The 57,671-nt window shown below is 53.9% G+C and carries 49 protein-coding genes (2 of these 49 cut by a window edge); 32 read left to right on the top strand and 17 right to left on the bottom strand.

Annotated elements, in window-relative coordinates; translation table 11 throughout:
- The 4 genes in view from fimF to OGV83_RS19120 are tightly spaced (at most 55 nt apart) and all read left to right on the top strand, a layout consistent with a single transcriptional unit that may run on beyond the window.
- Positions 1-380 carry the 3' portion of a type 1 fimbrial adaptor subunit FimF gene (fimF, locus tag OGV83_RS19135; RefSeq protein ID WP_049008429.1) on the top strand. 151 nt of this gene lie to the left of the window's left edge, so only the last 380 of its 531 coding nucleotides appear in the window; its start codon lies beyond the left edge, outside the window; its stop codon occupies positions 378-380.
- Between the two features lie 12 nt (positions 381-392).
- Positions 393-896, top strand: a complete 504-nt coding sequence (gene fimG / locus OGV83_RS19130; RefSeq protein ID WP_012134486.1) for a type 1 fimbrial minor subunit FimG — start codon at positions 393-395, stop codon at positions 894-896.
- Positions 897-912: 16 nt separating this feature from the next.
- Entirely contained in the window at positions 913-1,815 is a 903-nt protein-coding gene (locus tag OGV83_RS19125) for a fimbrial protein (RefSeq protein ID WP_058668445.1), read from the top strand.
- Between the two features lie 55 nt (positions 1,816-1,870).
- Positions 1,871-3,277, top strand: coding sequence for an EAL domain-containing protein (locus OGV83_RS19120; RefSeq protein ID WP_101724198.1), 1,407 nt, complete (start codon positions 1,871-1,873; stop codon positions 3,275-3,277).
- Positions 3,278-3,405: 128 nt separating this feature from the next.
- Here the strand turns inward: OGV83_RS19120 and OGV83_RS19115 are convergent, their stop codons facing one another.
- From OGV83_RS19115 to dcuC, 3 genes are all read right to left on the bottom strand, one after another.
- Complete coding sequence (locus OGV83_RS19115; protein WP_114848040.1) at positions 3,406-5,304, bottom strand: methyl-accepting chemotaxis protein; 1,899 nt, start codon at positions 5,302-5,304, stop codon at positions 3,406-3,408.
- Between the two features lie 356 nt (positions 5,305-5,660).
- The gene (locus OGV83_RS19110; protein ID WP_199971730.1) at positions 5,661-7,355 is read right to left on the bottom strand and encodes an NAD-dependent malic enzyme; all 1,695 of its coding nucleotides are present in this window, start codon (positions 7,353-7,355) and stop codon (positions 5,661-5,663) included.
- Between the two features lie 27 nt (positions 7,356-7,382).
- Positions 7,383-8,750: a C4-dicarboxylate transporter DcuC gene (dcuC, locus tag OGV83_RS19105; protein ID WP_286464364.1), complete on the bottom strand. Its 1,368-nt coding sequence runs from the start codon at positions 8,748-8,750 to the stop codon at positions 7,383-7,385.
- 347 nt (positions 8,751-9,097) lie between these two features.
- Between dcuC and OGV83_RS19100 the strand changes: the two genes are divergently transcribed.
- Positions 9,098-9,991 carry a MurR/RpiR family transcriptional regulator gene (locus OGV83_RS19100; RefSeq protein WP_047463819.1) on the top strand — a complete coding sequence of 298 codons (894 nt, stop codon included), beginning with the start codon at positions 9,098-9,100 and terminating at the stop codon, positions 9,989-9,991.
- Positions 9,992-10,028: 37 nt separating this feature from the next.
- Here the strand turns inward: OGV83_RS19100 and OGV83_RS19095 are convergent, their stop codons facing one another.
- Positions 10,029-11,399, bottom strand: a complete 1,371-nt coding sequence (locus OGV83_RS19095; protein ID WP_286464363.1) for a class-II fumarase/aspartase family protein — start codon at positions 11,397-11,399, stop codon at positions 10,029-10,031.
- A gap of 414 nt (positions 11,400-11,813) precedes the next feature.
- On the opposite strand from OGV83_RS19095, the gene OGV83_RS19090 reads away from it, so the two are divergent.
- Complete coding sequence (locus tag OGV83_RS19090; RefSeq protein ID WP_012134495.1) at positions 11,814-12,851, top strand: porin; 1,038 nt, start codon at positions 11,814-11,816, stop codon at positions 12,849-12,851.
- Between the two features lie 10 nt (positions 12,852-12,861).
- Positions 12,862-13,638, top strand: a complete 777-nt coding sequence (locus OGV83_RS19085; protein ID WP_012134496.1) for an SGNH/GDSL hydrolase family protein — start codon at positions 12,862-12,864, stop codon at positions 13,636-13,638.
- Between the two features lie 31 nt (positions 13,639-13,669).
- On the opposite strand, the gene OGV83_RS19080 is transcribed toward OGV83_RS19085, so the two are convergent.
- Positions 13,670-14,014 (bottom strand): hypothetical protein, encoded by a 345-nt coding sequence (locus tag OGV83_RS19080; protein WP_286464361.1) that lies wholly within the window; start codon positions 14,012-14,014, stop codon positions 13,670-13,672.
- 30 nt (positions 14,015-14,044) lie between these two features.
- Positions 14,045-16,252 carry a TonB-dependent receptor gene (locus tag OGV83_RS19075; RefSeq protein ID WP_181898487.1) on the bottom strand — a complete coding sequence of 736 codons (2,208 nt, stop codon included), beginning with the start codon at positions 16,250-16,252 and terminating at the stop codon, positions 14,045-14,047.
- A gap of 341 nt (positions 16,253-16,593) precedes the next feature.
- Here OGV83_RS19075 and OGV83_RS19070 point away from each other — a divergent pair, with 341 nt between their 5' ends.
- A complete protein-coding gene (locus OGV83_RS19070) occupies positions 16,594-17,661 on the top strand; it encodes a LacI family DNA-binding transcriptional regulator (protein ID WP_338405124.1) in 1,068 nt (355 codons plus the stop codon).
- A 38-nt stretch (positions 17,662-17,699) separates the two neighbouring features.
- Here OGV83_RS19070 and OGV83_RS19065 read toward each other — a convergent pair whose 3' ends face one another.
- The 7 genes from OGV83_RS19065 to uxaC form a co-directional block, all read right to left on the bottom strand.
- On the bottom strand, positions 17,700-18,119 hold the full coding sequence (locus OGV83_RS19065; protein WP_012134501.1) for an RbsD/FucU family protein: 420 nt from the start codon (positions 18,117-18,119) through the stop codon (positions 17,700-17,702).
- A 45-nt stretch (positions 18,120-18,164) separates the two neighbouring features.
- Positions 18,165-18,929 carry an SDR family NAD(P)-dependent oxidoreductase gene (locus tag OGV83_RS19060; RefSeq protein WP_012134502.1) on the bottom strand — a complete coding sequence of 255 codons (765 nt, stop codon included), beginning with the start codon at positions 18,927-18,929 and terminating at the stop codon, positions 18,165-18,167.
- A gap of 117 nt (positions 18,930-19,046) precedes the next feature.
- A complete protein-coding gene (locus OGV83_RS19055; protein ID WP_058668440.1) occupies positions 19,047-20,921 on the bottom strand; it encodes a TRAP transporter large permease in 1,875 nt (624 codons plus the stop codon).
- Positions 20,922-20,997: 76 nt separating this feature from the next.
- Positions 20,998-22,041: a TRAP transporter substrate-binding protein gene (locus OGV83_RS19050; protein ID WP_012134504.1), complete on the bottom strand. Its 1,044-nt coding sequence runs from the start codon at positions 22,039-22,041 to the stop codon at positions 20,998-21,000.
- Between the two features lie 372 nt (positions 22,042-22,413).
- A complete protein-coding gene (locus OGV83_RS19045) occupies positions 22,414-23,877 on the bottom strand; it encodes a mannitol dehydrogenase family protein (protein WP_049011920.1) in 1,464 nt (487 codons plus the stop codon).
- 73 nt (positions 23,878-23,950) lie between these two features.
- Positions 23,951-25,495, bottom strand: a complete 1,545-nt coding sequence (locus OGV83_RS19040; protein WP_047459551.1) for an MFS transporter — start codon at positions 25,493-25,495, stop codon at positions 23,951-23,953.
- A 20-nt stretch (positions 25,496-25,515) separates the two neighbouring features.
- On the bottom strand, positions 25,516-26,925 hold the full coding sequence (gene uxaC, locus OGV83_RS19035; RefSeq protein WP_101744334.1) for a glucuronate isomerase: 1,410 nt from the start codon (positions 26,923-26,925) through the stop codon (positions 25,516-25,518).
- A gap of 478 nt (positions 26,926-27,403) precedes the next feature.
- On the opposite strand from uxaC, the gene uxuA reads away from it, so the two are divergent.
- From uxuA to pmrB, 15 genes are all read left to right on the top strand, one after another.
- A complete protein-coding gene (uxuA, locus tag OGV83_RS19030) occupies positions 27,404-28,468 on the top strand; it encodes a mannonate dehydratase (RefSeq protein WP_286464356.1) in 1,065 nt (354 codons plus the stop codon).
- 150 nt (positions 28,469-28,618) lie between these two features.
- Positions 28,619-28,855: a hemin uptake protein HemP gene (gene hemP, locus OGV83_RS19025; RefSeq protein ID WP_077956852.1), complete on the top strand. Its 237-nt coding sequence runs from the start codon at positions 28,619-28,621 to the stop codon at positions 28,853-28,855.
- A 75-nt stretch (positions 28,856-28,930) separates the two neighbouring features.
- Positions 28,931-30,913 carry a TonB-dependent hemoglobin/transferrin/lactoferrin family receptor gene (locus tag OGV83_RS19020; RefSeq protein WP_012134511.1) on the top strand — a complete coding sequence of 661 codons (1,983 nt, stop codon included), beginning with the start codon at positions 28,931-28,933 and terminating at the stop codon, positions 30,911-30,913.
- 45 nt (positions 30,914-30,958) lie between these two features.
- Positions 30,959-31,987, top strand: coding sequence for a hematinate-forming heme oxygenase ChuS (chuS, locus tag OGV83_RS19015; protein WP_049011923.1), 1,029 nt, complete (start codon positions 30,959-30,961; stop codon positions 31,985-31,987).
- Entirely contained in the window at positions 31,984-32,805 is an 822-nt protein-coding gene (locus tag OGV83_RS19010) for a heme/hemin ABC transporter substrate-binding protein (protein ID WP_286464353.1), read from the top strand. Before chuS ends, OGV83_RS19010 begins: the two co-directional genes overlap by 4 nt.
- On the top strand, positions 32,805-33,797 hold the full coding sequence (locus tag OGV83_RS19005) for a FecCD family ABC transporter permease (RefSeq protein ID WP_047459566.1): 993 nt from the start codon (positions 32,805-32,807) through the stop codon (positions 33,795-33,797). The genes OGV83_RS19010 and OGV83_RS19005 overlap by 1 nt, the downstream gene beginning before the upstream one ends.
- Complete coding sequence (locus OGV83_RS19000; RefSeq protein WP_286464351.1) at positions 33,790-34,569, top strand: heme ABC transporter ATP-binding protein; 780 nt, start codon at positions 33,790-33,792, stop codon at positions 34,567-34,569. The genes OGV83_RS19005 and OGV83_RS19000 overlap by 8 nt, the downstream gene beginning before the upstream one ends.
- Positions 34,570-34,674: 105 nt before the next feature.
- On the top strand, positions 34,675-35,628 hold the full coding sequence (locus tag OGV83_RS18995) for a nickel/cobalt transporter (protein WP_153258032.1): 954 nt from the start codon (positions 34,675-34,677) through the stop codon (positions 35,626-35,628).
- Between the two features lie 109 nt (positions 35,629-35,737).
- Positions 35,738-37,369: a sensor histidine kinase gene (locus OGV83_RS18990; protein WP_047459570.1), complete on the top strand. Its 1,632-nt coding sequence runs from the start codon at positions 35,738-35,740 to the stop codon at positions 37,367-37,369.
- Positions 37,366-38,085 carry a two-component system response regulator DcuR gene (gene dcuR / locus OGV83_RS18985; RefSeq protein WP_012134518.1) on the top strand — a complete coding sequence of 240 codons (720 nt, stop codon included), beginning with the start codon at positions 37,366-37,368 and terminating at the stop codon, positions 38,083-38,085. The genes OGV83_RS18990 and dcuR overlap by 4 nt, the downstream gene beginning before the upstream one ends.
- A gap of 597 nt (positions 38,086-38,682) precedes the next feature.
- Positions 38,683-40,023, top strand: coding sequence for an anaerobic C4-dicarboxylate transporter DcuB (gene dcuB, locus OGV83_RS18980; protein ID WP_012134520.1), 1,341 nt, complete (start codon positions 38,683-38,685; stop codon positions 40,021-40,023).
- 86 nt (positions 40,024-40,109) lie between these two features.
- On the top strand, positions 40,110-41,756 hold the full coding sequence (fumA, locus tag OGV83_RS18975; RefSeq protein ID WP_071257269.1) for a class I fumarate hydratase FumA: 1,647 nt from the start codon (positions 40,110-40,112) through the stop codon (positions 41,754-41,756).
- 197 nt (positions 41,757-41,953) lie between these two features.
- On the top strand, positions 41,954-43,597 hold the full coding sequence (eptA, locus tag OGV83_RS18970; RefSeq protein ID WP_286464349.1) for a phosphoethanolamine transferase EptA: 1,644 nt from the start codon (positions 41,954-41,956) through the stop codon (positions 43,595-43,597).
- On the top strand, positions 43,594-44,262 hold the full coding sequence (gene pmrA, locus OGV83_RS18965; protein ID WP_012134524.1) for a two-component system response regulator PmrA: 669 nt from the start codon (positions 43,594-43,596) through the stop codon (positions 44,260-44,262). The genes eptA and pmrA overlap by 4 nt, the downstream gene beginning before the upstream one ends.
- Positions 44,263-45,348, top strand: a complete 1,086-nt coding sequence (gene pmrB / locus OGV83_RS18960) for a two-component system sensor histidine kinase PmrB (protein ID WP_024130816.1) — start codon at positions 44,263-44,265, stop codon at positions 45,346-45,348.
- Here the strand turns inward: pmrB and pmrR are convergent.
- Entirely contained in the window at positions 45,342-45,431 is a 90-nt protein-coding gene (gene pmrR, locus OGV83_RS18955; protein WP_052194426.1) for an LpxT activity modulator PmrR, read from the bottom strand. The genes pmrB and pmrR overlap by 7 nt on opposite strands.
- A gap of 226 nt (positions 45,432-45,657) precedes the next feature.
- Positions 45,658-47,160: a glycine betaine/L-proline transporter ProP gene (gene proP / locus OGV83_RS18950; protein ID WP_012134526.1), complete on the bottom strand. Its 1,503-nt coding sequence runs from the start codon at positions 47,158-47,160 to the stop codon at positions 45,658-45,660.
- Between the two features lie 708 nt (positions 47,161-47,868).
- Between proP and kdgT the strand changes: the two genes are divergently transcribed.
- Positions 47,869-48,867 carry a 2-keto-3-deoxygluconate transporter gene (kdgT, locus tag OGV83_RS18945; RefSeq protein WP_012134529.1) on the top strand — a complete coding sequence of 333 codons (999 nt, stop codon included), beginning with the start codon at positions 47,869-47,871 and terminating at the stop codon, positions 48,865-48,867.
- Positions 48,868-48,884: 17 nt separating this feature from the next.
- On the opposite strand, the gene OGV83_RS18940 is transcribed toward kdgT, so the two are convergent.
- The gene (locus tag OGV83_RS18940) at positions 48,885-49,778 is read right to left on the bottom strand and encodes a diguanylate cyclase regulator RdcB family protein (RefSeq protein ID WP_012134530.1); all 894 of its coding nucleotides are present in this window, start codon (positions 49,776-49,778) and stop codon (positions 48,885-48,887) included.
- Positions 49,775-52,129: a clamp-binding protein CrfC gene (crfC, locus tag OGV83_RS18935; protein WP_286464347.1), complete on the bottom strand. Its 2,355-nt coding sequence runs from the start codon at positions 52,127-52,129 to the stop codon at positions 49,775-49,777. Before crfC ends, OGV83_RS18940 begins: the two co-directional genes overlap by 4 nt.
- A 431-nt stretch (positions 52,130-52,560) precedes the next feature.
- Here crfC and OGV83_RS18930 point away from each other — a divergent pair, with 431 nt between their 5' ends.
- From OGV83_RS18930 to phnH, 8 genes are all read left to right on the top strand, one after another.
- Entirely contained in the window at positions 52,561-52,896 is a 336-nt protein-coding gene (locus tag OGV83_RS18930) for a zinc ribbon domain-containing protein YjdM (RefSeq protein WP_003031835.1), read from the top strand.
- 120 nt (positions 52,897-53,016) lie between these two features.
- Positions 53,017-53,463 (top strand): VOC family metalloprotein YjdN, encoded by a 447-nt coding sequence (yjdN, locus tag OGV83_RS18925; RefSeq protein ID WP_047459584.1) that lies wholly within the window; start codon positions 53,017-53,019, stop codon positions 53,461-53,463.
- A 132-nt stretch (positions 53,464-53,595) separates the two neighbouring features.
- On the top strand, positions 53,596-54,384 hold the full coding sequence (gene phnC / locus OGV83_RS18920) for a phosphonate ABC transporter ATP-binding protein (protein WP_012134537.1): 789 nt from the start codon (positions 53,596-53,598) through the stop codon (positions 54,382-54,384).
- 23 nt (positions 54,385-54,407) lie between these two features.
- Complete coding sequence (gene phnD / locus OGV83_RS18915) at positions 54,408-55,424, top strand: phosphonate ABC transporter substrate-binding protein (RefSeq protein ID WP_024130817.1); 1,017 nt, start codon at positions 54,408-54,410, stop codon at positions 55,422-55,424.
- A gap of 104 nt (positions 55,425-55,528) precedes the next feature.
- Positions 55,529-56,308: a phosphonate ABC transporter, permease protein PhnE gene (phnE, locus tag OGV83_RS18910; protein WP_012134539.1), complete on the top strand. Its 780-nt coding sequence runs from the start codon at positions 55,529-55,531 to the stop codon at positions 56,306-56,308.
- A 20-nt stretch (positions 56,309-56,328) separates the two neighbouring features.
- Positions 56,329-57,054 (top strand): phosphonate metabolism transcriptional regulator PhnF, encoded by a 726-nt coding sequence (phnF, locus tag OGV83_RS18905; RefSeq protein ID WP_024130818.1) that lies wholly within the window; start codon positions 56,329-56,331, stop codon positions 57,052-57,054.
- Between the two features lie 4 nt (positions 57,055-57,058).
- Entirely contained in the window at positions 57,059-57,511 is a 453-nt protein-coding gene (gene phnG, locus OGV83_RS18900; protein ID WP_058668432.1) for a phosphonate C-P lyase system protein PhnG, read from the top strand.
- Positions 57,508-57,671: the beginning of a phosphonate C-P lyase system protein PhnH gene (gene phnH / locus OGV83_RS18895; RefSeq protein ID WP_058668431.1), read on the top strand. 421 nt of this gene lie beyond the right edge of the window; the window shows 164 of its 585 coding nt (coding positions 1-164); its start codon is at positions 57,508-57,510; its stop codon lies beyond the right edge, outside the window. Before phnG ends, phnH begins: the two co-directional genes overlap by 4 nt.

The raw sequence follows: 57,671 nt of genomic DNA, 5'->3' as shown, positions 1-57,671 counted from the left end.
TGATGAATAACGCTGCCAAACAGTTTAATGCGGTGGGGGCGACAACCCCGCTCGTCCCATTCCGTATTGTCCTCTCTCCCTGCGGTAACTCGGTTACGGCAGTCAAAGTCGGCTTTACCGGCACGGAGGATGGCAGCAACACCAGTCTATTGAAGATCGATAGCGGTGCCTCGGCAGCCGCAGGCATGGGCGTGCAGATCCTCAATAACCAACAGACGATGCTGCCGCTCAACGCCGCGTCATCATCCATCGCGTGGACCACGCTCACGCCTGGGCAGACCAACATCCTCAACTTTTATGCACGCCTGATGGCTACGCAGATTCCGGTCACCGCCGGGCACGTCAATGCCACAGCAACATTCACGCTTGAATTTCAGTAACCGGAGGCTGAGATGAAACGCAACTATGTAGGGTGGCTTCTGGCAAGCGTACTGACAGCGGCCTCTTCAGGGCTTCAGGCCGCTGATATCACGATTACCGTCAACGGGAAGGTGGTGGCGAAGCCGTGCACGGTGTCTACCACCAATGCCGCCGTTGACCTCGGTGACCTGTATACCTTCAGCCTGGTAACCGCAGGTTCGGCTTCCGCCTGGCACAGTACCGCGCTGGAACTCACTAACTGTCCGATCGGCACCTCCCGGGTCATCGCAACCTTTAGCGGAACCGCAGACAGCACCGGTTATTACAAAAACCAGGGGACCGCCGGCAATATTCAGCTCGAATTGCAGGATGACGCAGGCACCACGTTAAACAATGGCGCCACGAAATCCGTTCAGGTGGATGACTCAACGCAGTCCACCCGCTTTCCGTTACAGGTCAGAGCGTTAACGGTCAACGGCGGCGCCACCCAGGGAACTATTCAGGCGGTGATTAGCGTCACCTATACCTACGCCTGAGTCAGGAGAGTTTGTCATGAAAAAAATCATCGCGCTATTCACCACGCTGCTGCTGATGGGTTGGTCGCTGGATGCTGCGGCATTCACCTGTAAAGTCAATGATACCGGGCAGACCATGACCTCAGGGTCAGCGAATGTCTATGTAAACCTGACGCCATCTGTTGGAGTGGGTCAAAACCTGGTCGTAGATTTATCCTCTTCAGTTTCCTGTAAAAACGACTCCTCCGGCGGCTCTATCATTGACTACATCAATTTAACCAGCGGTTCCGCCTTCGGTGGCGCGCTTGCGGCGTTTACGGGGAGCGTTTACTGGGCGGGGAATACGTATCCTTTGCCGATGAACGGTAATTCATCCGTCTATACCATCACTCATACGGATTATCGCGGATTGCCGCTGCGCATGTATCTGACCGCGACCGGAGCAGCGGGAGGCGTCGTCATCAACTCTGGCGAACTCATCGCGCAATTGAATATGCATAAAGTGGCCAGCGACGGAAACCCGAATAATTTCATCTGGAATATTTACGCCAACAATAATGTTGTTGTCCCTACTGGGGGATGCGACGTATCAGCGCGTGATGTCACCGTGACGCTTCCAGACTATCCCGGCTCAATGGCCGTGCCGGTCACTGTCCACTGTGCGCAAAACCAGAACCTCGGCTATTACCTTTCAGGTACGACCGTCGATGCCGCCAACTCTATCTTCAGCAACACCGCGTCCTCCTCAGCGGCGCAGGGTATCGGCGTTCAGATGACCCGATACGGTAGTGTTGTTCCCGCTAACAACACCGTAGCACTGGGCACGGTCGGCACATCGCCGGTAAATCTTGGCTTAACCGCAACCTACGCGCGCACCAGCGGCCAGGTCACGGCGGGCAACGTACAGTCGATCATCGGGGTGACATTTGTTTACCAGTAACTCTCCCTCCCCGCTGGAGAAAACAAGGGTGGACTATATCCTGTCTCCCTGTTCAATGGCGGCGGAAGGACTCGCCAGAATGATGACCTGCGGTCAACGGCGACCGGTGCTGCTGCAACACCAGACGCAGGAGCGCCTTTCGCTACAGCTAACATCCGAGGTCGGAAGGATCGTCGTTTTTCTCCCTGACGATCCTTACTGGCTGCTGTTTATTCTTAGGGAAGCCGCCTTCCTGCTTGCTGAGGCAGAAACACCGCTGCCCATGCTGATCCTTAGCCGTAGTCCATCCGCCTGGCTATGGCAAACGCTGCTCTACCATGTTCCTGATAAACGGCAACTTACCGCCGTCCGGGCGGTCGCCTCCGACCTTCCTGGGAAACAACTGGCAGCGCTGCTACAGGGGGACTTCCTGCAATACCCGAAACTCCAGCAATTGTCCTTTTTAGACGCGCAGATACAGGGCAAACCGGCAGCAGGGTTAAGTAAAACGGAATTGAGCGCCACCCTCTCTCTTCTGTACGGGTACAGCATCAACACACAGGCGAAGATCCGCGGTGTGAGCCAGAAAACACTTTATAATCAAAGAACGTCAGGACTAAAAAAGATGGTGGCGTCTCACCCGCATCTGATTACCCGCTTTCCTGGAAGCCAGAGCAAGACTCACAACAATCAGCTCATCGCCGCGCTATCTCCCTTTGAGCGCGAATTTATCCATGCCATTCATAGCCAACAGGTATTCCCGGTATTTCAACCCATAACCGACGGCCACCTGCGGTTGCAGGGAGTTGAAATCCTTTCCCGCTGGAGAAGAGGCGACAACGTATTGCTTCCCGGCGAATTTTTGCCGCAGATCCACGCCGAATACGCCTGGCTTCTGCTCACGGCCTTTGTGCTACAAATAGCAATCCAGAACATTAACCAACACCAGGGTAAGTTCTGGTTCTCAATAAATATTCCACCCTGCATCGCCAACCACGAAAACCTGCTGCGGATGATGGAAACGGCGCGCCAGCAGCTACAGCAGCCGCAATGGTCGGGTAGATTAGTGCTGGAATTTGCAGAAACGGTCGATCTGCATCAGCAAGGAAGAACAGCAGAAAATATGGACAAAATCCAACGGCAAGGCTTTCGCATCTTCCTTGATGACTGCTTTTCACACAGCAGCGTAATGTTTCCCGTCAGGACAATCCGCTTTAGCGGCTACAAGCTGGATATGAGTATCGTGAATGATTTTCAACGCGATCCACATGCACTGGCGCTGATAAAGAGCCTGCTCTATTACTGCCAGTTGACGCAGAGTCGCTGTATTGCCGAAGGCGTCGATAGCCTGGAGAAATTCAATCAGTTGAAAGCGCTGGGAGTTGACCGCTTTCAGGGCTATCTTTTCTCGCCGCCCATCACTCACGATCGTCTGCCGGAGATAATCCAGCAATTTTTACCGAAACATCCCGCACCTCGCTGAACGCACGCTGCGCCTTACTGGTTTCATAGAGCGCCGCATGACAGGGGATAACTTTTCTGAGACCAACGTGTTCCACGGTCCGGCGAAGGGCTAACCCCATCATGCTGCGCGTTTTGTTATACCGCTTTTCAGAGTTTGAAGCTGCCGACCACTTTTTCAAGCATCTCGGTTTGCGATTCCATTGACTGGGCCGCTGCGGCAACCTCTTCTACCAGCGCCGCATTCTGCTGGGTCGCGCTATCAAGCTGAGTAATGGCGATATTAATCTGCTCAATTCCGCGACTTTGCTCATCGCTTGAGGAGCTGATCTCAGAGATTAAAACGCTCACGTCTTCAACCTTCTCCATTAAGCCGTCCATTGTCGTACCCGCCTGGCGAACCAGACCGCTACCTTGCTCAATACTGCTGACCGATTCTTCAATGAGCTTCTTAATTTCCTGCGCGGACTGAGCGCTTCGCTGCGCAAGAGAACGCACTTCACCGGCAACGACGGCAAAACCACGGCCATTCTCACCGGCCCGCGCCGCTTCAACCGCCGCGTTCAGCGCCAGAATATTGGTCTGGAACGCGATGCCATCAATTACGCTGATGATTTCCACCACTTTTGAGGATGAATCATTGATATTGCTCATTGTGGCAACCACGTCATTGACCACTGAAGCCCCCGCTTTCGCCGCGTCGGAAGCCTGTGTCGCCAGCCTGTTCGCCTGCAACGCATTCTCCGCATTTTGCCGTACGGTGCTGGTGAGCTGCTCCATCGACGCCGCCGTTTCAACAATGGAAGCGGACTGTTCTTCCGTACGGGAGGAGAGATCCAGGTTTCCTCCGGCGATCTGCCGCGAAGCGGAAGAAATTGCCGAGGAGCTGTACCCAACCTGCTGCATCAAATCCTGAAGGAACGCGATGAATTTATTAAAGTTATTGATGATGGCATTAAATTCCGGGCTTTTACTTTCCACAAGCCGTTGCGTGAGATCGGCGCCGCCGCCGGATAGCGCCTCTATGTTCCTGTTCAGCAGCGTCACATTCCTGAAAATGTTGCGCACAATCAGCATCAGGACAAGAACAATGATAAGGCCGATCACCGTCTGCACGAGCGTGAGTGTTGTCAGTATCGCATTAGACTGGCGCACCAGGTTGCTGCTGGGCGTATCAATCACCAGATACCACGGGCTGCCTTCTATCGACAAAACAAACAGCGAATGGGCGCCGTCTTCGCCGTCATAGCCGCCCTCATATTCCGCTTTTTGCCCCTGGCTCAGCAGATTGAGCAGCGGTAAAGCTGACGGAATATTCAAATCACGCACATTCATCAATGCGGTATTGCCTTGAGTCGGCGCGCCGTTCCCAACAATTTTGCCATCAGACTCAACAATTAATACGGTTCCCTCAACCGCCTTCCCCATCTCTTTTGCCAGTTGGTTAAAAAAGCCCAACGTCACATCGATAGTGGCGACACCCCAGGCCTTTCCCTCTTTCCAGATTGTCATCGCGCAGTTGGTTCTCGGCTGCGGGCTGGCCGAATCCTGGTAGGCTTTGGCCCATGCACACTCACCTTTTGGCGCAGCCATACCGTCTTTATACCACGGTTGTTCCCAGTATTTTTCTGACTCCGGCTGGTTCCAGACCGTATTAAGCTGGAGCACGCCACCGGCATCGCGCGCATAAAAAGTGCTGAATTTGTCGCGGCCCGGCTCGCGTAGCCCGGGTAATGGCCAGATGCCGCCGCCAAAAACGTTCAGATCGCCATACTGGTTCACAAACAGCGGCAAGAGCGCGTCAATTTGCTCGCTCTGAAGCCCGGAAACCAGTTCGGTGATCGTGCGCTGCTGCGCTTTAACGCGGTTCATTTGCTCTTTTATCGCGTCACTTTGCAGCTCGACCGTGGCTCTTATATTTCTGGTTTCCGTTGCAATAATCTGTGGAGAGACGAATTGTTTGATAACAACAAACGTAACCAACAGTAATATAACAAAAAAACTTATAAGCAGGAGTGTCACTCGGGCTTGAGTTGTTTTCCACATCATGGGGTAGGGTCTCGATCGGTTTGGATAAGTGTTATAACGACATTTATCCGCAATTCTTTACTTATTTCGATCGCTCTGAATAAGGTTTTCCCCACATAAAATAAAAACAGCATTTTAATTAACAGCCGTCCATCTGACCTTGTATAAGGCCGCACATCCGCTTTCAAAAATAATTAAATACATATCATGAAGTTGCACAATCCACGCAATGCATCGCAGGCTAATGAAGTTTTATTTTTCAACTTATGATGTCAGTTTTATTCCTTACCTTTATTTTTTATCGCCTTGTATTTTTTATTAATACGCCCGGCCCCGCTCTGGCGCGACTGCCGAAGCGGAGCATTCATAGCCAAAAACTAGATAGCACGGCGTTTATAAGGACGATAGTGCGGTAGCCAAAAATGCGCCGTAATGCGCTGTGTCAGCACTGCATCATCCAGCGCATCCGCTACGCCGGACAGCTGCGCCGCCTTCCCCACCGCAAAGGCAATACGGCGGGTTACATCGCATATCATATTGATTTCCGGCAGCAATCCTCCGCCATGATGACGCACCAAAGGCGAGGCGTCGGCAAGCGCGCGGCTCGCCGCCATCAGCATCGTTTCCGTGATCCTCCTGGCGCCGCTGGCAATCGCGCCAAGACCGATGGCAGGAAAGATATACACGTTATTACACTGCGATACCGGTATCGTACGTCCGGCAAAATCTACCGGCTCACAAGGGCTTCCCGTTGCGATAATCGCCTGTCCATCAGTCCAGCGGATAAGGTCCTGCGGCCGGGCCTCCATTCTGGAGGTCGGGTTAGACAACGGCATAATAATCGGGCGCTCGCAGTGGCGATACATCGTACGCACCACCTCTTCAGTGAACAGCCCCGCCTGCCCTGAAACGCCCAACATCACGCCAGGTTTCGCGTTATGAATGACCTCCAGCAAGGACGGCGTCGCGCCAGCGTATGCCCATCCAGATAGCATTTCAGGAGGCTGCGCCAGCGGAACCTGAAAATCAGCCAGCGACGAGGCGGTGGTCATCACCAGGCCGTCGCGATCCACCATGAAAATCGTTTTGCTGGCCTCTGCGGCGTCCATACCTTCGGCCACCCGGCAGGCGATGATATGGCGGGCAATGCCGCAACCCGCCGCCCCTGCGCCAACAATAACCATCGTCTGCTGATTAAAATCACGCTGACTGGCGCGGCAGGCCGCTAAAATTGTCGCCAGCGCGACCGACGCCGTTCCCTGAATGTCATCATTAAAACAGCACAGCTCATCACGATAACGATGCAGCAAAGGAACCGCAGTATGCTGGGCAAAGTCCTCAAATTGCAGCAATACATCCGGCCAGCGACGTTTCACCGCAGCGATGAACATACCGATAAACGCAAAGTAGTCTTCACCGGTGATGCGCGGATGCCGCCAGCCCATATAGCGGGGATCGTCTAATAATCGCGGATTGTTTGTCCCGACATCCAGCATAACGGGCAACGTATGCGCCGGATTTACCCCGCCGCAAACGGTATACAGCGACAGTTTGCCAATCGGTATCCCCATTCCCCCAACACCCTGATCGCCCAGTCCCAGAATGCGTTCCCCGTCCGTCACCACAATCACTTTGATATCGTGTCTCGGGATATCATGCAGAATATCGTCAATTCGTTCGCGATCGGGCCACGAAATAAAGACCCCTCTGGCGCGACGATAAATCCCGGAAAACTTTTCACAGGCCGCGCCAACAACCGGGGTATAAACAATCGGCAGCATTTCCGGGAGATGTTTTTTCAGCAGGTAATAAAATAGCGTCTCATTCGTATCCTGGATATTACGCAAATAAATATGCCGCGCGTTATCAGACTCCGCCTCCAGATATTGTTGGTAAGCGCGTTCCGCTTGCTCATCAATATTTTCGATAGCGCAGGGCAACAATCCATTAAGATTAAAATCATTCCGCTCTTGCTGAGTAAAACTGCTCCCCTTATTCAATAACGGCGATTCCAGTAACAGTTTCCCCGTAAACGGGACGTATAAAACATCGTGTGTCACGTTGCTGTCCATGAGTTAAACCCGGTAATAAGAAAAGCGTTAAATCAGCACATAGTTGGCAATCAACATCGCGGCAATCCCCGCCAGCGCCGGGAGCAGCGTTCTTCTGACGATCATAAACGGTGAGCATTCGCCCGCTTTGCTCACGGCGATAATGATGCCTGCAACCGGAGAAATAGAGCGCCCCATTCCCGCCATCAGTTGCATAGGCAGAATCATATTGACCGCGCTTTCACCAAACTTCGCCGCGATAGAGGGCGCCAGCCCGGAAAAGGAGAAGAATGCCGCCACGCCAGAACCGGTTAATACCGCAGTAACGCCTACCAGCGCCGTCATCACCAGCGTCATACTGGTAAAGCCCAGACCGGCGTTTTGTACAGACTGAAGGAGATAGTCCACTGCGCCGATTTTCTGTAGCCCCTGGGCATAGATATCCGCACAGACCAGTAAAGAAACGATACTGGTAAACATGCTTCCCATTCCTTTGAAAAATACCTGCAACCCTTTGCAACAGGCGCGGAAATCACGCGTGGTGAACAGCTCGAAGAAAAAAGCGACCACCGCCCCGAGGATCATCGCCGTCACAACGTCAATTTTGATGGATGCGATCGCCAGCGGGCTGAAAACCAGAACCAGAATGACGGGCAATACAGGCAGCAGCGCATAAATGGCGGGCACTTTGCGTCCTTCTTCTTCCGCTTCGGCAACCTCTTCCGTCCCCGGAACAAACCCATCTTTTTTATCGAAATATTTGGCGGTAAAGAAAATCACCACCGCGACGGCCAGCATGACCACAACCGCCACCGGCATCTGATAGTGCGCAAAGTAAATCGCGCTTTCCATTCCGGCATGTTTGGCCGCAAGATTCGCCGTTCCAACCGCCGGGCCAAGATCCATAAACGCGCACAGGCCGATCATCGCGGCAGCGGACGCTTTACTGACGCCCAGCCGCACCAGAACGGGAAAGAACGTCACCAGTAATAACATCGCCAGCCCGGCTGCGCTGGAGATCGCCACATGCAGAAGCTGCGCACAAATGTAGCCCAGCGCAAGAATAAGATAAGGCGCCCTAATTACCTGCAAGGGACGAATACACATATTCACCATCGCATTCGAGGCTTTGATGTGATCCATATAACTGGCGAATCCCCCCGCCGCCATAATAATTAAGCCGATACCCGCGATTTGCGTGGTCAAAGACTCTTTTGCAAAACTGAAGATATCCAGCCAGGTTGACCCGGTAGATTTTGCTTTACCATAAAGAATACTATTCTCTGGGTAAAACAGAACGGTAACTGTTAATAACGCCAGCCCCGCGAATAATAACACAGTTTGCGGCTGGTAATTTTTCACAATTAACCACGCGGCAATTACTGTTATCACTATTGCTATAATAAATGCAGTCATAACAACAATCCCTATACCATACAAATCAGAGATGTCAGCCTTATGCAAGCAGCGTTTTCACCAACAGCTAAAAACCTGCTCATACATATTGCCATGAGAATATGTCCGTCAGTTCACGGTATTAAATAATTGTACTGTCGATTTAATCGTAATAAACCACCGTGCTATAAAATATGGGAAAGGGCTTTTCCCATATTTTTTTGTGAGTAAGATCGCATCTTATCTACATGGGGCGCGATTCCGCAGAAAATAAGACTTTTTACTAAATTGCCAGCCACGGAATGATTGACGGCAGAGGTATCTTTTCATATAACAATCTCAATATAAAACGTCACCGGGTACTGCACATGTACAGAAAAAACACATTAAGTCTGGATGAGTATAATTCACTCACCCAAAATATTGGTGACCTGACCGAGTCTGAATGTCGGCTTAATGACTATATTAATAAACACTTCAGCGAATTACCTTATCATGGGATTGTCGATCTTTCCCAGAATGCCGCCGTGAGCAAAGCAACCATCGGGCGCTTCCTGAATAAAGTTGGTTTTACCGGCTATGCGGCTTTCAGAAGAGCGCTGGATACCACGCTGTCAAAAAACAAAATCGCCGCGCCTTTTGAGAAAAACAGTCGCCAGCGGCCTAAAAACACCACCAAAACAGAACAGATTGTTGAGACCTTTAATAATAAAGTCACTTCATTATTTAATGGTTTTAAACAGACTATCAGCATCGATAGCCTGAATAAATTCATCGAACTGGTACTCAACAGCCAGCGCCATATTTATGTGGTCGGCCCTTCCTCCTCCCATGCGATGGCGCTGCATTTTTGTACGTTGTTAAAGTACTTTCGCAGCAACATCACTCTTCTGCCTACCGACATCAGCGAGCTGCCCAAGTGCCTGATAAACATCGAACCAGATGATGTTCTGATCGTATTCTCCTACTATCGCTTTAACCGGGTCGCACTCAATATCGCGAAATGGTTCAGAAAGAAAAATGCGACCGTCGTGCTGATCACCAATTCTGATGCCAATCCTTACGGTAAATTCTGCGATCTTCAGTTTGTCCTGCCAAGCGACGTGGAGTCCATTTTTCAAAGTCGAATTCTCGGTTTCTTTTTTATCGAACTGATTCTGCATCTGGCTTATGAGAAGAGTGACAATGAAGGCAACTTTGCCCAACTGGAAGAGTTGTTTCTCTTCTTTGAGACATTTTCCGCTTCTTCACATAATACCTGACCAGCAGAGTCGGGAGGGACGCTCCCGACATAAAGCGCTACGCAATATCGATGACTTTCATTTCATCAAACCGCGCGAGGGTCTCGGCAATCAGCGCATCGTTGCAACCAATATAAGACAACGGCTCGCAGGCATCGGCAATTTCTTCTGCGGATAACGACACCCGAATTTCCGGGCTGGCGTGGACAATGTCGATAAGACTTTGCTCACCATTCGCCTGACTGAGCAGCGCTTTAACTAAATTATAAGCGGGTTCTCGCCCTATTTTGTTCGCCAGACTCATCGTAATCGATTCCGACATAATGAAAGATTTCGAGCAGTCAAAATTAGCGCGCATTCTGTCTTCATTCACAATAAGGAGGGAAAGCAGCTTTTTGGCCCGGCTAAGGCTGACCGATAAGGCGTTCGACGCCTCGGGTAGAATCGTCCAGTTCAATACTCTCATCGACGCCGCGCGCACATCCTGCTGATCCAACATCGCAGGCGCGCCGGAGGCGTACATCCAGCCCATCCTCGCCAGCGTCTGAATCATATTGCTGGCGCGCGGATTAGCCTTGTGCGGCATGGTGCTGGAGCCTCCGCCGCCCTCGCCTTCAAGCACTTCCGCGATGGGGGTGCGTCCCAGGGTTTCCACGTCATTCGCCAGGCGGCAGAGTGTACCGTGAATCAGCGCAAAGCATTGAACCACTTCAACAATTGCATCCTGGCTGGCATTGTTTATACCACAGGGGACGTTTAGCCCCAGCGCCCGCATCAACCGCTCACGCGTCGCCATTCCCTGAGAGCCGACGGAGGCAAGGTTCCCCACCGCGCCGCCAAACAGACCCGTAATCGCCCGGGGATAGAGCTGTTGCAGCCGGTTCAGATGCCGATTCACCTCCGCCAGATAGCCGGAGACATGCAGCCCCCAGGTCGTGGCGGAGGCATCAACCGAATTGGTGCGCGCAACCATAACGGTGCGGGCATGCTTTAAGGCCATGCCCTTCATCTCTTCCCCTACCTCAATCAGTTGCTGATATACCCGTTGCAGCGTCTGCTGTAATCGCATCGCCACGCCGGAGTCCAGCAGATCCTGGGTGGTGCATCCCCAGTGGAGATAGCGGCTAACCAACGGAGAGCCAGCAGCCGAAATCTGGTCGATCAAGGGCTTAATCGCCATGCCTACCGTTTGCGTTCCCTGGGCTAAGGCAGGCCAGTTTATCTCGATGTTCTGACATGCCTGCTCGATTTCAATCGCCGCCTGTTCAGGAATAATGCCCAGCTCGCTTTGCACGCGCGCTACCGTTGCTTCAAACGTCAACCAGCAGCGAAGCAGATTGTCGTCAGACCAGATTTCCCGCATCCGACTCTCGGTAAAGAGCGATGAATAGAGGTCAGAATCAAATACTGTTGTTTGCTTACCGTACATACTGCGACTCTCCGGCAATATAAAGCATATTAATATAAAAGGTCGTGAATGAATCTTGCGGGATCGGCCAACTGATTAACAGGGGAAAATAAAATTCCCATTCATAAAATACGTCATGAGAATTTTGCTTTCCCTTTTTAACGCCCGAAAAACACAAAAATGAGATAGCTATCACAATGAGTTGCTTTGTTAGTGCAACGCGTATTTCGCTTTGCTTTAACTTTTCGCAAATAAGCACCATGAAATTTAGCAACATGATAAAACAGGACATCGTTATGCGCTAAAAATCACATTTTGTAATGAGAAAAAATAATTCCCATATCATGACCATCCTTTTTTCCAGAACAATCCCTCCTGCGATAAACCGCTCACTCGAACAGATAAATAAGCTAACTATTGTTTTCTGGGGATGCTATGAAAATAAAAATGATTTCACTCATTCTACTGACGGGGATGACAACCTCCTCATATGCGATGAGTATCTATAATAAAGATGGAAATACGCTGGATATTTATGGCCGTGTGGAAGGTAAAATTGCCAGCGGAGAAAACTCTTATGCCGGAAGCGAAACGCGAACGAATCTGGGTGGCCGTCTGGGGATTTACCTCACCCGGGATTTAGATTTTATCCCCGAGACAAAGATCGTGGGCCGTCTGGAATGGCAGGTGCGAACCGAAAAAAACGACAGCAATACCGGGGATAGCGATTTAAAAGCGCGCTACTCCTATATTGGTTTGTCCAATAAAACCTGGGGCGAACTGATTGTCGGCAGGACCAAAAACCCGTTGTATCAGGTCATGAAAATGACTGATAAATATAAAAACTTTACGCCGAATATTTACAGCTACGGCATCACCACCATTGATGACTCCTACCAGTTCAACCGCCAGGACGGCACCGTACAATGGAATGCTAAATTTGCAGGCAATGAGATACAGCTGGCGTGGGTCGCGGGCAATGGCAGCAGTAATGAAGCCCTGGATTATGGCGCAATGGCCAGTTACAGAAACACGCTCAGACTGGGGGATTTCAGACTCACACCGGCGATTGCCGCCAGCCGTTATAAACGCCAGGATGGCGTAAAAACCACTGATGGCCGGAATCAAAACGACCAGATCATGGCAGGCTTGCAGCTCAGCTATAAGAACGTTGAAGCCGCCGTCACCGCATTACGCACATCCATTGCGCGCGATAATAAAAGCGACAATGACTTTAAAGGCATGGATTCATTACTGTCCTGGAAATACGGTAAATTTAAATTCCTTACCGGTTACAGTTTCCTGGATGAGAAAGATAAATCCGTCTATGAAAAAGAGGACTGGCGTGTCGAAACACAAATAACATTAGCCGATGATACCTGGTTATCATTTACTTACGATAAAGCCTTCGCCAATAAAAACCAAAAAGTCAATGATGACGCGCTCATCGTTGGACTCCGCTATGACTTTTGACAGGTGATTTATGAAAAGAATAATGCAGTTATCCCTTGCATCAACTTTTTTATTTGGCAGTTTATGTGTGCATGCTGATGCGCTATTAGCGCCCTCACCCTATGCAAAAATAGAGGGGGATAATAAAATTGTCGCGCTGTATGGCAACTCTTTTACGTTCTATAACAACAATATTAATACCCGGTTGCGAGATCTGACTCGCTCTTTACTGCCGAACCACGCGAAAGGGTATAAGTATCGAGGGATCACCATCTCAAGCGGTCATTTAGGCTGGCAAATTCATAATCTCGCCTATCAGAATACATTGCAAAAATGGGACGTTGTCATCTTGCAAGGCAACTCCACGGAGACGATCTCACAGAAAGAGAGCACCCGGCAGAATTTCATCGAATCCGCGACAAAAATGGCGGATATGGCGCATCAGGCAGGTTCAAAAGTCGTGTACTTCATGACCTGGGCAAAGCGGGATCAACCAGAGGATATACAGAAACTTGCTGACGCCTATGTTTCCATTGCGCAGAAAACTGGCGGCTATGTCGCGCCGGTCGGCCTGGCTTTTGAAAAAGCGCGTAAAGCACACCCGGAAATTAATCTTTATTACCACGATGGCGTACACCCTTCCATCGCAGGAACCTATTTAGCCGCCTGTGTGTTCTTTGCCACGCTGTATAACCAGTCGCCAGTGGGCGGAGCGCTGCCCGTAGACACGGATATGACCCCAGCCACCGCAAAAGCATTGCAGCAGATTGCGTGGGAAACCGTCAGCGAGTTTCAGAAATCATCATAGCCGGTTGCCCGATGGCGCAAGCTTATCGGGCCTACAATCTCACCACACCGTAGTACCGTAGGCCGGATAAGGCAAAGCCGCCATCCGGCATTACCCACACCACACCGTAGTACCGTAGGCCGGATAAGGCGAAGTCGCCATCCGGCATTACCCGCACCACACCGTAGTACCGTAGGCCGGATAAGGCAAAGCCGTCATCCGGCATTACCCACACCACACCGTAATACCGTAGGCCGGATAAGGCGAAGCCGCCATCCGGCATTACCCGCACCACACCGTAGTACCGTAGGCCGGATAAGGCGAAGCCGCCATCCGGCATTACCCGCACCACACCGTAGTACCGTAGGCCGGATAAGGCAAAGCCGCCATCCGGCATTACTACCGGGCATCCCTGCCCGTTTTTAACTCAGAAGTCGTAATTAACAGACAGCTTCAGGGTACGCGGTTCGCCACGGAACACATACACGCCATCGTAGTCGGATACGCCAGACCAGTATTGCTCGTTGGTGACGTTATCCACCCCTAAACGCCATACCATCTCATTCTGCTCCTGGTTTACGCGCATCCGGTAACGAACGCCGAGGTTAAGCGTGGTGTAACTGTCCAGCTTCTTCTCATTGGCGGCGCCGTCATACTGCGAGCCGGTGTGATTCAGTCGCGCGGTAGCGGTCAGCCCATCAACCTGCCGGATATCATATTCAGCACCGAGAACGGCGGTGAAACGTGGAGTACCGGAAGCATCATTCCCCTGGTTGACGCCATCCTGCGTTTTGGTCAGTTTCGGCTGTAACCAGGTCGCACTGCTGTTCAGACGCAGACCGTAGACCGGCTCACCAAACAGGTTAACTTCCACACCCCGGTTACGCTGCTCGCCATCGGTCGAATATTCCTGCGTCGTCTCGTTCTTAATCACGGACGGTTTCTTAATCTCAAACAGCGCCAGGCTACCGCCGACGGTGCCGAAATCAATTTTCACGCCCACTTCATTTTGCTTAGAGTGCAGAATACCGATGCTTTTACCGTAATCCGGCGACTCCTGATCGGTAATGTTTTCACCCGGCTGTAATGCCTCGGTGTGGTTGGCATACAGTGACACCGTGTCCCACGGCTTATATACGATACCGTAGGTCGGCATCCATCGACTTTCCGTATAGCGAGAAGCAGTGTCTTCTTCACCGGTCGCATTGCTGTAGTTACGCACCACCACTTTCTGATTACGCGCGGCGACGGTCAGCAGCACCTGGTCATCAAAGAATCCCAGCGTATCGCTGAGGAGATAACCCTGAGTACGGTTTCGGGAGGTTGTCAGCGGATCGTGATAGTTGCCGCCGGCGAGATCCCACTGCGGCATCGGCACGTCATGGTTGTCATAGATATTGGTCATGGAGCCAGGGTTGGCCCAGTTCATACGCCATGCCGTTTTATCGCGTTTGATCACCGCCGAATAGCCCAGGTTCACCTTATGGCTGACCGACCAGGTATCAAATTCGCCGCGAATACCCGCCATACTGCTGAACGCGTCAATAATACGGTTGGTATACAGCACATCGACGACAGCATCACCCGATCTGTTCAGTAATTTTGGCGCGGTATAAATCCCGGTTTCATGCGCATGTTGCGCCCCGGCGCCGCCGTAGACCGTCCAGTTATTCAGGATGTCGTATTCAGCGCGCGCCATACCGAACTGGTTAGTGATATCACTGTAGCCCCACTTCTGGCTGTAGTTATCCGTGTTGTTCGGTACATCCGGCACGAAATCGACGCCGCTTAAGTTAATCCCCATCGTCCCGCCGTGGAACGTCTTCTTCTGGGCGGCGACATCCAGCGAGGAGCGCAGTTTATCGCCGCGATAATCCAGCCCGAGGGCGGCCAGCGTCGTGCGCTTTTTCTCGTTATCAACGGCGGTTTCGCCTTCACGATGCAGAATGTTTACTCGCGCGCCAAACTGATTGTTATCGCCAAAACGACGACCGGCATCCAGCGTGGTGCCTACCTGAGTTGAAGAGGTGTAATCCACTCCCAGGCGCGTCAGCGGCAGGTCATCAGCATGTTTCGGCTCCATGTTGACCATACCGCCCACGCCGGAACTTGCTGCGCCGTTCACGAAAGAGCTTGCGCCTTTAAACACTTCCACGCGCTCAAACAGCGAAGCATCCACGACCTGACGCGGCAGCACGCCAGCCAGACCGCCCCAGGTCACGTCATCCCCCGCCAGCTCAAAGCCGCGAATACGATAGTTTTCTGAGAAGTTCCCGTATCCCTGTACGGGCTGTACTGCGGCGTCGTTTTTCAGCACCTCGCCGATGGTCTTCGCCTGCTGGTCTTCCACCAGTTTTGAGGTGTAACCGATAACGTTAAACGGCACATCCATCGCTTTTTGTTCGCCCAGAACCCCCAGTCGTCCTCCGTGGGCAACCTGCCCCTCCAGGAACGCGGGCACCTGCGCGTCGCCACCGGCTTTAAAACCACTGTTTGCGGATTTGGCCTCAACGACCATCGTATCTTCTTTCCCGGTAGTGTCTTCTGCTGCGTAAACACCGTGAGCGGCGGCACCAATCGCGAATGCCAGCAAGGATTTTTGCAGAGAATAATTATTTTTTGCGCTGCTTTTCATCATTAATCTCATGAATACAAGGACACGAAAAAAACCCTTTAAAATGGGGTTTTATTGAATGAAACCCGAACAAAAATGCTCGTTTTATGTATGGGAAGGGTTTTCCATATATATGTTCTGTGTCCATCCTTGATACGAAGAATAATCACCGAAACCCGCACAGCCAACATGATAATGAGAGTAAAACTCATTATCAATGTTATTTAGATTTTTCATTGTGTGAACAACGGTTACGGGATTTATGGCATTGACACGATTAGCTGTAACGTTACACTAAACCGTTGTAGTTTATACTCTGCTATCCAGATGGCGATACTGAATGAGCCGCCATTCACCGATTGCTGCAAAGGAGATGTATGGCAAACATTCGAGATGTCGCAAAGCATGCGGGCGTTTCCGTCAGCACGGTGTCCAATGTGCTTAACGGCCGCGCCGATCAAATGCGCCCGGAAACGCTGGCGCGCATTCAGCAAAGCATGCAAACGCTCAACTATTTCCCCAACCGGGTCGCCCAGCAGCTCAAAACGGGGCAGGCAAAAATGATCGGGTTGCTGGTGCCATCCATCGTGAACCCCAGCTTTGCGGCACTGGCGCGTGAAGTGGATCTGGCCGCCAAAAAACACCTCTACCGCGTGCTGATCGGCAACACCTATCGCCAAATCGAAGAAGAAGAAGCGTTTCTGGAAGATATGTTTGCTCATGGCGTTCGCGGAATTATTGTGGCCGCCTGTGATATCGAAAAGCCGCATTTCGCCCGCGCGGCGGCGCAGGGCATGATAATGGTGAACTACGATGGCCGTATGCCCGCAAGCGTTGACTCTGGCGGTTTCGCGCTGGACAGCGTGTCGATGGATAACGTTGAGGCGGGCCGAATGGCGGCAGAGCATCTTATCGCGCGCGGGTGTCGCCGCCTCGCGTTTGCGACCGTCGCAGGGATGACCCCCAGCCGCGCGCATAAAATAGAAGGCTTTCTCAGCGCGGTACGCCAGCACGGCATGTATCGTGAAGGGATGATCATCGAAGGAAAAGCGATGGCCGCCTACGGAGATACCGAAATGACCGAACTGGGCCGTTCTCTGGCGCAAACCCTCTGCCAGCAATCCCTTCGTCCTGACGGCATCGTCGCCATTAACGATGCGCTTGGCATTGGTTTGATGAGTGGTTTGCACGAAGCCCGCATCCGCGTGCCGGAAGAGATCTCTCTCGTCGGTATCGACAATATTTCACTCTCTGGCCTGGTTTACCCCGGCCTGACCTCTATTATGCCGCCGCTCACGGAGATGGCGGACGTGATGGTTGAGCGCCTGATCGCCCGAATAGAGACTCCGGCAATCCCTCCCGACGAATTTTTGTTTCCCCCTTCCCTGGTATGCCGACAATCGGTGCGGGAAGCGGAAAATATACGATGAGAATAACGCGAGAAGAACGTCGCGTTCTTCTCGTCTTCTCAGAGTAATGTCGGGCCGACGGTGAGGAGAATATTGGCAAAACGGCGGGTTTCGCCTGACGCAATCACCAGCAGCGTATCCGATGATTTCGCCAGCGCGTAAAACGCATTTCGCTCAACATGAGCAAGTTCCGTCATTTCTGAAAGCAGACCACGGTATTCACGCTCAATCGTGTTATCAAATTCAGCCGGGCTCGTCATTAACGTCGCTTTCTCTACGTTAATATAGCCAAGAATTTTCTCCAGAATCATCACGCTGCCAATTAAGCCGGGAGAAAAGTTAAGCCAGATAATACGTGCCTGCGGTGACGAGTTGGTCAGGAAAGAGTAATTCGCGTCCGCGATCAGAATATTGGCTTTATGACCGCACTGCGCCAATGCCTGTAATAAATCAGGATGAATAATATCTGACTTTATCATAAAGAGTCCCTTTTAACTCAGGCGGGTTTTACAACCCGCCCGCTTTTACGCCCGATAAATACCGCCATTAATATCAATCGTCGCGCCGGAGACGAAACCATCATATTCAGAGGCGAGGAAACAGATCACCCGGGCGACATCTTCAGGCGTACCGGCGCGCCCCAAAGGAATAGCCTGAATCGTCTGGTCGGCAGAGGCCTGCGTCGTATGCTGATTATGAAAACGGGTGCCCAGAATCAATCCAGGGGCCACGGCGTTCACCCGAATGCCAGATTCGCCCAGTTCGGCGGCAAGTGAGCGCGTCCAGGTCAAGACGGCGCCTTTCGTGGTGGAATAAACCAGAGAGCCCGCATGGCCGCCGGAACGACCGGCTAATGACGCCAGATTCACAATGCTCGCCCCATCTGGCGAGGCTTTCAGCCAGGGTAACGCCTGCTGGGTGACATTGAGCATCGTGGTCATATTCACGTCAATAACGGTACGCCAGAACTGTGGTTCGATCTCGCCGAGCCATTTTCGGGCGATAATTCCACCAACGTTATTCACCAGAATATCGATGCCGCCAAGAAACGCCGCGCCCTGCGCAACGCACCGCGCGGCATCTTCCTCATTCGTTAAATCAGCATAACCGCAAGCCGCCCGGCCTCCCTTTTGCTCCGCAATGGCCATTAATTCTCGTGGGCCTTCTTCGCCGCTGAAATAATGAATATAGATATCACATCCGGCCTCAATTAATTTTCTGGCCGTTTCTTTACCAATACCCTGTTCCGCACCGGTAATAAAAACTTTTTTACCCACTAATGATCCCATTTCATACTCCACTTATTCAGATTTAAACATCGCCAGGCGATAACCTGTCGCGTTACTGCTATTTTCAGCGCGCGGACATCCCCGCCACTGAGCGTGGCGAATATCCGTAATGAATAATCAGTAGCCTGCCAGGCCAGGCAACCAGGTGGTTAATGGCGGCGCCATCGCCACAATGATGATGCCGACGAAAACAACCGCCAGATATTTCGCCATTGGCCGAATAACATGTTTCATCTCCACGCCGCAGATGGCGCAGGTGGTATACAGCCCTAATCCAATCGGCGGTGAAAATAAGCCAAAGCCCATCGCCAGAATCATGACAATACCGAAATGCAGCGGGTTAAACCCAAGCTGAATGGCGATTGGCACCAGGATAGGGGCGAAAATGATCAACGCTGGCGCACCTTCCAGAACCGCGCCAAAGATAATCAGAATCACAATGGTCAACAGCAGGAACAGCCAGGCGCCCTGCTCCATCCCAATCCCCACCAGCAGTTCAGCAATTTGCTGCGGAATCATCTGTATCGTCAGCGCATAAGAAAGGCTGGTCGCGCAGGCGACGATGAACAGCAGTACGCCGGACATGGCCGCGATATCAATAAACATTTTCACCGTCGCTTTCAGCGTCAGCTCGCGAAACGCCAGACGACCGACAACGATGGCGTAAATCACCGCAAAGGCAGAGATTTCTGTCGAGGTCGCAATCCCCATCATCACCCCACGGCCAATCATAAAGATCATGACCAGCCCCACGGCGGCGCCAAGGTAGAGCTGCGCACGCGGGCGTAAAACCGGGTAAGCCTCGCTGACGTTAATTTTTCCGCCAAAACGGTTGGCCGCGATCATCAGCAGTATCAGCAAGCAGACGGCGGGAACCAGGCCGGCGATAAACAGCGCGCCGATGGAGATATTCGCCACAAACCCCATGACGATCAGGTTTACGCACGGAGGAATGGTCTCCGCCATCACCGCCGATGCGGCGAACACCCCTGCGGCCTCTTCGCTGTCCTGCTTAGCGCGACGCACCGCAGGCATCAAGACACCGCCCACCGCGGCGACATCCGCCAGTTTGGAACCGGAAATCCCGGAGAAGAAGGCCATCGACAGCACGGTCGTCATGTTTAACCCGCCGCGAAAGCGCCCCATCCCGCGCACAATCAGCTCAACCAGACGCGTTGACATCCCGTTGATTTCCATTGCCGCCCCGGCAAGTAAAAAGAACGGAATCGCCAGCAGAACGAAGTGGTCTACCCCGGCGGCAACCTGCTGAGAGAAAAAGACAAACGGTAACGACGGATCGCAAATAAAGAACACCATTGCGGACATGCCCAGCGTAAACGCGATAGGCACACCGGCCAGGATACCCAGCGCAAAACAGATCAGCATCAGCCCCGCCGCCGCGCTGGCCGGATCGGCCATCAGCGAGAGTTTCAGATACCCCAGCGCCGCCAGCACCAGGATTCCGCCGCCGCTGAGCAGAACAACCCGCGCGCGTTCATGCAGCGCATGTTCCAGCGCGGCCACCATCATTACCACGGAACCGATCAACACCGGGATAACGTAAATCGTCTGCGGCAGGCCGGTCTCGGTCGTTTGTACCCGCGCGGCCTGCACCAGGTCATAACTGGAAATCACCAGCCCCACCGACACCAGAAACAGCACCCAACGACTGGCATGGATAACATAAGGGCGCACCTGCTCGGGCAAAAAACGCAGGAACAGATCGACGCCAATATGCCCACCTCTGCCTGTGGACGTGGCCACGCCAAAAAAGACGAGGGCAATCATCAGCGCACGCGCCACCTCTTCCGCCCAGTGAATCGGTGAATGCAATGCGTAGCGCCAGATAACGGATGCGAATACCACCAGTACGTTGATAAACAGCACCAGTGCCCCGGCCCAGGATGTTAAGGTCGTTAAGCCTCTGCTCAGTCGGCCTAACAGCATCAGCAAAGCATTTTCATCCTTTGCTTTCATAGAGATATCTGCCATGTTGGACTCCTTTCATGGGCTTACCGGGTGATACCGCCGACCCGCCCCAAAACCGGCTGAATCGGCGGCTCACGTATTACGACTTATCGCCTGGCGCCGCGGCGGTAATCTCATCAACAATCGGTTTCATATCAGGATATTGATCGAGGAATGCCTTCCAGACCGGCTGCACCTGCTGCGCAAAGTACGCGCGATCGGTCTCGCGGAATGTCACCCCTTTGGCTTCCAGGTTTTTAATCGCTTCCTGCTCTTTCTGGCTTGCCTGCTGGCGCTCGTACTCTGTGGCTTCCTGCGCCGCCGCAAGGACGTCGGCCCGCAGCGCTTCTGGAATTTGCTCGAAGCTCTTCTTATTCATGGCGATCATCAGCGGGTTAAAGCTATGGCGGGTCAGGGTGCCATTCTTGATAATTTCATAATATTTGCTGGAGTAGATGGTCGGCGCATCATGTTCAACGCCGTCGATAACGCCCATTTGCAGACTGGAATAGACCTCGCCGCCCGGCATCGGAATCGCCACCGCGCCCATATGATTCAGCGTGGCGATAAAGTTAGGCACTGGCAGAACGCGGATTTTCAGATTCTTTAAATCTTCAGGTTTTTCAATGGCCTTTTTGGTATACACATTACGCGCGCCTAAGTTATAGCCATAACCCAGCACCATAACGTTGGCTTTATTCAGCATTAACGCAGAAAGCTGCTCGCCCGCTTTTCCGTCCAGCGTTTTGCCAACCTGGTCGTAATCTTTAAACAGATACCCCAGATCCAGAACGCCGATTTCAGGCACCAGCGTGGCCCAAATCGAGGTGCCGGAGATCATCATATTGATTGCGCCAATGCGTACCTGCTGCGTGGCATCGGCCTCTTTTCCTAACATCCCGTTGGCGAAATAGTTGAGCTTAATTTGCCCTTTCAATTTTTCGTTTTTGTTCAGGTTCTCCTGAAAACGGGTAAACCAGATATAGTGCGCGGAGGAATCATCCCCGGGCAAAGAGGAGTAAACGCGAAAATTAAGCGCTGCCTGAGCAAAAGAAGTCACCACACTGCCCGCTATCAGCGCGGTACTTAAGCAAGCTAAAGCTAAAAAACGTCTGGTCGAACGAAGCTGTTTTATTTCCATCATGATTGTCCTTCCACATACCATTAGGGTAGCGATAACGCCGTCTGGCACCGCTAAATCGCCAGGAGAGTAAATGAGAAAAACTGCTGTATGTTTCTTCTGTAACGTTTTAGTGTAACGTTACAGAAGCTATCCGCCTCCCTGTACAAAAGCAAGTCGCTTCCTTTCATCAGTGGGAGTGATATGTGAATTTTGTGGCGGACATCGCTAATTCGCGCAGGTGCGTTACATCGTTAAAACGACATCATCGCTGTTTAGTCACTGTTTAGCGCAGAAGGAAGCGACGGGAGAGAAAAAGGAGGAAAAGGGTTGGTGAATGAGGGGCGTCAGTCAACGCAGGAGTGCCGTCGTTATCTGGCGGCACTCCTTTACGCTTTACCGTTCAGAGATATAGCGGGCAACCGTCGCTTTCGCGCCGTTTTCCAGCAGCGACAGGTAAGCCTGCGTTACCTGCGCCACAAACAGCGGCTCATGCGGTAATTCGTTCCCGAAAATGGCCTCCACGCCCAGCAGCGCTTTTACCCGCGCCTCGCCTTCCGCGCTCTGCATCACCGCATTCTGCAAGACCGGCAACAGCGGATCGCTAACGTCAATACGGTTTCCCTGTTCATCCACCCCGCCGACGTAACGCATCCAGCCCGCAACGCCCAGCGCCAGCAGATCGAAACGATGGTGGTGAACCAGGTGCCAGCGAACGGAATCCAGCATGCGCTGCGGCAGTTTCTGGCTGCCGTCCATTGCAATCTGCCAGGTACGGTGACGCAGCCCCGTGTTGCTGTAGCGCGCAATCAGCATATCGGCATAGCGGGTGAGATCCACCCCCGTCACGTTCAGCGTCGGCGCCTGCTCTTCCAGCATCAGCGCCCTCGCGGCGCGTCGGAAGTGCTCATCTTCCATACACTCATTAATGTGCTGATAGCCGGAAAGATAACCCAGATAAGCGAGGAAAGAGTGGCTGCCATTAAGCATACGCAGCTTCATCTCTTCAAACGGCAGCACGTCAGCCACCAGTTCGGCTCCGGCCTTTTCCCATTCCGGGCGGCCTGCGACAAAGTTATCCTCGATAACCCACTGGCGGAATGGCTCGCAGGCCACGCCTGCCGGGTCGCGCACGCCGGTAAGCTGTTCAATCTTATCCAGCGTTTCCGCCGTCATCGCCGGGACGATACGATCCACCATCGTGGAGGGGAACGTCACGTTCTGCGCAATCCAGGCAGCCAGCCCGGCATCAACGGCTTGCGCATAGGCGCATATTACGTTGCGCATAACATGACCGTTTTCCGGCATATTGTCGCAGGACATCACGGTAAACGCCGGGAGACCCGCCGCTCTGCGGCGCGCCAGCGCGGCGACAATAACGCCCGGCGCTGATTTTGGCTGCTGAGGGTTTTGCAGATCGGCAACGATAGCCGGGTGATCGAGCATCAACTGGCCGGTAGCCGGAGAGTGGCAGTAGCCTTTTTCCGTGATCGTCAACGATACAATGGCAACCTGCGGCTCGCACATGGCAGCCAGCACCGTTTCCAGACCATCCACCTGCGCATGCAGCGCGTTCTTCACTACGCCAACCACGCGGGCGGTCCAGGCATCGGCCGACATTTCCGCCACCGTATAGAGGCGATCCTGATTTTTCAGATCGGCGATCTGCTGCTCGCCGCCAATCAGGTTAACTTCGGTGTAGCCCCAGTCGCTGCCGTGTTCCGCAGCCAGAATATCCGCATAAACGGCCTGATGCGCACGATGAAACGCGCCGAATCCCAGGTGAACAATTCGCGGAACCAGCGCGTTGCGATCCCAGTTCGGAACGGTGGCATTCGCGTGTAATAGCTTATTTTGCATCTTTCTACTCACTGTATAAAAAGAAGGATTGGCGGCAGCAGGCCTATTGCGCCCTTGCTGCCGCCAGGCTGTCTCAGCTCAGTATGGAGGTGGGTTCAGCGGGCTTTACCCGTTCAGGCGCGCTTTGACACCAGAGCGAGTCATAGCTGTAGCCCGTCAGGTCTTCCACAATATGGCGGGCTTCCGGCGTCACATCCTGTTTAAGACCGTCCGCTTTGAGGCGTTCAATTTCGTCCACGAAAATTTTGTGCGTGCGCTTATTCAGATGGAAGGTCAGCGCTTGCCACAGTGCAATGATCAGAAGCCCGGCCGTACCAACGAACAGCAGCATGGCAATAGTCGTGATCGCTTCCTGCGGCTGCGTCTGGCTGCCTTTCACGAAGCCGCCGCTTTGCAGAAGCAGGCCCACGGCAAAGGTCGCAATAGCTACCGTTGTCTTACGGGAGAACGTCATGACGGCGGCAAACAGCCCTTCACGGCGCTGACGGGTGATCATTTCGTCAATGTCCGGGATGAACGGGAACACGTTCCACGGCGTGAACTCCAGAATGCAGCGCCCGACCTGGTAAACCCCGGCGAGAATCACCAACAATACGATTTTGTTGTCGGTCGGGAACTGGTAAACCAGGAAGAACCCGCCCAGGCACAGCATCATCAGGCTGTAGGAGAAGACATAGAGGCGAGAAGGGCCATATTTAATAATCGCCACGCCCGCCGCCAGCGTGACCGGCAAGCCGACGATACTCATCGACAGCAATGTTCCCGCCAGCGAGGATGAAACATTCAGGCAGTAGACGCAGAAAAAGACGAATACGGTGTTGTAGACATCCTTGGCGGTAAAGGAGAAGAGATAGATCGCCAGATGTTTACGGAACGCGCGCACTTTTAACGTTGAGGCATACTCTTTGAACAGGTTGCCAAACGCCGCCAGTTTTTCGCCAGCGGTCATCGGCTGACGCTCTTTTTCCATTTCCGCCAGCATTTCCGGCGTCAGTTCACGTTCCCAGGTCACTTTCCAGGAGATAAACACACAGACCGTAAACAGCACGGCAAATACAACGCCGTTGATCAGATATGCATCCGCGTTGTTTTCACCCAGCCAGCCGATCAGCAGGCCCGGAATAAAGGTGGCAAGGAACGTCCCGGATGCCGACAGGAACATGCGGCACGTTGACAGTTTGGTACGGTCATTGAAGTCTTTGGTCATCTCAGACGGCAGCGTTTCCCACGGGATCAGCACCATAGCGGCGATAATCTCAAAGGCCAGGTACACAGCGAGATAGAACCAGAAGTTCATGCCGTTCATCCATAACAGGATGTAAACCAGCATGAGTGGCGCGCCAATGAGCAGGAAGAACCGGCGGCGGCCAAATTTCTTGCCCAAATAATGCTTATAGAAATGGTCCGTGAAGCTGCCCATAAACAGGCTCACGATCGCATCGACAATACGCGCGATCGCCACAATAGACGCCGCTTCAATCGGCGACAGACCAACAAAGGTGGTATAGAAGAAAAGCAGCCAGGCACCGATAACGGTAAATGCGCCGCCCCCCATGATATCCGTCAGGCCGTAGCCGATACTGACGGGAATGGTGACTTTTCTGTTCTTACGGGTCATCGTTTATTCCTGCATCAGTCTTATCGAAAACGGAAATAGCGGCGGGCGTTATCCACGCAGATGCCACGAATCATGTTATTGAGGATCGCATCGTCCTCCGGCACTTCCCCTCTTTCGACCCACCCGCCAATCAAATCACAGAGGATTCGGCGGAAATAATCGTGTCGGGTATAGGAGACAAAGCTGCGGGAATCCGTCAGCATACCAATAAAGTTAGAGAGTAATCCCTGATCGGCAAGCGCATTGAGCTGATTCACCATGCCGCGTCGCGTATCGTTAAACCACCAGCCGGAGCCAAATTGCAGCGGGGATTTCACGCCATCTTCACCGCTCTGGAAATTAGCGATGGTGGAGGCAACCACATCGTTATAGCTGGCGTTGAGGTTATAGAGGATCGTTTTCGGCAGACCGTTGTTTTCCGCCATTGCGTTCAGCAGACCATTCAGGCTTTCCGCAAGGTGCGTCTGATCGCCAATGGAATCAAAGCCACAGTTAATGCCGATTTTTTCGAACATTGGCGTGTTGTTGTTGCGAATCGCGCCAAAGTGAATCTGCATTGCCCAGTCGCGCTGTTTGTACATTTTGGCTAAGGCGACAAAAATAAGGCTATCCCAGGCCTGAAGTTCATCTTCACTCAGCGCATCACCTGCCAGTCGGCGCTGGAACAGCGAGGCCTGCCCGGCAGCATCAAGCGGGCGAAAACGAACGGCCAGCGGCCCATGATCCGACACCCGGCAACCCGTGCTGTGGAAAAAATCGACGCGCGCTTCAAGCGCCGCGAGAAACTCATTCAGAGTGGTAATGGTTTTTCCGGTTTTCTGCGACAGGCGAGAAACAAACGTCAGGAAACGATCGGGATGCGTTTCAAACAGTTCATCGGGACGGAAGGTCGGCAGCACGAGCGTTGAAAAATCACGCTTTTCCGCCAGTCGCTGATGATATTCCAGATCGTCAAGCGGCCCATCGGTTGTGCAAAGCGCTTCAACATTTGAACGGGTAATTAACGCCTGCGGTAAAAAATCATCGCGACGTAATTGTTCATTACACTGCGCCATAATCGTGCGCCAGTTCTTACTGTTTAGCGTTTCCTCAATCGCGAAATAATATTTCAGTTCAAGATGAGTCCAGTGATACAGCGGATTACCAAAACTGGCCTCAACGGTTTGCGCCCACGCTTCAAATTTTTCCTCTGAAGAGGCATCGCCGGTAATTTTCCGCTCGGGTATGCCATTGGCGCGCATCGCCCGCCATTTATAATGGTCCCCTTCCAGCCAAAGCTGGGTAATATCGGAAAAAGGTTTGTTTTCCCAAATCGCTTTCGCTTCAAGATGGCAGTGATAGTCAATAATAGGTAACGTCTTAGCCAGCTCAGAATACAACCGCTGACCCGGTTCGTTATTTATCATAAAACTTTTATTTATCATGGACATAATTACTCCGCACAAGGGGATGGCTTTTGCTAAAACGTCCCCAGGTTGAGGCTAAAATCGGTGTATGACAGGTACTTAATAGCCCCGACATTACCCCTCCCGCCCATTTAAAGTCTACTACCATACAAGTGTAATTAAGAAATTTGTGACTTAAATCATGTTATGCAACTTTCAATAAAAAAATCACTTTCAGTCATAATGGCGTGTATTAATCCCTGTGCTATAGCGGTTATTTTCACGATAAACGACAAATAAGAACAAACTGATCATTATATTTTACAAAATTAAAACACTTACCGGAAATAAGCTTTCCAGTAAAAGCTTCCCCTTAACGGAAATGTATATTCCTGGCGGCATTTAATCTTTTTTCTACGGTAAGGTTGATCAAATTGTCATTACTGAATATGCTAGTAAATACTAGTATGGTATGAAGTCAAATATACGAAATACGCAATAAGATAAGAAAGGCGGACAAAGAATGCAGATGACAATGCGCTGGTTTGGGCCACAGGAAGACAAAATCCCGTTGGAATACATTCGCCAGGTGCCGGGTGTAGAAGGCGTCGTCGGGGCGCTCTATGATGTCGCCCCTGGGGAAGTGTGGCCGGTTGAAAAAATTAAGGCGCTGGTTGAGCAGGCGCACGCTGCGGGCCTGAAGATGGAAGTCATCGAAAGCGTCAATATCCACGATGACATCAAAATCGGCACCCCGGAACGCGATCGCTATATTGAGAATTACAAGCAGACGATCCGCAACCTGGCGGGCTTTGGCATAAAGGTCATCTGTTATAACTTCATGCCGGTCTTCGACTGGATGAAAACGGACATGAACTACGTCCTGCCGGACGGTTCTCTGACGATGGCCTTTGAAAAACATGGCATTGATAAGACGCTGGAAGAGGTCGTAAAAGAGGTTCTGGATAACTCCAACGGTTTCGCATTACCGGGATGGGAACCTGAGCGCCTGGCTAAAGTGCAGGAATTATTCGCGCGCTACAGTGGGGTGGATGACGACAAGCTGCGGGAAAACCTGTTTTATTTCCTCCGGGAGATTATTCCCGTGTGCGAAGAAGTGGGCGTGAAAATGGCCATTCACCCGGACGATCCGCCGTATTCTATTTTCGGCCTTCCGCGCGTGGTCAAAAACCACGCCGACCTGGCGATGATTTGCGATGCCGTTGACTCTCCGGCGAATGGCATCACCCTCTGTACCGGTTCGATCGCTGAAGATCCAGAAAATAACGTCTATGAAATCCTGGCTGAATTCACGCGTCGCGAGCGCCTCCATTTTGCGCACGTACGCAACATTAAGCTGATCAAAGATAAAGACTTCTACGAGTCGGCCCACCCTTCGCAGTACGGTTCGCTGGACATGTACCGCGTAATGCAGGCGCTCCACGATAACGGCTTTGATGGCTACATCCGCCCGGATCACGGTCGCTTTATCTGGGGAGAAACGGGACGCCCAGGCTATGGTCTTTACGACCGCGCGCTCGGCGTCACTTACCTGTCAGGTCTCTGGGAAGCGCTGGAGAAAAAATAAAGTCCGTTGTGAATCACGATGTAACGAGATAAAAAACCCGCCATTTTGCGGGTTTTTACTTGCCGTACCCCTCAATATCACCGCTTTTCTCACCAAAGTTGATCCAGACGCTATTTTACGAAAAAACGCTTGATGCAAAAATTGATCTTGATGATAATCATTCTTGTTATCATGTTTATTATCATTTTCATAACGGATGCGCCCGCTATGCATAACACTATGGCTGCAATAATAAAAAACAACGCTCCGCTTTCTCCTTCAGGCACCAAACGCCAGATAGACAGCAAAGTATTGCTCGGCGAAGAAGGCTGGGTACTGATTGAGCATAAGGGTGAACATTATCTGCTCCGCCAGACGCAATCCGGGAAACTGATCCTGACTAAATAAATAACCAATTTCGCCAGCCACCCAGGTCTCCCCCCAGGCAGCCAGCACTTTTCAATTTCCTTATGGAGAGTTGTTATGTTACGCCTGCAATCTGCCTCTTTGCGCCCATCTCTGCTGGCGCTGGCAATCGTTAGCACCCTGCCAGGGGCGGCTTACGCGACCACAGACGATATCACCGTCACTGCGACCGGTAATGCGCGCAGCACCTTTGAAGCCCCCATGATGGTGAGCGTTATCGATACGTCCGATCCCGAAAACCAGACCGCCAGCTCGGCAGCCGATCTGCTGCGTCCTGTTCCAGGGATCACCCTGAGCGGAAGCGGGCGAACCAACGGCCAGGATATCAGTATGCGTGGCTATGACCGTCGCGGCGTACTGATTCTGGTGGATGGCGTTCGTCAGGGAACCGATACCGGGCACCTCAACAGCACCTTCCTCGATCCGGCGTTGATCAAACGTATTGAGATCGTTCGCGGCCCTTCCGCACTGCTGTACGGCAGCGGCGCGCTGGGCGGCGTGATCTCTTATGAAACCGCCGATGCGAAAGATCTGCTTCAGGAAGGCCAGAACAGCGGTTTCCGCGTCTTTGGCACCGGCGGCACGGGCGATCACAGTCTGGGAATGGGCGCCAGCGCCTTTGGCCGAACCGATAACCTTGATGGACTGGTGGCATGGTCCAGCCGCGATCGTGGCGACCTGCGTCAGGGCGATGGCTCCACGGCGCCAAATGATGAATCGATCAATAACATGCTGGCAAAAGGCACCTGGTATATTAACGATGCGCAGGCGCTGAGTGGGTCATTACGTTACTACAACAACGACGCGCAAGAGCCGAAGAACCCGCAAACAATTGATGCCTCCACCAGCAACCCTCTTGTGGATCGCTCGACCATCCAGCGCGACATGCAGCTCTCTTACAGGATCGCGCCGCAGGGCAACGACTGGCTGAATGCCGATGCCAAAGTGTACTGGTCTGAAGCGCGCATCAACGCCCAGAACGTCGATAACACGGGCGAATTTCGCAAACAAACCACCAAAGGCGGAAAAGTTGAAAACCGCACGCGTCTCTTCAGCGACGCTTTCGCCTCTCACCTGCTGACGTATGGCGGAGAGTATTACCGTCAGGAGCAAAAACCCGGCGGCGTGACAACCGGCTTCCCGGAAGCAAAAATCGACTTCAGCTCCGGCTGGTTGCAGGATGAAATCACCCTTCGCGACCTGCCCGTCACCCTGCTGGGCGGCACGCGTTACGACAACTACCGCGGCAGCAGCGACGGCTATGACGATGTTGATGCCGATAAATGGTCATCCCGCGCCGGGTTAACCGTCAGCCCGACAGACTGGCTGATGCTGTTTGGCTCTTACGCCCAGGCATTCCGCGCGCCGACAATGGGTGAAATGTATAACGACGCAAAACACTTCTCCATTGGCAGCTTCTACACTAACTATTGGGTGCCAAACCCTAACCTGCGCCCGGAAACCAACGAAACGCAGGAGTACGGTTTTGGTCTGCGTTTCGACAATCTGATGCTGTCCAACGATGCGCTGGAGTTCAAAGCCAGCTACTTTGATACCAAAGCAAAAGATTACATCTCCACGACCGTCGATTTCGCCGCCGCGACCACCATGTCTTACAACGTCCCGAACGCCAAAATCTGGGGCTGGGATGTGATGACGAAATATACCGCTGATCTGTTCAGCCTCGACGTGGCCTACAACCGCACCCGTGGGAAAGACAAGGATACCGGAGAGTATATCTCCAGCATTAACCCGGATACCGTCACCAGCAAGCTGAATATTCCCGTCGCGCAGAGCGGCTTCTCCGTTGGCTGGGTAGGAACGTTTGCCGATCGCTCAACGCATATCAGCAGCGAATACAGCAAACAGCCGGGTTATGCCGTCAACGACTTTTACGTTAGCTACCAGGGACAGCAGGCGCTGAAAGGCATGACCACCACGCTGGTGTTGGGTAACGCCTTCGATAAAGAGTACTGGTCGCCGCAGGGCATCCCGCAGGACGGGCGCAACGGCAAGATTTTCGTGAGCTATCAATGGTAATCACCCGCCCCGGTTCGCCGGGGCAAACACTGGAAGGAAGAGACAATGAACCACTACACACGCTGGCTTGAGCTAAAAGAACAACATCCTGGTAAGTACGCGCGTGACATCGCTGGTTTACTGGGGATCAGCGAGGCGGAGCTGACGTTTGCCCGCGTCGGTCATGACGCATGGCGGCTGCGCGGCGACACGCGTGAAATTTTCGCGGCGCTGGAATCCGTTGGCGAAACAAAATGCATCTGCCGCAACGAGTATGCGGTACACGAGCAGGTCGGCGCATTCACCAATCAACACCTGAGCGGTCACGCCGGGCTGGTGCTGAACCCACGCGCGCTCGATCTGCGCTTATTTTTAAATCAATGGGCCAGCGTGTTCCACATTAAGGAAGCGACCGCCCGCGGCGAGCGCCAGAGCATTCAGTTCTTTGATCATCAGGGCGATGCGCTCCTGAAGGTGTATGCCACGGACAACACCGACACCGCCGCCTGGAACGAGCTTCTGCAACATTTTATCGTGACCGAGAATGCGCCGCTGGCGCTGAAAGCGGCTGAAACCCCTGTTAACGAAACGGCTGCCGATGCCGTGACCGTCGACAGAGAGTGGCGCGCGATGACCGACGTTCACCAGTTCTTCACGCTGCTCAAGCGCCACAACCTGACCCGCCAGCAGGCTTTTGAACGGGTCGCTGACGATCTGGCCTGCAAGGTGCCGAACAGCGCGCTGGCGCAGCTCCTCGACGCCGCCCTTAAAGACGGCAATGAAATCATGGTGTTCGTCGGCAACAGAGGCTGCGTGCAAATTTTCACCGGCGTGGTCGAAAAAGTCGTGCCGATGAAAGGCTGGCTGAATATTTTCAACCCGACGTTTACGCTGCACCTGCTGGAAGAGACGATTGCCGAGACCTGGATAACCCGCAAACCTACCGCAGACGGCCACGTCACCAGTCTGGAACTCTTTGCGCATGACGGCACGCAAATCGCTCAGCTTTACGGTCAGCGTACGGAAGGCGAACCAGAACAGACACAGTGGCGCAAACAGATTGAGGCGCTGATACCAAAAGGGCTGGCGGCATGAAAAAACTGCTTGCCCTGATTGCCGCCCTGCCGCTGACGGTTCTTGCCGCGAAACAGGATAAGATCGTCGCGCTCGGCGGAGATGTCACCGAGATCGTGTACGCGCTCGGCGCACAGTCTTCGCTGGTCGCCCGCGACAGCACCAGCCAGTGGCCGCCGGAGGCCACTGCCCTGCCGGATGTGGGGTATCTGCGCCAGCTAAATGCCGAAGGTATCCTCGCCACGCGTCCCGATCTTGTGCTGGCAAGCAGCCAGGCTCAGCCCTCGCTGGTACTCAAACAGGTCGAGCAAAGTCATGTTCGGGTCATTACCGTACCGAGCCGCAACGACCTGCGCGTCATCGACGAGAAAGTGCAGGTCATCGCCAACGCCACCGACCGGGTGGCTGAAGGCGAGGCGCTGCGCCAGACGCTGAATAAAGAGATTTCCGCGCTGCCGACCACGCCGCTCAATAAGCGGGTGCTGTTTATTCTTAACCACGGCGGAATGAGCGCGATGGCCGCCGGACAGCAAACGGGAGCGGATGCCGCCATTCGCGCGGCAGGGCTACAAAATGCGATGCAGGGCGTCTCCCGCTATCAGCCGCTCTCACAGGAAGGCGTGATCGCCAGCCAGCCCGATCTGGTGGTGATTCCCCTGGAGGGATTAACGGCGATGGGCGGCGAAGAGAATCTCTGGAAGTTACCGGGACTGGCGCAGACCCCTGCCGGGCGCAATAAGCAGGTGTTCGCGGTTGATGATATGGCGCTGCTCGGTTTTAGCGTGCGTACGCCTCAGGCGATTCAGCAGCTACGCGCGAAAGCGGAGTCATTGCCCTGATGCCACGGCGGATCACGCTTTCTCTGTATACGCTGGCGCTGATGCTGGCAGTGGTGACGGTCGTGGCAAGCGGTTTTGGCGCATTACGCCTGCCGCTCAGCCTGCTCTGGCATGACGGCGACGACGCGTTACGCCAGATCTGGTTCAACATTCGTCTGCCCCGGGTTCTGCTCGCGCTGGTGATTGGCGGCTCGCTGGCGCTGGCCGGGTGCGTGATGCAGGGGCTCTTTCGCAACCCCCTCGCCGATCCGGGACTGCTCGGCATCAGCAGCGGCGCGGCGTTAGCCGTTGCGCTGTGGGTCGTCCTTCCGCTCACGCTGCCTCCCCTGATTATGCTGTATGCGCCGATGCTGGCGGCATTCATTGGCGCGCTCATCGCAACGGTCGTTATTTTCCTGCTCAGCCGACAGCGGGACAGTTCGCTCTCCCGGCTGCTGCTGGTCGGCATCGCCATTAATGCGCTATGCGGTGCGGCAGTAGGCGTGTTGTCGTGGATCAGCAATGACACACAGCTACGCCAGCTCTCGCTATGGGGAATGGGCAGCCTTGGCCAGGCACAGTGGTCAACGCTGCTGGCGGTCGCCTCTTTGATGATCCCAACGGTATTTCTCATCTGGCGTCTTGCTGGCGCGCTTAACCTGCTGCAACTGGGAGAGGAAGAGGCGCATTACCTGGGCGTCGATGTCCGGGTTGTTCAGCGAATCCTGCTGATCTGTAGCGCGTTGCTGGTGGCGGCGGCTGTCGCCGTCAGCGGCGTGATCGGGTTTATCGGTCTGGTCGTGCCGCATCTGATACGGATGTGGTTAGGGGCGGACCATCGTGCGGTAATCCCCGGCTCCGTGCTGGCGGGCGCCTTTCTGCTGCTGATTGCCGATACCATCGCCCGAACGCTGGTTGCCCCGGCTGAAATGCCCGTCGGGCTGCTGACCAGTATTCTGGGCGCGCCGTGGTTCCTGTGGCTTATTTTCCGCCGGGGAGGTCAGTATGGCTGAACGTTTTCTCGCTGACAGCGTCAGCTACGCAGCTGCGGGCAGAACAATTATTCGTGATATCTCGCTCTCCCTGCCCCAGGGAGAACTGCTGGCATTAATTGGCCCCAACGGTGCCGGGAAATCGACGCTGTTAAGGCTGCTCACCGGTTATCTCACTCCGGCAGACGGGCGTTGCCTGCTGGCCGGCAAACCGCTTGAGCAATGGCCTGCGCAGACGCTGTCCCGCTACCGCGCGGTCATGCTTCAGCAAACGCGAATGGGGTTCGACTGGCCCGTTAAGGCCGTAATCGGCATGGGGCGAATGCCCTGGACGCAGCAGCCCGAAGCGGCGGTGATCCATCAGGTGATGCAGCTTACGGAATGTTTGCCGCTGGCGGGAAGACGCTACGCTTCCTTGTCCGGCGGCGAACAGCAGCGCGTACAGCTGGCGCGCGCGCTGGCGCAGCTATGGTGCGACGGCTCCCCACGCGGCTGGCTTTTTCTTGATGAGCCCACCTCCGCGCTGGATCTGTTCCATCAGCAGCATTTACTGCGGTTGCTGAAAACGCTGACCCGTAAGGGCCATCTGCATGTTTGCATCGTGCTGCACGATCTCAACCTGGCGGCCCTGTGGGCGGATCGAATCGTGTTGCTGCATGGCGGCAACATCGTTGCCGAAGGCGCACCCGCCGAGGTTCTGCAAGCCGATACGCTAACCCGCTGGTACGGCGCGGAAGTCCACGTCGGAACACACCCGACAAGCGGCGGGCCGCAGATCTTCCTCGCGCCTTAACCGGGAAATGCCGGATAACGGCTTCGCCTTATCCGGCTGACAATTCTGCGGAGAATCGCTTTCCTCAGGCTATACTTTCCGCAAAACTCATTACCAGGCGGAATCATGATCGCACCAAAACAGCTTCCCTCCCTGCGTTTACCGCTGGCAGGACTCCTGATGTTGACGCTGCTGTGGGCAGGTTTCACCGTGCACAGCCATTGGGAAGCGTTTATCCAGTGGTGTCTCGCCGCCCAGATCACCCTGCACCGCTATCTGGTCATGTATTTGCTGCAACTCAATAACCACCAGTACACCGGCGGGCTATGGCTGCTGACCGGCGCGTTCTTCTATGGCGTACTGCATGCGATTGGGCCGGGGCATGGGAAATTTATCGTCACCACCTGGCTGAGCACGACGAAAGAGAGCCTGCTTGCCGCGCGGGTCGTGCCCTTTATTGGCAGCCTGATGCAGGGCGTCAGCGCCATACTGTTCGTGTTTATTCTGGCGGTCGGCTTCAACCTGGCCGCCGGCGATCTCAGCACCAGCCGCTGGTACGTCGAGAAAATCAGCGCCGTCCTGATTGGCGCGTTCGGGCTATTTATCATCTACCAGGCGCTAAAAACCCTGCGTCCAAAGCCCATTTTCTCGCGTTTCTCCCAGCCGCACAGCCACGACGAACACTGTAGCTGCGGGCATCACGGCGTGGGCGCAGAACTCACCGACGGCAACTGGAAAACACGCCTCGGCGTGATTCTGGCGACAGGCGCCCGCCCCTGTAGCGGGGCAATCATGATTTTACTGTTCTCCAACGCGCTCGGCATTGTCAGTTGGGGGATTGCCGCCGTCATGACCATGTCCTTCGGCACGGCGCTGTCGATTATGGGGCTGTCGCTGGCGGTACGTTACGCACGCAACCAGACACAGGCGCTGTTTGCCGGGAACCATGCCCCCCTGCGCTGGCTGGGGCCGGTTATCCGTATCATCGGCGGGCTGGCGCTGGTACTGTTTGCCCTCATTCTGTTTCTGACGGTGATCCCCATCAGTGCGAACGGTGATTATATTGCGGCGGGGTGTTAACCTGTTTGCCGGGCGATAGCGTGCTTATGCCCCTGTCTTTCCCTACCTCCTTTGAATTACCCGTCCCATCAGGGATAATACCCACACAATGTGTAATCTCAGGATCGCGATGAAACATTCTCTGCAACGCCGCGCAGGACGAAAACGCCAGATGAAACTCGGCACGACCGTGATATTGATGGTCAGCGCCGTGTTGTTCTCCGTGCTGCTCGTCGTCCATCTGATTTATTTCTCACAGATCAGCCACATGACGCGCGACGCGCTGGCAGACAAAGCGCTGGCGGTCGCCCGTACGCTGGCGGACTCCCCGGAAATTCGCCAGCGTATGAAGCAAAAGCCGACAGAGAGCGGCATTCAGGCGATCGCCGAGGCGGTTCGCAAACGCAACGATATGTTATTTATCGTAATTACCGATATGAAAAGCATTCGCTATTCGCACCCGGAAGCGCAGCGAATCGGCCAGCCGTTTAAAGGCGACGACATCCTGCTGGCGCTACAGGGGCATGAAAATGTCGCCATCAATCGCGGTTTTCTTGCCAAAGCGCTGCGGGTTTTCACGCCCATTTATGACGACAATCATCAGCAGATCGGCGTCGTGGCGATTGGCCTTGAACTCAGCAGAGTAACGGAGCAGATCAACAACAGCCGCTGGAGCATCATCTGGTCGATTCTGTTCGGCGCGCTGGTGGGGCTGCTGGGTACTTACGTGCTGGTGAAGGTGCTCAAACGCATCCTGTTCGGCCTGGAGCCGTATGAAATTTCCACGCTGTTTGAGCAGCGCCAGGCGATGCTGCAATCCATCAAAGAGGGGGTGGTCGCCGTTGACGATAGCGGCGAGGTGACGTTAATCAACCAGGCGGCGCAGGAACTTCTCGATTACCGCAAATCGCAGGATGACGCGCACTTATCCTCGCTTAGCCACGCCTGGTCGCAGGTAGTGAATCTGAACGACGTGCTCCGCGACGGTACGCCGCGCCGGGATGAAGAGATTACCGTTAAAGATCGTCTGCTGCTTATCAACACCGTTCCGGTGCGCAGCAATGGAAAAATCATCGGCGCGATCTCCACGTTCAGGGACAAAACAGAAGTCCGCCAGCTCATGCAGCGTCTGGACGGAATGGTCAACTACGCGGATGCACTCCGTGAACGATCCCACGAATTTATGAACAAATTACATGTCATTCTGGGATTATTGCATCTGAAGAGTTATAAGCAGCTTGAAGATTATATTATTAAGACGGCTAATAACTATCAGGAAGAGATCGGCTCACTGTTGGGGAAAATAAAGTCGCCCGTTATCGCAGGCTTTTTGCTCAGTAAGATTAATCGCACCTCCGATTTAGGGCACAGCCTGGTGATTAGCAATGAAAGTCGATTACCGGACAGCCGTAATGAAGATCAAATCACCGTATTGATTACCATTCTGGGCAATTTAATTGAAAACGCGCTGGAGGCGCTAGGTCAACAACCCGGCGGTGAAATCAGCGTATCCTTGCATTATCGGCATGGCTGGCTGCATTGTGAAGTCAACGATGACGGGCCGGGAATTGACCCCGAACGCATAGAGCAAATTTTTGACAAGGGCGTCTCGTCAAAGGGAACGGAGCGTGGCGTCGGTCTGGCGATAGTAAAACAGCAAGTTGAGAGTATCGGCGGCAATATTACCGTCGAATCGGAACCCGGGATCTTCACACAATTTTTTGTTCAAATACCCTGGGACGGGGAGAGGACCAGCATATGATCAATGTTTTAATTGTCGATGACGATGCGATGGTAGCAGAGTTAAACCGCCGCTATGTTGCGCAGATCGCTGGCTTTCACTGCTGCGGCACCGCGTCTACGCTGGAGAAAGCAAAAGCGTTTATCTTCGATGGCGAAAACCATATTGATCTGATTTTACTGGATATTTACATGCAGAAGGAGAACGGGCTGGACCTGCTGCCCGTCCTGCACAGCGCCGGATGCAAATGTGACGTCATCGTTATCTCTTCCGCCGCCGACGCCACCACCATCAAAGATTCGCTCCATTACGGCGTGGTCGATTATTTGATCAAACCGTTTCAGGCTTCCCGCTTTGAAGAGGCGCTGACCGGCTGGCTGCAAAAGAAAACGGCGATGGAGAAGCACCAGTATTATGAACAATCAGAGCTGGATCGGCTGATTCACGGCAGTGCATCCAATGAGCCGGATACCCGACGCCTGCCTAAAGGGCTGACGCCGCAAACGCTGCGCACCCTGTGTCAGTGGATCGATGCGCACCAGGACCAGGAATTTTCAACTGACGAGCTGGCGAATGAGGTCAATATTTCCCGCGTTTCCTGCCGTAAATATCTTATCTGGCTGGTCAATTGCCATATTCTGTTTACCAGCATCCATTATGGCGTGACCGGCAGACCGGTTTACCGTTATCGTATTCAGGCCGAACATTATTCTTTACTTAAGCAATATTGCCAGTAGAAAAGAAGCCGCTTCGCATTATGCGTTATATAAAGGTAACAATTATTACAATAATGAAAAATAACAAAGGCACAAGTTACACCCTCAAAAATAGAGAATTTGTGCCAGATCAAATATGAACACAAATATGTTTTAATTCATCAGCTTATTATTCAGAAGCGTCACATTGTTTTTAATTTCAAAAACGGTAACAAAAGTTAATTAAGTATTATGTGACTCGTAGAGTGTGTATTTTTAACTATAAAGGAGTAGTCTGGGATTCACCGGACACATAAAAAAAATTAAAATAACGCTATTTTTGTGAGCAGACGATATGTTCCTGAAATTCAGTAACATAGAATACAAAACACACAACCTGCCCTGCTCTTCTTTGTCAACCAGCCCATCGCCAGGGAGCTTCGTTCTCTGAATACGCCATAAACAGAAGCCAAGAATGACTCATGATTTACTGAAAAATTCTTATTTCATGTTTAGAGATTAATCATCAATACAGACAAAGCGAATATTCGTCAGGCTCTGAGGACAATTCACAAAAAACAGAACATGACTGTGATCTATTTATCAAAAATTAAACAGGTTTATCGCGAGGGTAGATAAATGTTATTTAGTATACAACTTATCATAATATTAGTGTGTTTGTTTTATGGCGCCAGAAAAGGCGGTATCGCGCTGGGTTTATTAGGCGGTATCGGTCTGGTCATTCTGGTCTTTGTTTTCCACCTCCAGCCGGGTAAACCGCCCGTCGACGTTATGCTGGTGATCATCGCCGTGGTCGCCGCCTCCGCCACGCTACAGGCCTCCGGCGGCCTGGATGTGATGTTGCAGATTGCCGAGAAGCTGCTGCGTCGCAACCCCAAATACGTCTCCATCGTCGCCCCGTTTGTAACCTGCACGCTGACCATCCTGTGCGGTACGGGCCATGTGGTGTACACCATTCTGCCCATCATCTACGACGTCGCGATTAAGAACAATATTCGCCCGGAACGTCCTATGGCAGCCAGTTCTATCGGCGCGCAGATGGGGATCATCGCCAGCCCGGTTTCTGTAGCGGTCGTTTCGCTGGTCGCGATGTTGGGTAACTTCACCTTTAACGGTAAGCATCTGGAGTTCCTTGACCTGCTTTCCATCACCATTCCATCGACCCTGCTGGGTATCCTGGCTATCGGTATTTTCAGCTGGTTCCGTGGTAAAGATCTGGATAAAGACGAAGAGTTCCAGAAGTTCATCTCCGTCCCGGAAAACTACCACTACGTGTATGGCGACACCGCCACGCTGCTGGATAAAAAACTGCCGAAAAGCAACTGGCTGGCCATGTGGATCTTCCTGTCGGCCATCGCCGTTGTCGCTCTGTTAGGCGCCTTCTCTGAACTGCGTCCGGTCTTCGGCGGCAAACCGCTGTCGATGGTACTGGTCATTCAGATGTTCATGCTGCTGACCGGCGCGCTGATTATTATCCTGACAAAAACCAATCCTGCTTCTATCTCAAAAAATGAAGTCTTCCGTTCAGGTATGATCGCGATTGTGGCGGTGTACGGTATTGCCTGGATGGCGGAAACCATGTTCGGCGCGCACATGACTGAAATCGAAAGCGTGCTGGGCGAAATGGTGAAAGAGTATCCGTGGGCCTATGCGATTGTTCTGCTGCTGGTCTCCAAGTTTGTAAACTCCCAGGCGGCGGCGCTGGCGGCGATTGTTCCGTTGGCACTGGCTATCGGCGTAGACCCGGCTTACATCGTGGCGTCAGCACCAGCGTGCTATGGCTACTACATTCTGCCGACCTACCCGAGCGATCTGGCCGCGATTCAGTTCGACCGTTCCGGCACCACCCACATTGGTCGCTTCGTCATTAACCACAGCTTTATTCTGCCCGGTTTGATTGGCGTAAGCGTCTCCTGTGTATTTGGCTGGATCTTCGCCGCCATGTACGGGTTCCTGTAACAGCACCTTGCGTGCCGCCCGTTATCGCGCGGCACGCCATCTATACAATTCAAATAATTCAGGATAATTAAAAAGGCTGGAAGCATATGTCGAATAAAGAATTTATATATCAGGCGCCTTTCCCGATGGGGGAAGACAAAACGGAGTATTATCTCCTGACCTCCGATCACGTTAGCGTTGGCGAATTTGAAGGAGAGTCGATACTGAAGGTTGAGCCACAGGCCCTGACGCTCCTGGCCCAGCAAGCCTTCCACGATGCCTCCTTTATGCTCCGCCCGGAGCACCAGCAACAAGTCGCCTCCATTCTCCATGACCCCGAAGCCAGCGAAAACGATAAGTACGTCGCGCTGCAATTTTTACGCAACTCCGAAATTGCCGCTAAAGGCGTTCTGCCGACCTGCCAGGATACCGGCACGGCGATTATCGTCGGTAAAAAGGGCCAGCGCGTCTGGACGGGCGGCGGCGATGAAGCCGCGCTCTCCAAAGGCGTGTTCAACACCTATATCGAAGACAACCTGCGCTATTCGCAGAACGCCGCGCTGGATATGTACAAAGAGGTCAACACCGGCACCAACCTGCCCGCGCAAATCGACCTCTACACGGTTGATGGCGACGAATACAAGTTCCTCTGCGTGGCAAAAGGCGGCGGCTCGGCGAACAAAACCTATCTGTATCAGGAAACCAAAGCGCTGCTAACGCCCGGCAAGCTGAAAAACTTCCTCGTTGAGAAAATGCGCACCCTGGGCACCGCAGCCTGCCCGCCGTACCACATCGCGTTTGTGATTGGCGGGACATCGGCGGAAAGCACGCTGAAAACCGTGAAGCTGGCCAGTGCGCATTATTACGACGGTCTGCCGACTGAAGGTAACGAACACGGCCAGGCCTTCCGCGATATTCAACTGGAACAGGAACTGCTGGAAGAGGCGCAGAAACTCGGCCTCGGCGCACAGTTTGGCGGTAAATACTTCGCGCACGATATCCGGGTAATCCGCCTGCCGCGTCACGGCGCGTCCTGCCCGGTCGGCATGGGCGTCTCCTGCTCGGCTGACCGCAACATCAAAGCCAAAATCAACCGTGAAGGGATCTGGATCGAAAAACTGGAACACAATCCCGCGCAGTACATCCCGGAAGCCCTGCGTCAGGCCGGTGAAGGCGAAGTGGTGAAAGTTGACCTCAACCGGCCGATGAAAGAGATCCTCGCCCAGCTTTCACAGTACCCGGTATCAACCCGCCTGTCGCTGAGCGGCACCATCATCGTCGGTCGCGATATCGCCCATGCGAAGCTGAAAGAGCGCATCGAATCCGGTGAAGGTCTGCCGCAGTACATTAAAGATCACCCCATCTACTACGCAGGCCCGGCGAAAACGCCAGCAGGCTACCCGTCCGGCTCCCTGGGGCCAACCACCGCAGGACGCATGGACTCCTACGTTGACCTGCTGCAATCTCACGGCGGCAGCATGATCATGCTGGCGAAAGGCAACCGTAGCCAGCAGGTCACCGACGCCTGCCACAAATACGGCGGCTTCTATCTGGGCAGCATTGGCGGCCCGGCTGCGGTGCTGGCGCAGCAGAGTATCAAGCATCTGGAGTGCGTGGAGTACCCGGAACTGGGTATGGAAGCGATCTGGAAAATCGAAGTGGAAGATTTCCCGGCGTTTATCCTGGTGGATGACAAAGGCAACGATTTCTTCCAGCAGATTGTCAGCAAACAGTGCGCGAACTGCGCGAAATAACCTGCCCGGCCCGGTTATCTCATCGGGCCGTTTTTCCCTTTATTTACAGCATGGCGGATACGCCGTTTCCCCCCGATGGCGCTACGTTTATCAGTCCTGTGGCGACGATCGCAGGTCGCCCCACAACCTTAAAAACTTAAGGTTGGCTTAATGTTGCTTTGCGAGGATCGGCGCACTTAGTTGATGGACATACCATAATGCTGAAGCGCGTTTTAAAAAGACCGACCCTCGGACACATTACCTGGCTGTTACTCCTTTCATTCTACATCGCCGTCTGTCTGAACATCGCTTTCTACAAGCAGGTGATGCAAGCCCTGCCGCTGGATTCAATGCACAACGTGCTGGTGTTTTTATCCATGCCGCTTGTCGCGTTTAGCGTCATCAATATCGTGCTGACGCTGGCGTCGTTCCTGTGGCTTAACCGCCCGCTGGCCTGCCTCTTTATTCTGACGGGCGCCGCCGCGCAATACTTCATCATGACCTACGGCATCGTCATGGACCGCTCCATGATCGCCAACATGATGGATACCACACCGGCAGAAACGTTCGCGCTGGTCACGCCGCAAATGGCGCTTACGCTGGGATTAAGCGGCTTTCTGGCGGCGGTAATCGCCTGTAGCATCAAAATCAAACCGACCTCTCTGACATTACGCAGCGGCGCGTATCGCGCCCTCAACGTGCTGGCTTCGCTTCTGCTGATCGTGCTGGTCGCCGCCTGCTTCTACAAAGATTACGCCTCGCTTTTTCGCAATAACAAAGAGCTGATCAAGTCTCTCAGCCCGTCGAACAGCCTGGTCGCCAGTTGGTCGTGGTATTCACATGAGCGACTCGCCAACCTGCCTTTGGTACGCATTGGCGAAGATGCGCATCGCAATCCCGCGATGCTGAAAGAAAAACGGCATAATCTGACCATCCTGATCGTCGGCGAAACCTCGCGTGGGGATAACTTCTCGCTGTCTGGCTATTCACGGCAAACCAACCCGCGTCTGGCGCAGGATAATGTGGTCTACTTCCCGCACACCACCTCCTGCGGCACCGCAACGGCGATCTCGGTTCCCTGCATGTTTTCCGGTATGCCGCGTAAACACTACAACGAAGGGCTGGCGCACCATCAGGAAGGGTTGCTGGACATCATTCAACGAGCCGGAGTTAGCGTGCTGTGGAACGATAACGACGGCGGCTGTAAAGGCGCCTGCGATCGCGTGCCGCATCAGGATATGACCGCGCTGAAATTGCCGGGTCAGTGCATTAACGGCGAATGTTACGACGAAGTGCTCTTTCACGGGCTGGAGGAATACATCGATAAACTCCAGGGCGACGGCGTCATTGTGCTGCACACCATCGGCAGCCACGGCCCGACCTATTATCACCGTTATCCGCCGCAGTTTGCGCAATTTACCCCGACCTGCGACACCAATGAAATTCAGACCTGTTCGCAGCAACAGTTAGTGAATACTTACGATAATACCGTACTGTACGTGGACTATATTGTTGATAAGGCAATCAATATATTAAAAGCGCATCAGGATAAATTCACCACCAGCCTGGTCTATCTTTCCGACCACGGTGAATCTTTAGGAGAAAATGGCGTCTATTTGCATGGGCTGCCATACGCCATTGCGCCGGATACGCAAAAGCATATCCCGATGCTCCTCTGGCTCTCGGAGGATTATCAGAAACGTTACCGGACAGACCTGACATGTTTGCAAAAGCGGGCAGCCCAGGAGGATTTCTCGCAGGACAACCTTTTCTCAACCATGCTCGGATTAACGGGCGTACAGACCAGGAACTACCAGGCCGCAGACGATATTCTGCAACCTTGCAGGAGGCTAACTGAATGAAAATTCTGATTGTTGAAGACGATACGCTGTTATTACAGGGGCTGATACTTGCTGCACAAACGGAGGGTTACGCCTGCGACGGCGTTTCTACCGCCCGGGCGGCGGAACACTGTCTGGAGACAGGGCATTACAGCCTGGTCGTGCTGGATCTTGGGTTGCCTGATGAGGACGGTCTGCATTTTCTGACGCGAATAAGACAGAAAAAATACACCCTTCCGGTATTGATCCTCACCGCCCGCGACACGCTCAACGACCGCATCACCGGGCTGGATGTCGGGGCGGATGATTATCTGGTAAAGCCGTTTGCGCTGGAGGAGTTACATGCGCGTATTCGCGCGCTGCTGCGCCGTCATCACAATCAGGGTGAAAGCGAATTGACCGTCGGCAATCTGATGCTGAATCTGGGGCGTCGTCAGGTGTGGCTGGCCGGGCAAGAGCTTATCTTAACGCCCAAAGAGTATGCGCTGCTGTCGCGGCTGATGCTCAAAGCAGGCAGCCCGGTACACCGTGAAATCTTGTATAACGACATCTATAACTGGGATAACGAACCGTCAACCAATACCCTGGAAGTGCATATTCACAACCTGCGCGACAAAGTGGGGAAATCACGTATCCGCACGGTGCGCGGGTTTGGTTATATGCTGGTTGCCGTTGAGGAAAACTAAGTGAACCTTACGCGTTTTCTGCACAGACCGATGACCCTTCGTCAGCGTCTGATGCTGACCATTGGCTCTATCCTGCTGGTGCTGCAACTGATCAGCACCTTCTGGCTATGGCACGAGAGCACCGAGCAGATTGAGCTTTTCGAGCAGGCGCTGCTGGAGGACAGGAATAACGATCGGCACATCAGGCATGAGGTTCGCGAAGCGGTCGCCAGCCTGATCGTTCCCGCCGTGTTTATGGTCAGCCTGACGCTGCTGATCTGCTATCAGGCTGTCCGGCGCATCACCCGCCCGCTTGCCGACCTGCAAAAAGAGCTGGAAGCCCGCACGGCCGATAACCTGACGCCTATCGACATTCACAGCTCGACGATTGAAATTGAAGCCGTTGTCTCGGCGCTTAACCAACTGGTCACTCGCCTGACGACAACGCTGGAGAATGAACGCCTGTTCACCGCCGACGTCGCCCACGAGCTACGCACACCGCTGGCGGGCGTGCGTCTGCATCTGGAACTGCTGGCGAAAGCGCACAATGTTAACGTCACGCCGCTGATTGCGCGTCTTGATCAAATGATGGACAGCGTCTCACAGCTGCTGCAATTAGCGCGCGTGGGGCAATCGTTCTCATCCGGTAATTACCAGTCGGTAAAGCTGCTGGATGATGTGATCCTGCCCTCTTACGATGAACTGAACACCATGCTGGAAACACGCCAGCAGACGCTGCAACTGCCGGAAAGCACAGCAGACGCCACCGTGCGCGGCGATGCCACGCTACTGCGTATGCTGTTGCGTAATCTCGTGGAAAATGCGCACCGCTACAGTCCGAAAGGGTCAACCATCACCATTATCCTCAATAATGCGGAAAGCGACGCGATGATGGCCGTCGAAGACGAAGGGCCGGGAATTGATGAAAGTAAATGCGGGGAGTTAAGTGAAGCGTTTGTCCGCATGGACAGCCGCTATGGCGGTATCGGGCTGGGATTGAGCATCGTCTCCCGCATCACGCAGCTGCACCACGGGCAATTCTTTTTGCAAAACCGTGTGGGAACGACGGGAACCCGCGCGTGGGTGCTGTTGAAAAGAGATCAGTAAGTCGTGACCCAGACATACAGGAAACTGCTGACAATCAGCATACTGAACAGGGTTGTCAGACTTTCATACATTCGCGTTTTCATCACACTCTCCTCCGATGGTCTGGAGGAGAGTATGCCTGACGAAGATTAAGCGAACATTAAGATTTGTCGACCTGATAAACGCAGCCTGTAGGCCTGATAAGCGTAGCGCCATCAGGCAAAGGTGTTGCGCCGTCTGTAGGCCTGATAAGCGCAGCGCCATCAGGCAAAGGTGTTGCACCGTCTGTAGGCCTGATAAGCGCAGCGCCATCAGGCGGTGCGCTAAAGCTTACTCGTCAATACGCGGATGCTGCTGCACTAACCGCGAACGTTTAGCCTGCAACTCCTCAATCTCCTGATCGATATCTTCGATTTTCTGCTCGATATTATCGTAGTGCTCGCCAAGGATTTCTTTCGCTTCCTGGATATCCGAGGCCGCTGGCGTCGCCCCTTTCAGCGGACGGTTGGCGGTCTCTTTCATGGTAATACCGGTAATAAAACCGACGACCGCAATCACCATCAGGTAATAGGCTGGCATCATCAGGTTCTGCGAGCTTTCCACCAGCCAGGCGGCCAGGGTCGGCGTCAGACCTGCAATCAGCACCGAGATATTAAACGCCGCCGCCAGCGCGCTGTAACGGATGTGCGTCGGGAACATCGCTGGCAGAGAAGAAGCCATCACCCCGGTAAAGCAGTTCAGGATCACCGCCAGCATCAGCAGACCGGCAAAAATCAGGCCGATAATATTACTGTTGATCAGAATAAAGGCCGGAATAGCCAGCGCAAACAGCGCGATACTGCCCATAATCACAAACGGACGGCGACCGAAACGGTCACTGAGCAGCCCCATCACCGGCTGCACAAACAGCATCCCGATCATGATGGCGATAATAATCAGCACGCCGTGGTCTTCCGAGTAGTGCAGGTTATGCGACAGGTAGCTCGGCATATAGGTGAGCAGCATGTAGTAGGTCACGTTGGTGGCAATCACCAGGCCGATACACGCCAGCAGGCTGCGCCAGTGTTTGGTTGCAATCTCTTTAAAGGAGACTTTTGGCCCTTCCTGCAAACCTTCGCGATCGCCCTGCTCCAGCTTATCCACATGCTGCTGAAAGGCCGGGGTCTCTTCCAGCGCATGGCGCAGATAAAGACCAATGATCCCTAGCGGCAGTGCGATGAAGAACGGAATACGCCAGCCCCAGTCGAGGAAGTTCTCCTCGCCGACAACGGTGGAGATCAGCACCACCACGCCCGCGCCCAGCACGAAGCCCGCAATGGAGCCGAAGTCCAGCCAGCTTCCCATAAATCCGCGTTTACGGTCTGGCGAGTATTCGGCGACAAAGATCGACGCGCCGGTATATTCGCCGCCGACCGAGAAGCCCTGCGCCATCTTACACAACAGCAACAGTATCGGCGCCCAGATGCCGATAGAGGCATAAGAGGGAATCAACCCGATACAGAACGTACTGATCGACATAATCACAATCGTGATGGCAAGAATCTTCTGGCGACCATATTTATCGCCGAGCATACCGAAGAATAAGCCGCCAAGCGGTCGAATCAGGAAGGGAACGGAGAAGGTGGCAAGTGCGGCAATCATCTGCACGCTGGGGTCAGCCCCCGGGAAAAACACTTTACCTAACGCGTAGGCGACAAACCCATAAACACCAAAATCAAACCACTCCATCGCATTACCCAGCGAGGCTGCGGTAATCGCTTTACGCAGTTTACCATCATCAATAATGGTCACATCGCGAAGCGTAATCGGTTTTACTTTTTTCCTTTTCAGCATAGCTGTCCTCGTAGACTAAGCCCTGTCTCGCTACATACTGCATTCATTGGCGCACAAAGCGCTAACGTCACCGTCGAGCGTTGGAATCGTGCGGGCACAATTCCTCGTAGAACAAGCGTAGCAGGTTTACTTACACTGACTGGTCAAGGTCTGTACAACCGAACCTGTTGACGCCTGATTGGGCGGTTAATGACCTCTTTACCCTACCAGTGTTTAAATTTGTGATCAACTTCACACATATATTACCGTTTCGTCAGCGAGCGTAAATAAGGGCATTTTTATCTGTATTTTTACATTGTCAGCAAAGCGCATTATTGACAATAAATGGGAGGCGATTTCGTTATTCTTTTCGAAATATCACGTCCGTCACTATTATGCTGCTAGCAAAAAATCCGCCATAACTCTTCACAAACAATTTACAGCATTTTTAATAATCATCGCGTTCCCTGGCCTTTACGCAAAATATGTGATGAAGATAACTAAAACAGTGTTTTATTTTGATTGAATCAATATTCCACTGAATGCAAGATAACACCCGACGCAACATCCCTGAGGATTGTGACAAACAGACGTATGCCACATTCGATTATGTATCACGCAGGGAGAAAGAGGGTTTCCCGCCGTTCTCTTTGTGAAATAACAAATTGAAATCAAATAATATTTATCGACTTGTCCGTTAGTTCCGCGCGACAAGATGTGAGGACTTTTATGAAAATTAAAGCCACGATTGAACGCATCCCTGGCGGGATGATGTTGATCCCTCTGCTGCTCGGCGCAATTTTAAATACCCTGGCCCCGGATACCGGCGCCTATTTTGGTTCATTTACAAAAGGCATGATCAGCGGCACCGTGCCGATTCTGGCCGTCTGGTTCTTCTGTATTGGCGCCTCGATTGATTTGCGCGCTACCGGGACGGTATTACGTAAATCGGGTACGCTGGTTATTACTAAAATAGCCGTGGCGTGGGTGGTCGCGATGATTGCCGCCTCGTTTATCCCGGATACCGGTATTCAAACCGGCTTCTTCGCCGGTTTGTCCGTACTGGCGATCGTCTCCGCAATGGACATGACCAACGGCGGCCTGTACGCCAGCCTGATGAACCAGTACGGCACCAAAGAAGAGTCCGGCGCGTTCGTCCTGATGTCTCTGGAATCTGGCCCGCTGATGACGATGGTGATTCTGGGCTCCGCAGGCCTCGCCTCCTTCGAACCGCATCACTTTGTCGGCGCCGTGCTGCCGTTCCTGATTGGCTTCACATTAGGCAACCTGGACCACGACCTGCGCGCGTTCTTCAGCAAAGCTACGCCGGTGCTGATCCCGTTCTTCGGCTTTGCGCTGGGTAACACCATTAACCTGAGCGTGATTGTCGATACCGGCCTGCTGGGCATCCTGCTGGGTGTCGCGGTTATCATTATTACCGGTATCCCGTTGATTATCGCAGACCGCGTCATTGGCGGCGGTAACGGCACTGCGGGCGTCGCGGCCTCCTCTGCGGCAGGCGCTGCGGTAGCAAACCCGGTGATCATCGCGCAGATTAACCCGGCGTTTGAACCCGTCGCCGCGTCCGCCACGGCGCTGGTTGCCGCCAGCGTGATTGTGACGGCGATTCTGGTTCCGATTATCACCGCCCTGTATGCAAAACGTTTCGGCAACGTCCCGGCGCCGGGCAACGCGGAGGCAAACCCAACGGAATCCCTCCATCACTAAACGTCATACGTCCCCTCTCAGCCCACGAGAGGGGACGGCGCAAAAATCTCCTCAATCATCGCATCCACCAGGCGCTGTGCCGAACACAGCCTTGGCATCCCCAACGCCACCGTCTGCCAGCGCTGGGTCACTGACCAGCACACCGGATGTTTATCGGGATCGCACCAGTCGCCAATCCAGCTCAACATGTCATTGTGCTCCCCCGCGCCGGCCACGGCGGGCGAATGAAGCCACTGATGGTAATAATGACGCGTGGTGGGCGCGGCGTGAATACTGTGCGCCAGATAATCGGTAGCCATCGCGCGCAAATTATCTTTCAGCATCGCGACCACTTCCATATTGCCCAACCGACAGGCATCGCCAAACGGCCCCCAGCGCAACTCCTCCAGCGCGACAAAACAGCGCCCCGGCAATGACCAGCCGTCATAGGCTCCGGCGCGCCAGCGGGTAAAAATCTGCTCGCTGTGTTCGCCCGCCTGCACCGTCAATCCACGCCGGGTCAGCGCCTTCTCTTTATGTTCGCTGCGCCGGGCAAACCCGTCGCTCAGCGCCGCTAACTGCTGCGTGATGCCAGGAATAGCTTGCCCTCTGGGGCTTTCCGTCTGTTGCAGAAGGGTCAATTGCCGGGAAATGCGCGTCAGCGCCAGATGGCCGGGATCGAGCATCCCCGCCAGTTTTTCCACCAGCTTAAGACGCATCATCAGATGCTCATTGAATACGCCCGCCATGACCCAGGCGCGAAGCTGCGTCTGGCTCAGAATTTCTTGCGTCAGGCGTTCGCGAAAACGCTGCTGCTGTTGCAGGTTGCCGCCAGGTCGCTTCGGCTCTTCTCCCTGAACCAGATCGACCATAAACTTCGGGTGGATGCATTCCAGCATCCGTCCCGGGCCTTCCAGTAACACGTTCGTCATGAGTGCTCGGCTGCAAAAAGGGTCTGGATATCATCACGTAACAGGCGGGAATCTTCATGAATCCACCGGGTGGCGGAGATACTGTGCTGTAACTGTTGGCTCAGTCTGTTCACAACCGATTCATGTTGCTGGCGCGTCACCAGACTCTCGCGCAAGCTCTCCTGCAATCCCGACAGACACAACGAAAAATCGGCAAAAAAGGTCGCCATACCTGCCGTAACAGAAACATCGACCTGGGCATCTAAAGCTTTATGAATTTGTTGGAAGAAATGGCTGACATGCTGGATCAGAGTGTTATGCAATACCGTTATATCAATGACATAGCGTGTCCTGGCTTCCACATAATCATTCCATCCCCAGTTCGGTTGATTCAGCCAGCGCGCAAAGGTGTCGCGCACGCCGCCCGCGCGAGGCGAGGCGCCTTCCGGCGGGTTCTCCTGAGCGACCGCCTCGCTAAACAACTGTTGAGTATTGAAGTTAAACATACTGGCATGAAACGTCGGGAAGCTGATTCGCGCCCGGAACCCCGCCTGGCTCAGATCGTCTTTTACCCGCGCCTCAATTGGCCGCATCGCGTCATTTAACACCCGGCTTAGCGTCGATTCGAGCTGTTCGAAACGCAGCGCCAGATCGCGGCTAATGTTCTCCTGCGCCGCCAGTAATACCGCTTCGCATGACGCACGCATTTTGCTTAAAACGACCTGCGCCTGCCTTTCGTTATGCAGCACCAGCGTTTCGCCCTCGACCACCGCCTCCTGCTCAGGGGAAAGCGGATCGCGCGGCAGCCACGCCACCACGCTCTCTTCGCAAAAAAGCGGCGCGATACGGTGCAAAATATCGGCCTGCTGCTGGCTCAGGAACGTGTTCGCCGCCTCCATCATCCGTTCAACTTCATGGCCGACCTCATCGCTCACGCGATCCTGGCTCACCTGAAGCTGTCGCATATCTTCTTCGACGCGGGAAATATTGACCTGCAACGCGTCATGCGCCACCGTCAGCCCGTGATAGCGAAAATCCAGATATTCACGCGCGCGCTGTGCGTAATTCAATAACTTATGCGACGCCGACCGGAGCGCATACAGTGAGGCGTTGGCGTAAGCGGCGTGAATCAGCCGCTGTACGGGCTGTTCAAATAGCGAATCTTCCCACAGCAGATCGGCGGCATGACGAATATGTTCGATATCATCAAGATCGGCGCTCCGCCAGCGCCTGCCGAGCGCGGCCTCGGCAAAATCCTGCACCCAGCGCTGTTCCTGATGATCCGGCAACCGCCCGTGCACCCGCAGTTCGTGACGCGCGCGGTTCGCCAGATACCCCCACATGGAAGAGACCGGAAAAATTTGCCCGGGCGTAATGCTGCCATTCATCAGCGTGCCGGAAATCAGCGCGCGAACCTGTTCTTCATCGTCGCTGTTGCGGTCTTTCTGATCGAACTTATTCACCAGCGCGTACAGCGGCACGGATTTCCCCACCGCCGCAATGGCCTGGCGCACCTCTTCATCCGAAATGGATTTCAGTTGGGTGTAATCCATCACCGCCAGTACGGCAGAAGCGCGCGCCAGCTGTTCATTAAGCATCTTTTGCAGGTGCGGCTGCCCGGCTTCATTAGGGCCGGGCGTATCCAGTAGCGTCAGTTGCCCCGGATAGTTCTCCAGCCCCGCCAGATGCACAAACTCCACCTCAATCACCGGAATATGTTCAATCGCGGCATACGCCGCAAAAGGAAAATCGACCCCCAGCGCTTTTGACAAGCGCACCAGATCGTTCAGGCTTTTCAGACAGTGGAAGATGGGCTGCGCGCCCAGGTAATGACGCTCAAAAGCCACGCCCTTTTCAATTCGCTGGAGCAGCGCATTCATGTCTTTATCGATTTCCAGCACCTGGGTCAGATGCTGGCGATCGCACGCATGCATACGCTGTTGCAGCGTTTGCATGAGCATATCAATCGGCGCGACGTGAGAAAAATGCAGCACCGGCTCTTTCTGCCCTGGCGTATGGCGAATCAGCGTCGGTAACGCCGTCATCGGCCGATTACGATTAGGTAAGACTTCGGTTCCGACAATGGCGTTAATTGTCGTCGACTTCCCAGCCTTCATCGTCCCGACAATCGCCAGCACCATCTCCAGGCGCGTTATTTTACGTAGCTCATTATTGAGCGTGCCGTGCTGAGCCTCCACGTCACGCCCGCTAACATGCTGAGGCCGGGTATTTTCATTCCCTTCCCCACCTTCCTGAGCGGCGTCATCCAGCGAAGCCACAGGCAGTTGTTGCAATAACCGGAGATGTTCCAGAGAAAGCAGCAACAATCTTTCCGCTTCCTGGCTTAATTCATATATTGTCTGTGTGTACATGGAAAATCTTTCCTTAACGCAAACTTTATTACTTTTATTTAGCCGGATGATTTTATTTGTTTGCTTTTCGGCTTTTATAATTACGTGTGGAAATAATTTTATTAAAATAACTTATTGTTAATATTAGAGATATTTTTATCAACCACACCTGTCTCTCTTACTGTGTAAAAGTAAGAGGGATAAAGATTTATAACGCGTCTGGTCGTTCCTCTCACCTTATCTTAAATAGTAAAACGTAGCAATTTCCCTTAAAAAAATAGTCATGACATTTTTCTTACCCTGGCGGCAACCTTCAGCCACAGGTTGTCGTATCCTTAAATTGCGAGTAGTCCCGACAACGTTAAGGATTTTGTGTATAATTGCGGCCTTTTTCGGCAATCTGCCATTTTTTGGGCGCTTTTGCCCCTGCTGACTTTTTTGAGGAAATCGACATGTCATTACCCCATTGCCCACAATGCAACTCCGAATATACCTACGAAGATAACGGCATGTTCATCTGCCCGGAATGCGCCCATGAATGGAACGACGCAGAACCGGCGCAGGACAGCGACGAACTGATCGTAAAAGATGCCAACGGCAACCTGCTGGCAGACGGCGACAGCGTGACCGTTGTTAAAGATCTGAAAGTAAAAGGCAGTTCTTCCATGCTGAAAATTGGCACCAAAGTGAAGAACATCCGTCTGGTTGAAGGCGACCACAACATTGATTGCAAGATCGATGGCTTTGGCCCGATGAAGCTGAAATCTGAGTTCGTGAAAAAGAACTGATTTTTCCAGGCCCGGTAAGGCGTTTACGCCGCCATCTGGCATTTATTGCCCGGTGGCGCTTCGCTTACCGGGCCTACGATAACTACACTTAACTGGCTTCTCTTACCTGAGGTCACGATTATGCCGTTAAGTCCCTACATCTCTTTTGCCGGTCACTGTGCCGACGCTATCGCGTACTACCACAAAACGTTAGGCGCGGAACTCCTCTATAAAATCACCTTTGGTGAAATGCCCCCGCCAGAGCAGGGCAGCGAAGACGGTTGCCCGTCAGGCATGCAATTCCCTGATACCTCCATCGCCCACGCCAACGTGCGCATTGCAGGCAGCGATATCATGATGAGCGACGCCGTCGCGTCGGGGAACGCGAGTTACTCCGGTTTTACGCTGGTGCTCGACACGCAGGATGTCGCCGAAGGGAAACGCTGGTTTGATAACCTGGCCGCACAGGGACAAATCGAAATGGACTGGCAGGAAACCTTCTGGGCGCACGGTTTCGGGAAAGTGACCGATCAATATGGCGTACCGTGGATGATCAATGTGGTGAAACAGCCGCAGCCGACAGAGTAAACCGACGGGAGGCGCGCCCTCCCGTGCTGTCATCGAAGCCCCTTCAATTCTTCATCGTCAAGTAACCATCCCTTAACTAAAACGTCACATTAATCCGCCACGATGGGGCCACTTTTTTAGGGAGGCCGCATCATGCAAACGGTTATTCGCGTCGAGAAACTCTCCAAAACGTTCAATCAGCATCAGGCGCTGCATGCGGTTGATCTGAACATCTCTTCCGGTGAGATGGTGGCTCTGCTTGGGCCTTCCGGTTCCGGCAAATCCACCCTTTTACGTCACTTAAGCGGTTTGATTACCGGCGATAAAGCGCCGGGCTGCCATGTCGAGCTACTGGGCCGCACGGTACAGCGTGAGGGCAAACTGGCGCGGGACATCCGCAAAAGCCGCGCTCACACCGGCTACATCTTCCAGCAGTTCAACCTCGTGAACCGTCTGACCGTACTGGAGAACGTGCTGATCGGCGCGCTCGGCAGCACGCCGTTCTGGCGTACCTGTTTTAGCTGGTTCACCCAGGCGCAGAAGCAGCGCGCGTTACAGGCGCTGACCCGCGTCGGGATGGCGCACTTCGCGCATCAGCGCGTATCGACGCTTTCCGGCGGACAGCAGCAGCGCGTTGCTATCGCCAGGGCATTGATGCAGCAGGCGAAAGTGATCCTCGCCGATGAGCCGATCGCCTCGCTGGACCCGGAGTCGGCGCGCATTGTGATGGACACCCTGCGCGACATTAACCAGACCGACGGCATCACCGTGGTCGTCACGCTGCATCAGGTGGATTACGCCCTGCGCTACTGCGAACGCATTGTGGCGCTGCGTCAGGGGCATGTGTTCTATGACGGCAGCAGCCAGCACTTTGATAACGATCGTTTTGACCATCTCTACCGCAGCATGAACCGCGTCGAACAGAACGCGCAGGCTGCTTAACATCCCCACAATGAGGAATGGAAATGAGCTACAAAGCCGTTGCCGCGCTGGCGTTCACCAGCATGTTCAGCATCAGCACCTTGTTAAGCCCGGCACATGCGGAAGAACAGGAAAAAGCACTGAACTTTGGCATTATTTCGACCGAATCACAGCAAAACCTGAAGCCGCAGTGGGACCCGTTCCTGAAGGACATGGAAAAGAAACTGGGCGTCAAAGTGAACGCCTTCTTCGCGCCTGACTATGCGGGCATCATTCAGGGAATGCGCTTCAACAAAGTGGATATCGCCTGGTACGGCAACCTCTCGGCGATGGAAGCCGTGGATCGCGCTAACGGTCAGGTATTTGCCCAGACCGTCGCCGCAGATGGATCGCCGGGCTACTGGAGCGTGCTGATCGTCAACAAAGACAGCCCGATCAATAACCTGGACGATCTGATCGCCAAACGTAAAGATCTCACCTTCGGCAATGGCGATCCGAACTCCACCTCTGGCTTCCTCGTCCCCGGTTATTACGTCTTCGCCAAAAACGGCATCTCCGCCAGCGACTTCAAACGCACCGTTAACGCCAGCCACGAAACCAACGCGCTGGCCGTCGCCAACAAGCAGGTGGATGTCGCAACCAATAACACCGAAAACCTCGACAAACTGAAAACCTCCGCGCCGGACAAGCTGAAAGCACTGAAGGTTGTCTGGAAGTCGCCGCTGATCCCGGGCGATCCGATCGTCTGGCGTAAAAATCTCTCCGAAACCACCAAGGACAAGGTGTACGACTTCTTTATGAATTACGGCAAAACAGCGGAAGAGAAAACCGTGCTGGAACGCCTGGGCTGGGCGCCGTTCCGCCCCTCCAGCGACCTGCAATTGGTGCCGATTCGCCAGCTGGCGCTGTTTAAAGAAATGCAGGGCGTGAAGGACAACAAAGGGCTGAACGAGAGCGAAAAAACCAGCAAAACCTCCGCGATTAAAGCGCAGCTGGACGATCTCGACCGCCTGACCGCCGCGCTGGGCGCGATGACCAGCGTCACCAAAGCGGTGCAGTAAACCTGATACCCGGTGGCGCTTCGCTTACCGGGCCTACGATGTTCTGTAGGCCAGATAAGGCGCAAGCGCTGCCATCCGGCAATAAACGACGCACGGAGCTAAACATGCAAAGCATCACCGTCGCCCCGCCAAAGCGTAGCTGGTTCTCGCTCCTGAGCTGGGCCATCCTTCTCGCCGTCCTGGTCGTTTCGTGGAAGGGCGCCGAAATGGCCCCACTCACGCTAATTCAGGATTCCGGCAACATGGCGACCTTCGCCGCCGACTTCTTCCCGCCGGACTTCAGCCAGTGGCAGCACTATCTGGGCGAAATGGCCGTCACCCTGCAAATCGCCGTCTGGGGCACTGCGCTGGCGGTCATTCTGTCGATTCCCTGCGGCCTGATGTGCGCCGATAACCTCGTGCCGTGGTGGATTTACCAGCCGATGCGTCGCCTGATGGACGCCTGCCGCGCGATTAACGAAATGGTTTTCGCCATGCTGTTCGTGGTCGCCGTTGGTCTCGGGCCGTTTGCCGGGGTCATGGCGCTGTTTATCCACACCACCGGCGTGCTCTCCAAGCTGCTTTCTGAAGCGGTGGAAGCCATTGAACCCGGCCCGGTTGAAGGCATTCGCGCCACCGGCGCCAACAAAATTGAAGAGATCCTCTACGGCGTGCTGCCGCAGGTTATGCCGCTGCTCATCTCCTACTCGCTGTACCGTTTTGAGTCCAACGTCCGCTCCGCCACGGTGGTCGGCATGGTGGGCGCAGGCGGCATCGGCGTCACGCTGTGGGAAGCGATTCGCGGCTTTCAGTTCCCGCAGACCTGCGCCCTGATGGTGTTAATCATCATTACCGTCAGCCTGCTGGATTTCCTCTCCCAGCGTTTGCGTAAGCACTTTATCTGATTAGCGAGGTCTTGATGGCTATGCACTTGTCTACACATCCGACCAGTTACCCAACGCGCTATCAGGAGATTGCCGCGAGACTTGAGCAGGAGCTTCGCCAGCATTACCGCTGCGGCGATTACCTTCCGGCGGAACATCAGCTTGCCGCCCGCTATGAGGTGAACCGCCACACGCTGCGCCGCGCCATCGACCAGCTCGTGGAGCGCGGTTGGGTGCAGCGTCGCCAGGGCGTCGGCGTGCTGGTGCTGATGCGCCCGTTCGATTACCCGCTCAATGCCCAGGCGCGCTTTAGCCAGAATCTACTGGAACAAGGCAGTCATCCCACCAGCGAAAAACTGCTGGCGGTGCTGCGCCCGGCATCCAGCCACATCGCCGATGCGCTGAGCGTCAAAGAGGGCGATAACGTCATCCACCTGCGCACCCTGCGCCGGGTAAATGGCATCGCCCTGTGCCTGATCGACCATTACTTTTCCGACCTCGCCCTCTGGCCGCTGTTGCAGGGCTTTAACCACGGTTCGCTGCATGACTACCTGCGCGAGCAGTGCGGTCTGGCGCTACAGCGCACCCAGACGCGCATCAGCGCTCGCCGTGCGCAGGCCAAAGAGAGCAAGGTGCTGGAAATTCCCAACATGGCGCCGCTGCTGTGCGTGCGCACGCTGAACCACCGTGACGGCGAGGAAAACGCGACGGAGTATTCCGTCAGCCTGACCCGCGCCGACATGATCGAATTCACTATGGAGCACTGACGGAATGCACTTCGATACCGCCACTCGCCAGCGCTGGATGCGCGCGCTGGCTTACAGCAACGCCGACGCGCTTAACGTGAAAATGCAGGCGCTGAAACTCACGCCGGAATATGAACTGATTCGCGCCCCGGAAACCGGACTGATGCAGATTCAGGCCCGCATGGGCGGCACCGGCAACCGCTTTTTCGCCGGAGATACCACGCTGACCCGTGCGGTGGTGCGTCTTAAGAGCGGCACGCTGGGCTACAGCTACCTGCTGGGGCGCAACAAACACCACGCCGAGCAGTGCGCCATCATCGACGCGCTGTTGCAGGAGCACACTCACTTCCAGACCTTAATGGAAACCTTAATTGCCCCGCTGGAGGCGGAACGCGACGCACACATTACCGCTCGCCGCGCCGAAGTAAACGCCAGCCGGGTCGACTTCTTTACGCTGGTACGCGGAGATAACGCATGACCCTACAAACCGCCTTTACCCTGCCCGTTCAGGACGCGCAACAGAGTTTTCGTCGCCTGCTGAAGGCGATGAGCGAGCCGGGGGTGATTGTCGCCCTGCATCAACTGAAGCACGGCTGGCAGCCGCTGAATCTGGCCACCACCAGCGTATTGCTCACTCT

It is taken from the genome of Citrobacter sp. CK189 (genome assembly GCF_030333505.1).
GTDB classification, from domain to species: Bacteria; Pseudomonadota; Gammaproteobacteria; order Enterobacterales; family Enterobacteriaceae; genus Citrobacter_B; species Citrobacter_B koseri.
The sequence above is the reverse complement of the archived record's forward strand: the minus strand, read 5'-3'. Positions and strand labels throughout refer to the sequence as shown.

Excerpts from the sequence above, each read along its gene's own strand:
- fimG (WP_012134486.1), top strand. The coding sequence starts at position 393 with ATGAAACGCAACTATGTAGGGTGGCTTCTGGCAAGCGTACTGACAGCG.
- OGV83_RS19125 (WP_058668445.1), top strand. The coding sequence starts at position 913 with ATGAAAAAAATCATCGCGCTATTCACCACGCTGCTGCTGATGGGTTGG.
- OGV83_RS19120 (WP_101724198.1), top strand. The coding sequence starts at position 1,871 with ATGGCGGCGGAAGGACTCGCCAGAATGATGACCTGCGGTCAACGGCGA.
- OGV83_RS19115 (WP_114848040.1), bottom strand. The coding sequence starts at position 5,304 with ATGATGTGGAAAACAACTCAAGCCCGAGTGACACTCCTGCTTATAAGT.
- OGV83_RS19110 (WP_199971730.1), bottom strand. The coding sequence starts at position 7,355 with ATGGACAGCAACGTGACACACGATGTTTTATACGTCCCGTTTACGGGG.
- dcuC (WP_286464364.1), bottom strand. The coding sequence starts at position 8,750 with ATGACTGCATTTATTATAGCAATAGTGATAACAGTAATTGCCGCGTGG.
- OGV83_RS19100 (WP_047463819.1), top strand. The coding sequence starts at position 9,098 with ATGTACAGAAAAAACACATTAAGTCTGGATGAGTATAATTCACTCACC.
- OGV83_RS19095 (WP_286464363.1), bottom strand. The coding sequence starts at position 11,399 with ATGTACGGTAAGCAAACAACAGTATTTGATTCTGACCTCTATTCATCG.
- OGV83_RS19090 (WP_012134495.1), top strand. The coding sequence starts at position 11,814 with ATGAAAATAAAAATGATTTCACTCATTCTACTGACGGGGATGACAACC.
- OGV83_RS19085 (WP_012134496.1), top strand. The coding sequence starts at position 12,862 with ATGAAAAGAATAATGCAGTTATCCCTTGCATCAACTTTTTTATTTGGC.
- OGV83_RS19080 (WP_286464361.1), bottom strand. The coding sequence starts at position 14,014 with ATGCCGGATGGCGGCTTTGCCTTATCCGGCCTACGGTACTACGGTGTG.
- OGV83_RS19075 (WP_181898487.1), bottom strand. The coding sequence starts at position 16,252 with ATGAAAAGCAGCGCAAAAAATAATTATTCTCTGCAAAAATCCTTGCTG.
- OGV83_RS19065 (WP_012134501.1), bottom strand. The coding sequence starts at position 18,119 with ATGATAAAGTCAGATATTATTCATCCTGATTTATTACAGGCATTGGCG.
- OGV83_RS19060 (WP_012134502.1), bottom strand. The coding sequence starts at position 18,929 with ATGGGATCATTAGTGGGTAAAAAAGTTTTTATTACCGGTGCGGAACAG.
- OGV83_RS19055 (WP_058668440.1), bottom strand. The coding sequence starts at position 20,921 with ATGGCAGATATCTCTATGAAAGCAAAGGATGAAAATGCTTTGCTGATG.
- OGV83_RS19050 (WP_012134504.1), bottom strand. The coding sequence starts at position 22,041 with ATGATGGAAATAAAACAGCTTCGTTCGACCAGACGTTTTTTAGCTTTA.
- OGV83_RS19045 (WP_049011920.1), bottom strand. The coding sequence starts at position 23,877 with ATGCAAAATAAGCTATTACACGCGAATGCCACCGTTCCGAACTGGGAT.
- OGV83_RS19040 (WP_047459551.1), bottom strand. The coding sequence starts at position 25,495 with ATGACCCGTAAGAACAGAAAAGTCACCATTCCCGTCAGTATCGGCTAC.
- uxaC (WP_101744334.1), bottom strand. The coding sequence starts at position 26,925 with ATGTCCATGATAAATAAAAGTTTTATGATAAATAACGAACCGGGTCAG.
- uxuA (WP_286464356.1), top strand. The coding sequence starts at position 27,404 with ATGCAGATGACAATGCGCTGGTTTGGGCCACAGGAAGACAAAATCCCG.
- hemP (WP_077956852.1), top strand. The coding sequence starts at position 28,619 with ATGATAATCATTCTTGTTATCATGTTTATTATCATTTTCATAACGGAT.
- OGV83_RS19020 (WP_012134511.1), top strand. The coding sequence starts at position 28,931 with ATGTTACGCCTGCAATCTGCCTCTTTGCGCCCATCTCTGCTGGCGCTG.
- chuS (WP_049011923.1), top strand. The coding sequence starts at position 30,959 with ATGAACCACTACACACGCTGGCTTGAGCTAAAAGAACAACATCCTGGT.
- OGV83_RS19010 (WP_286464353.1), top strand. The coding sequence starts at position 31,984 with ATGAAAAAACTGCTTGCCCTGATTGCCGCCCTGCCGCTGACGGTTCTT.
- OGV83_RS19005 (WP_047459566.1), top strand. The coding sequence starts at position 32,805 with ATGCCACGGCGGATCACGCTTTCTCTGTATACGCTGGCGCTGATGCTG.
- OGV83_RS19000 (WP_286464351.1), top strand. The coding sequence starts at position 33,790 with ATGGCTGAACGTTTTCTCGCTGACAGCGTCAGCTACGCAGCTGCGGGC.
- OGV83_RS18995 (WP_153258032.1), top strand. The coding sequence starts at position 34,675 with ATGATCGCACCAAAACAGCTTCCCTCCCTGCGTTTACCGCTGGCAGGA.
- OGV83_RS18990 (WP_047459570.1), top strand. The coding sequence starts at position 35,738 with ATGAAACATTCTCTGCAACGCCGCGCAGGACGAAAACGCCAGATGAAA.
- dcuR (WP_012134518.1), top strand. The coding sequence starts at position 37,366 with ATGATCAATGTTTTAATTGTCGATGACGATGCGATGGTAGCAGAGTTA.
- dcuB (WP_012134520.1), top strand. The coding sequence starts at position 38,683 with ATGTTATTTAGTATACAACTTATCATAATATTAGTGTGTTTGTTTTAT.
- fumA (WP_071257269.1), top strand. The coding sequence starts at position 40,110 with ATGTCGAATAAAGAATTTATATATCAGGCGCCTTTCCCGATGGGGGAA.
- eptA (WP_286464349.1), top strand. The coding sequence starts at position 41,954 with ATGCTGAAGCGCGTTTTAAAAAGACCGACCCTCGGACACATTACCTGG.
- pmrA (WP_012134524.1), top strand. The coding sequence starts at position 43,594 with ATGAAAATTCTGATTGTTGAAGACGATACGCTGTTATTACAGGGGCTG.
- pmrR (WP_052194426.1), bottom strand. The coding sequence starts at position 45,431 with ATGAAAACGCGAATGTATGAAAGTCTGACAACCCTGTTCAGTATGCTG.
- proP (WP_012134526.1), bottom strand. The coding sequence starts at position 47,160 with ATGCTGAAAAGGAAAAAAGTAAAACCGATTACGCTTCGCGATGTGACC.
- kdgT (WP_012134529.1), top strand. The coding sequence starts at position 47,869 with ATGAAAATTAAAGCCACGATTGAACGCATCCCTGGCGGGATGATGTTG.
- OGV83_RS18940 (WP_012134530.1), bottom strand. The coding sequence starts at position 49,778 with ATGACGAACGTGTTACTGGAAGGCCCGGGACGGATGCTGGAATGCATC.
- crfC (WP_286464347.1), bottom strand. The coding sequence starts at position 52,129 with ATGTACACACAGACAATATATGAATTAAGCCAGGAAGCGGAAAGATTG.
- OGV83_RS18930 (WP_003031835.1), top strand. The coding sequence starts at position 52,561 with ATGTCATTACCCCATTGCCCACAATGCAACTCCGAATATACCTACGAA.
- yjdN (WP_047459584.1), top strand. The coding sequence starts at position 53,017 with ATGCCGTTAAGTCCCTACATCTCTTTTGCCGGTCACTGTGCCGACGCT.
- phnC (WP_012134537.1), top strand. The coding sequence starts at position 53,596 with ATGCAAACGGTTATTCGCGTCGAGAAACTCTCCAAAACGTTCAATCAG.
- phnD (WP_024130817.1), top strand. The coding sequence starts at position 54,408 with ATGAGCTACAAAGCCGTTGCCGCGCTGGCGTTCACCAGCATGTTCAGC.
- phnE (WP_012134539.1), top strand. The coding sequence starts at position 55,529 with ATGCAAAGCATCACCGTCGCCCCGCCAAAGCGTAGCTGGTTCTCGCTC.
- phnF (WP_024130818.1), top strand. The coding sequence starts at position 56,329 with ATGCACTTGTCTACACATCCGACCAGTTACCCAACGCGCTATCAGGAG.
- phnG (WP_058668432.1), top strand. The coding sequence starts at position 57,059 with ATGCACTTCGATACCGCCACTCGCCAGCGCTGGATGCGCGCGCTGGCT.